At 50.3% G+C, this 57671-nt stretch carries 44 protein-coding genes (2 of these 44 only partly in view); 12 read left to right on the plus strand and 32 right to left on the minus strand.

The features are described from left to right. The 4 genes in view from mukB to cmoM are tightly spaced (each overlapping or abutting the next) and all read right to left on the minus strand, a layout consistent with a single transcriptional unit that may run on beyond the window. Positions 1–3427: the 5' portion of a chromosome partition protein MukB gene (gene mukB / locus D8682_RS07540; protein WP_064548205.1), read on the minus strand. It extends 1022 nt beyond the left edge of the window; only the first 3427 of its 4449 coding nucleotides appear in the window; the start codon lies at positions 3425–3427; the stop codon falls past the left edge of the window. Continuing rightward, entirely contained in the window at positions 3424–4140 is a 717-nt protein-coding gene (gene mukE / locus D8682_RS07545; RefSeq protein WP_121813946.1) for a chromosome partition protein MukE, read from the minus strand. The genes mukB and mukE overlap by 4 nt, the downstream gene beginning before the upstream one ends. Continuing rightward, entirely contained in the window at positions 4121–5443 is a 1323-nt protein-coding gene (gene mukF, locus D8682_RS07550) for a chromosome partition protein MukF (RefSeq protein WP_064548209.1), read from the minus strand. Before mukF ends, mukE begins: the two co-directional genes overlap by 20 nt. Next, on the minus strand, positions 5436–6224 hold the full coding sequence (gene cmoM / locus D8682_RS07555; RefSeq protein WP_064548211.1) for a tRNA uridine 5-oxyacetic acid(34) methyltransferase CmoM: 789 nt from the start codon (positions 6222–6224) through the stop codon (positions 5436–5438). Before cmoM ends, mukF begins: the two co-directional genes overlap by 8 nt. 120 nt (positions 6225–6344) lie before the next feature. On the opposite strand from cmoM, the gene elyC reads away from it, so the two are divergent. Next, positions 6345–7121 (plus strand): envelope biogenesis factor ElyC, encoded by a 777-nt coding sequence (gene elyC / locus D8682_RS07560; RefSeq protein ID WP_121813947.1) that lies wholly within the window; start codon positions 6345–6347, stop codon positions 7119–7121. On the opposite strand, the gene D8682_RS07565 is transcribed toward elyC, so the two are convergent. The 14 genes from D8682_RS07565 to D8682_RS07630 form a co-directional block, all read right to left on the minus strand. Next, positions 7101–7994, minus strand: coding sequence for a YcbJ family phosphotransferase (locus D8682_RS07565; protein WP_064548215.1), 894 nt, complete (start codon positions 7992–7994; stop codon positions 7101–7103). The two genes, elyC and D8682_RS07565, sit on opposite strands and share 21 nt — an antisense overlap. A 157-nt stretch (positions 7995–8151) precedes the next feature. After that, positions 8152–8898, minus strand: a complete 747-nt coding sequence (gene kdsB, locus D8682_RS07570) for a 3-deoxy-manno-octulosonate cytidylyltransferase (RefSeq protein ID WP_121813948.1) — start codon at positions 8896–8898, stop codon at positions 8152–8154. Then, entirely contained in the window at positions 8895–9077 is a 183-nt protein-coding gene (gene ycaR, locus D8682_RS07575; RefSeq protein ID WP_064548219.1) for a protein YcaR, read from the minus strand. Before ycaR ends, kdsB begins: the two co-directional genes overlap by 4 nt. A 46-nt stretch (positions 9078–9123) precedes the next feature. Then, positions 9124–10359 carry a winged helix-turn-helix domain-containing protein gene (locus D8682_RS07580; RefSeq protein ID WP_121813949.1) on the minus strand — a complete coding sequence of 412 codons (1236 nt, stop codon included), beginning with the start codon at positions 10357–10359 and terminating at the stop codon, positions 9124–9126. A gap of 50 nt (positions 10360–10409) precedes the next feature. Continuing rightward, positions 10410–11393 carry a tetraacyldisaccharide 4'-kinase gene (gene lpxK, locus D8682_RS07585; RefSeq protein ID WP_121813950.1) on the minus strand — a complete coding sequence of 328 codons (984 nt, stop codon included), beginning with the start codon at positions 11391–11393 and terminating at the stop codon, positions 10410–10412. After that, entirely contained in the window at positions 11390–13138 is a 1749-nt protein-coding gene (gene msbA, locus D8682_RS07590; RefSeq protein ID WP_064548225.1) for a lipid A ABC transporter ATP-binding protein/permease MsbA, read from the minus strand. Before msbA ends, lpxK begins: the two co-directional genes overlap by 4 nt. 36 nt (positions 13139–13174) lie before the next feature. Beyond that, complete coding sequence (locus D8682_RS07595; protein ID WP_121813951.1) at positions 13175–15445, minus strand: ComEC family protein; 2271 nt, start codon at positions 15443–15445, stop codon at positions 13175–13177. 202 nt (positions 15446–15647) lie between these two features. After that, a complete protein-coding gene (gene ihfB, locus D8682_RS07600; protein ID WP_034456367.1) occupies positions 15648–15935 on the minus strand; it encodes an integration host factor subunit beta in 288 nt (95 codons plus the stop codon). A 91-nt stretch (positions 15936–16026) separates the two neighbouring features. Continuing rightward, entirely contained in the window at positions 16027–17703 is a 1677-nt protein-coding gene (gene rpsA, locus D8682_RS07605; RefSeq protein ID WP_034456368.1) for a 30S ribosomal protein S1, read from the minus strand. Between the two features lie 195 nt (positions 17704–17898). Next, complete coding sequence (gene cmk / locus D8682_RS07610) at positions 17899–18585, minus strand: (d)CMP kinase (protein ID WP_064548229.1); 687 nt, start codon at positions 18583–18585, stop codon at positions 17899–17901. Positions 18586–18764: 179 nt separating this feature from the next. Next, positions 18765–19523 (minus strand): M48 family metallopeptidase, encoded by a 759-nt coding sequence (locus D8682_RS07615; RefSeq protein WP_064548231.1) that lies wholly within the window; start codon positions 19521–19523, stop codon positions 18765–18767. A 185-nt stretch (positions 19524–19708) separates the two neighbouring features. Then, the gene (gene aroA / locus D8682_RS07620; RefSeq protein ID WP_121815660.1) at positions 19709–20992 is read right to left on the minus strand and encodes a 3-phosphoshikimate 1-carboxyvinyltransferase; all 1284 of its coding nucleotides are present in this window, start codon (positions 20990–20992) and stop codon (positions 19709–19711) included. A gap of 79 nt (positions 20993–21071) precedes the next feature. Beyond that, positions 21072–22157 carry a 3-phosphoserine/phosphohydroxythreonine transaminase gene (gene serC / locus D8682_RS07625; protein WP_121813952.1) on the minus strand — a complete coding sequence of 362 codons (1086 nt, stop codon included), beginning with the start codon at positions 22155–22157 and terminating at the stop codon, positions 21072–21074. A gap of 161 nt (positions 22158–22318) precedes the next feature. Beyond that, entirely contained in the window at positions 22319–23011 is a 693-nt protein-coding gene (locus D8682_RS07630; RefSeq protein WP_064548235.1) for a DUF421 domain-containing protein, read from the minus strand. Between the two features lie 138 nt (positions 23012–23149). Between D8682_RS07630 and ycaO the strand changes: the two genes are divergently transcribed. From ycaO to pflA, 4 genes are all read left to right on the plus strand, one after another. Beyond that, positions 23150–24907 (plus strand): 30S ribosomal protein S12 methylthiotransferase accessory factor YcaO, encoded by a 1758-nt coding sequence (ycaO, locus tag D8682_RS07635; RefSeq protein ID WP_064548237.1) that lies wholly within the window; start codon positions 23150–23152, stop codon positions 24905–24907. A 406-nt stretch (positions 24908–25313) separates the two neighbouring features. Continuing rightward, positions 25314–26171: a formate transporter FocA gene (focA, locus tag D8682_RS07640; RefSeq protein WP_064548239.1), complete on the plus strand. Its 858-nt coding sequence runs from the start codon at positions 25314–25316 to the stop codon at positions 26169–26171. A gap of 53 nt (positions 26172–26224) precedes the next feature. After that, the gene (gene pflB / locus D8682_RS07645; protein ID WP_121813953.1) at positions 26225–28507 is read left to right on the plus strand and encodes a formate C-acetyltransferase; all 2283 of its coding nucleotides are present in this window, start codon (positions 26225–26227) and stop codon (positions 28505–28507) included. Positions 28508–28706: 199 nt separating this feature from the next. Beyond that, positions 28707–29447, plus strand: coding sequence for a pyruvate formate lyase 1-activating protein (pflA, locus tag D8682_RS07650; RefSeq protein ID WP_064548243.1), 741 nt, complete (start codon positions 28707–28709; stop codon positions 29445–29447). Positions 29448–29479: 32 nt separating this feature from the next. Here the strand turns inward: pflA and D8682_RS07655 are convergent, their stop codons facing one another. The 9 genes from D8682_RS07655 to lrp form a co-directional block, all read right to left on the minus strand. Beyond that, a complete protein-coding gene (locus D8682_RS07655; RefSeq protein WP_064548245.1) occupies positions 29480–30628 on the minus strand; it encodes an MFS transporter in 1149 nt (382 codons plus the stop codon). Between the two features lie 288 nt (positions 30629–30916). Next, positions 30917–31777, minus strand: a complete 861-nt coding sequence (locus D8682_RS07660) for a dimethyl sulfoxide reductase anchor subunit family protein (protein WP_121813954.1) — start codon at positions 31775–31777, stop codon at positions 30917–30919. Between the two features lies 1 nt (position 31778). Further along, positions 31779–32396, minus strand: coding sequence for a DMSO/selenate family reductase complex B subunit (locus D8682_RS07665; RefSeq protein ID WP_064548249.1), 618 nt, complete (start codon positions 32394–32396; stop codon positions 31779–31781). Positions 32397–32406: 10 nt separating this feature from the next. After that, complete coding sequence (dmsA, locus tag D8682_RS07670; RefSeq protein WP_121813955.1) at positions 32407–34851, minus strand: dimethylsulfoxide reductase subunit A; 2445 nt, start codon at positions 34849–34851, stop codon at positions 32407–32409. A 356-nt stretch (positions 34852–35207) separates the two neighbouring features. Beyond that, positions 35208–36500 carry a serine--tRNA ligase gene (gene serS, locus D8682_RS07675; RefSeq protein WP_064548253.1) on the minus strand — a complete coding sequence of 431 codons (1293 nt, stop codon included), beginning with the start codon at positions 36498–36500 and terminating at the stop codon, positions 35208–35210. Positions 36501–36591: 91 nt separating this feature from the next. Beyond that, a complete protein-coding gene (locus D8682_RS07680) occupies positions 36592–37935 on the minus strand; it encodes a replication-associated recombination protein A (protein WP_121813956.1) in 1344 nt (447 codons plus the stop codon). An 8-nt stretch (positions 37936–37943) separates the two neighbouring features. Then, entirely contained in the window at positions 37944–38555 is a 612-nt protein-coding gene (lolA, locus tag D8682_RS07685; RefSeq protein WP_121813957.1) for an outer membrane lipoprotein chaperone LolA, read from the minus strand. A 163-nt stretch (positions 38556–38718) separates the two neighbouring features. Continuing rightward, a complete protein-coding gene (locus tag D8682_RS07690; protein ID WP_121813958.1) occupies positions 38719–42492 on the minus strand; it encodes a DNA translocase FtsK 4TM domain-containing protein in 3774 nt (1257 codons plus the stop codon). Between the two features lie 121 nt (positions 42493–42613). Next, complete coding sequence (gene lrp / locus D8682_RS07695; protein WP_000228469.1) at positions 42614–43108, minus strand: leucine-responsive transcriptional regulator Lrp; 495 nt, start codon at positions 43106–43108, stop codon at positions 42614–42616. Positions 43109–43608: 500 nt separating this feature from the next. On the opposite strand from lrp, the gene trxB reads away from it, so the two are divergent. From trxB to infA, 5 genes are all read left to right on the plus strand, one after another. Further along, positions 43609–44577 (plus strand): thioredoxin-disulfide reductase, encoded by a 969-nt coding sequence (gene trxB, locus D8682_RS07700; RefSeq protein WP_064548261.1) that lies wholly within the window; start codon positions 43609–43611, stop codon positions 44575–44577. A gap of 130 nt (positions 44578–44707) precedes the next feature. Next, positions 44708–46474 carry a cysteine/glutathione ABC transporter permease/ATP-binding protein CydD gene (gene cydD / locus D8682_RS07705; RefSeq protein ID WP_121813959.1) on the plus strand — a complete coding sequence of 589 codons (1767 nt, stop codon included), beginning with the start codon at positions 44708–44710 and terminating at the stop codon, positions 46472–46474. Next, the gene (cydC, locus tag D8682_RS07710) at positions 46474–48195 is read left to right on the plus strand and encodes a cysteine/glutathione ABC transporter ATP-binding protein/permease CydC (protein WP_121813960.1); all 1722 of its coding nucleotides are present in this window, start codon (positions 46474–46476) and stop codon (positions 48193–48195) included. Before cydD ends, cydC begins: the two co-directional genes overlap by 1 nt. 53 nt (positions 48196–48248) lie before the next feature. After that, positions 48249–48941, plus strand: coding sequence for a leucyl/phenylalanyl-tRNA--protein transferase (gene aat / locus D8682_RS07715; protein WP_121813961.1), 693 nt, complete (start codon positions 48249–48251; stop codon positions 48939–48941). A 291-nt stretch (positions 48942–49232) separates the two neighbouring features. Beyond that, a complete protein-coding gene (gene infA / locus D8682_RS07720; protein ID WP_002211347.1) occupies positions 49233–49451 on the plus strand; it encodes a translation initiation factor IF-1 in 219 nt (72 codons plus the stop codon). A gap of 116 nt (positions 49452–49567) precedes the next feature. On the opposite strand, the gene clpA is transcribed toward infA, so the two are convergent. Both clpA and clpS read right to left on the minus strand, forming a co-directional pair. Further along, positions 49568–51841 carry an ATP-dependent Clp protease ATP-binding subunit ClpA gene (gene clpA, locus D8682_RS07725; RefSeq protein ID WP_064548268.1) on the minus strand — a complete coding sequence of 758 codons (2274 nt, stop codon included), beginning with the start codon at positions 51839–51841 and terminating at the stop codon, positions 49568–49570. 27 nt (positions 51842–51868) lie between these two features. Beyond that, the gene (clpS, locus tag D8682_RS07730) at positions 51869–52189 is read right to left on the minus strand and encodes an ATP-dependent Clp protease adapter ClpS (protein ID WP_034456405.1); all 321 of its coding nucleotides are present in this window, start codon (positions 52187–52189) and stop codon (positions 51869–51871) included. Positions 52190–52512: 323 nt separating this feature from the next. On the opposite strand from clpS, the gene cspD reads away from it, so the two are divergent. Continuing rightward, complete coding sequence (gene cspD, locus D8682_RS07735; protein WP_064548270.1) at positions 52513–52740, plus strand: cold shock-like protein CspD; 228 nt, start codon at positions 52513–52515, stop codon at positions 52738–52740. A 101-nt stretch (positions 52741–52841) separates the two neighbouring features. On the opposite strand, the gene macB is transcribed toward cspD, so the two are convergent. Further along, positions 52842–54788, minus strand: coding sequence for a macrolide ABC transporter ATP-binding protein/permease MacB (gene macB, locus D8682_RS07740; protein WP_064548272.1), 1947 nt, complete (start codon positions 54786–54788; stop codon positions 52842–52844). Next, positions 54785–55900: a macrolide transporter subunit MacA gene (gene macA / locus D8682_RS07745; protein ID WP_121813962.1), complete on the minus strand. Its 1116-nt coding sequence runs from the start codon at positions 55898–55900 to the stop codon at positions 54785–54787. The genes macB and macA overlap by 4 nt, the downstream gene beginning before the upstream one ends. A gap of 140 nt (positions 55901–56040) precedes the next feature. Between macA and D8682_RS07750 the strand changes: the two genes are divergently transcribed. Continuing rightward, a complete protein-coding gene (locus D8682_RS07750) occupies positions 56041–56988 on the plus strand; it encodes a VirK/YbjX family protein (protein ID WP_121813963.1) in 948 nt (315 codons plus the stop codon). A gap of 13 nt (positions 56989–57001) precedes the next feature. On the opposite strand, the gene D8682_RS07755 is transcribed toward D8682_RS07750, so the two are convergent. After that, positions 57002–57671, minus strand: partial view of an ATP-dependent endonuclease gene (locus tag D8682_RS07755; RefSeq protein WP_064548278.1) — the end only. 986 nt of this gene lie beyond the right edge of the window; 670 of the gene's 1656 nt are visible here — the last part of the coding sequence; the start codon falls outside the window, past its right edge — the gene reads right to left on this strand; it ends in the stop codon at positions 57002–57004.

The following is a 57671-nucleotide window of genomic DNA, read 5'->3' on the forward strand; positions in this document are numbered from 1 at the left end:
CGGTGACATAAGCCAATTCGCGGCGATTCAGGCGGCGCTCAACACCATTGTCTTTCACCATCCGCATCACCGCACACCAGCCCGCTTTCGCGGTGACAACCTGTTCACGCATTTCAAAATAGCTGCGTTCCAGCTGTTTCAGTTTGCGGGTTAAGTTGCTCATTTCCGCTTCGCAATAAGTCAGCGCTTTTTCAAGCTGATTACGACGGCTACGGTTGGTGCTCAGTGCGGTATGTAATTCATCACGACGTGAGCGCGCACGCTCTTCAGCGCCAATATCAGCGCGAACGCCGATGTCCTGTAGTTCTTTGTGCAGATCGGTTAACAGCTCTTTTTTAGTATCAAAGGAGCTTTTCAGCGATGCCATTAACTGGCTGAACTGACTTAATTGCTGTGCATGCTGACGCAAGGCTTCGCGCGAACGGGTACGTTCAGCCTCCGCCTGCTCCAGACGGCTACGCAATTTTTCATTTAAATCGCTATTGCCATCGAGCATCGCGGCAGAATCAGAGTAGCTAAAGTGCGCCCGACGCTGCACCACTTCAGTCAAGGCAAATGCCTGCTGACGGGCATCGCGTTGCACTTGTTGCGCGTACTGATAATCTTCTTTTAACTGCTCAAACTGCTCAGGGTCACTTTGCAGTGCCGATGCCACGGCTTCGAGTTTGGCAAGTTGGTTACCAAACTGATGCAGGAAGCGCGCGGCTTCTTGCGCTTCGTCGAGGCGTTCACGGATTTCATCGCAACGGTCAGCCAGCGTTTCATCATTGAGTAAGTTGATACGCGGCAATAAGCGGTTAAGTTGATCAACCCCTTCTTTCGCCTGATCGTATTGCTGACGCTGTTGCTGATTGTCGTTTTCATGGTTGCTGATAGCACGTTCAACTTCACCACGGCGGGTGTTGAGTTGACGAATTTCTGCTTCCGGGTCGTCATCAAATGCCACACCCAAATGCTGACCGATGAAACGACTAAATGCCTGGTGTAAACGCTGTGATTTCTGAACATCGAACGACAGTGTCGCGAAACGCTCTGCCAGGGTTTCGCGTTCAGCATGCAGGTTCTCAAGGCGATTCTCACGTGCGGCACGGCCAAATATTGGCAGCTCAGGCAAGCGAGAGTAACGCCACTGACGCTCTGCGGTTTTCACCAGAACGGCTGCGTTTAATTCTTCAACGGTAAAGACGTTGTCATCAAAGGAAGATGGGTCACCTTCAATTAAATAGAGGTCTTCAGGACAATCTTCCAGGTTGTCTAACTGCTCGCGCACCAGCGATAAATCGGGTACCACAATGGCGTGACGCGATGGGCCATACAATGCCGAGAAGTAAGGAGCATCGTCGATGCTGATATCGTCATAAATTTCAGATAACAGCACGCCGCCAAAACGTTCAGCCAGCGCATTTAAACGTGGATCTTCGGCACCGCCGGGTTGGCTCAGGCGTTCGATTTCTTCGTCAATGGCACGTTTACGCGCGCCGACTTCGTCACGTTCAACGGTGACGTCACGCTCACGCTCAAGCAGTTGCTGCATGTATTCGGTAACTTGCTGGCTGCTTTCAAACTGCTCGTTGCTCTGCTCACAAAGCTGATTGAGGCTGGTTTGTGCCGCCACCCAAATTGGGGCTCGCAGCAGCAAACGCTTGGTGCGAGCCTGAATCTGCTCTTGTTCCTGGCGCAGGTTTGCACGCTGATCGCTGGCGTCAGAAACACGCTGCTGCAAGGTTTCGATACGTTCAGAGAGTTCTTCGTGCAACACTTCCAAATCTTCAGGATCAAAGTGTTTGCCCTGACGTTTGCAGAACTCAGCGAGCATGCGCTCAGCTTCTTGCTGTTCGCGCAGACGTTGTTCCAGTTCGTTAAGGCGCGCTCTGAGCGGCTGAACTTGTTCCATCAAATGGCGCTGGTTATTGCTGTCACGTAATAATTCACGCGCCACGTTCCAGGCGTCGCTACGACTCACTGGGCCATTGATCGCGGTAACAAGCTGATAAGCGTGCTCAAACTGGCTATGCGCCGTTTGTGCCACACTCATTTTCTGTTCCAGCGTCAGCAGTTTTTCAGTGGTTTCCTGCTCTTTTGCCTGGAATGTTTCTAACCATTCTTCCGCGCTATCGGTAGTCAGGTCAGGCAAATGGCACAGCGAACGTGCACGCTCCAGTGCCTGTAATGCCTGTTGATACTGAATCGCACGCGTTTGCTGAACATCGAGCGCTTGCTGGTAATCGGCAAGCTGGCTTTTCAGCTCATCGACTTCCAGTTCAGCGGCTTCGGCGCGAGCTTCGTTTTCTTCTTGCTGCTCAGAGGCTTCGGCAACAATTTCATTTTGTTCTTCGAGGCGCATTTGCAGTTCGTCGAGGTCAGCTTCGTAACGCTCGATTTTTTCCTGCTGGCGAATTGCCGTCTGCACCAGGTTCAGGTGGTCACTCGCCGCCTGATAATCTGTTTCCAGATCCCCTTCCGCACCGCTGTGTTCAGCCAGTTCACGCGCCATTTCGACATGTTTGTATTGCTCTGCAGCCAGTTGCTTACGGCTGGTCAATAACTCACGACGGAACTCGAGCGCTTTATCCAGGTGGATGCGGCGTTCGTTGGCGTGACGCATGTAATCCGCTGCCACGTAGTTAGTGGCTTCAGAAATCAGATGCTTAAACAGGTCACGGTCCGACTGGGTGACGCGAATGGCTTCCAGCGTCATGCGGTTTTCGCGCAGTGCCGCTTCCATATCCTGGAAGGCTTTGCGCACACCGCCGTTTTCTGGCAACAAGTAGTCGCGCAGTGAACGGGTAATGGCGCTGGAAATCCCGCCGTACAGCGAGGCTTCGATAAGACGGTAGTACTTGCTACGATCCGATGCACTGCGCAGGCGACGCGCAACAATGCCCAAATCGAACATCAGCGAGTGGTAATCGGTAATTGAGTTGAACTGTTTAAACTGAACGCCTTCGATGGCTTCCACTTTATCTTTCAGTTCTTGCAGGCTCAGAACACGTGCCTGGCGCTCGTTAATGGTTTCTGTCAGTAACTGTGTTGGCTGAATAGACTCTGGTAAACCCTGAATCGCAAACGGTTTGATGTCGACTTTACGGTCACGACCGGCTACTTGTTGCAGACGCACACCAACAACAACGCGCTGGTGACGTGAGTTAACCACATCCAGCAGTGAGTAACAGACCCCTGCTTTCAACTTACCGTGCAGACCTTTGTCGCGTGAGCCAGATGTGGCCCCTGCTTCGGTGGTATTACGGAAGTGCAGCAGCGTTAAATCGGGGATTAACGCAGTGACAAATGCCGCCATCGTGGTGGATTTACCGGCACCGTTACCGCCTGAAAGCGTAGTAACCAGTTCATCTAAATCAAAAGTACGCGCGAAGAAACCGTTCCAGTTAATCAGCGTAAGTGAGCGAAACTTTCCGCGTTCAATCATTCCTGTTCATCCTCCGCGTTGTCCTGAACAATTTGCGACTCTTCTGTTTCATCATTGAGTTGCAAACGAGTTTCTACCGGCATTGCTTCTCCATCGCGGATCAGGCGTAATTGCGCTTCACGCGCATCGTCACCGGCTCGCACATCGGCGCCAAAGCGGAATACGGATTCGGTAATACGGAATTTGCTGCTGTCATGCCCCATAAACCAGATCATACCCAAACGGCGAAGACGGGTTAGCGAGGCACGCACTTTTTCTTGCAGCTTTTGCCTGTCCACATCGGAGCCAGTGGAACGGTTATTCACCAGCTTGAGCAGCTTACTTTCATCCGCCAGCGTCAATAACTCATCGTAGAGTTCAGCCTGAGTAAAGATACCTTCGTTGGCCAGGCGCTCCGGGCTGAGATAGAGGTAACAAAGAATTTTCCCGACCATCATATCCAGTTCGGACAATACAGAGCGCGGAATCAGCGTGGTGGATCGCGGACGCAAATAGAAGAAACCTTCCGGGGCGCGAATCAACTCCACGTTATAGCGGGTGTAAAACTCTTCCAGTTCATCCTGGAAATCCATCAAATAGGCATGATTATCCAGCTCATCGAGCCCAATGTGCCGTCCGGAACGTAATTGGCTGTCGAGTGCCGGAAATAACGGATTGGCCAACGCCTGTGCCAGTTTTACTGGCATCACTTTTTCAATATTTGTTGATGACATGCGCCTGTACCTTGGCTCCGTAATCGTTAATTGCCTGCCACTGTGGCGGCAAGCCAGTAAAATCTGCTTCAGCCACACCCAGACGTACTGCCTGGTCGACTACGATTCTCGCCACATCAAAATGGCGGGCGCGTGGGTATTGCGCCAGATAGTCCCGCATTACTACACCTAAATCTAGCGGCACTTGTCTGGTTTTGTAGACCTGCAGTGCGGCTTCGATGAGGGCTGCGAGTTGTTCGCGGATTTCATTGAATTCTTCGAATTCCAGATCGCTTGGCAGTTCACCGGTCACTTCTTCATCACGCAGCGCCATTTCTTCATCGCGCATATCCAGCAGACGGTCGGCGTTGGCATAGGTGAGCGCCCACGGTGCATCGAAATAGTTCTGTACCGAAACGCGCAGACGTTGGGCAAAGACACGGTTTTTATCCATGTCGATGGCGGTACGAATGAATTTATGAACGTGGCGGTCGTAGCCTATCCACAAGTCGATAGCCTGCTGGCCCCAACTGACGATTCGGTCAAGTTTGCTTTGCAGATCAAACACCAGACGATCAACAAAATGCAGATCGTCACGCCCCAGAATCGCATCCTGAATACGTAACAAGTTAGCCTGGAGTTTGTCGCCTGCGGCTTCGAGCGTATCTTGCAGCTCACGTAACGTACCGGAGGTTTCTGACAGCAACATTTCACAGCTGGAAATCGCCGCACGCCAGTCTTTGTTCAGCAGTTGCGCGATGTCATCTTTAACCTGTTGCTGGTGCTCATCCATGATCCGTTGGGTGAGATCAATGCTGTCAAAAATCTCGGCCACCGAGTATTTCAGCGGGGCGAAGACATTGCGATGCCAGTGGAACTCGTCGCCACCTTCATCTGCCGAATCAGCGGCACGCTTCAGTTCACCGGCTACAATCGACAACTGCATAGATAAACGCAGCGTTGAAAACTCACGCTGACGGATGTAGTAATCGGTAATACCAATGCCGAGTGGCGTCAGGCGATAAATTGCATTGCCTTCATTGATTTCACTGACAAAACGGTTGATCAAACGCTGGCGCACCATGTCATTGATGGCGTTATTGGCACGAACGTTAATGGTTTCACTGGTCTGCTCAAAACCGTCACTCACGTGGCGGAAAGCATCAATCAGTTCACCTTCACTCATTTCACCGTCAAGCCGCTCGCCATTCAACGTGGCGATCGCCAGCAGAAACGTCAAACGCTCTGTCGGTAGCGAAATCGAATAGTCATTTTTCCTGGCCCAGGCAACCAGTTCCGGCACTGTCTGGGAAACATCACTCATAATTTTTCCTTGGCTCAAGCGGCTTGATGGCTGTCACGTGGATATAGCGGCCGAGGCTCACAAAAGGCTCCTGACGGCAATAACGCGTTTCCAGTTCAAGCAAATTCTCAAAACCATCGCGTTGTTTATGCTTATCGCGCAAGTAATCGTGGAATACTCGCACACCGGTTTTACCGGTAATCTGCCAGCCAATTTGCTCCAGCCAGTGATAAACCTGTTCTGGCTGCAGCGGATTGTCAGGCGAAAGTGTTTTTCTCTTATTCTTTTTCATACCCTGGAGAACATATTCGAAGTTGCCGACAAACATGTTACGCATCAGCAAACCGTTAGCATTGTAGAACATCAGGGATAAAGCACCGCCTGGTGCAAGGCAATCCCATAAGGTTTTAAGCACGGCCTGCGGGTCGACGACCCATTCCAGCACAGCGTGAAACAATATCAGATCAACCGGCTTTTCCAAATGTTGACCAATATCCTGGGCCGAGGAATGTATGAAATTCATATTGTCGCTCACACCTTTTTCACTGGCCTGAGCCTGGGCGCGGGAGATCATCTCAGCAGAAACATCGCAAAGCAGGACATCATGACCACGTTCAGCAAGGCCGCACGCGGTTTGCCCTTCGCCACCACCCGCATCCAACACACGTAGTTTTTCAGGCAGCGTGGAAAGTAAGGCATCAAGATCTTGCCATAAAATGGCCTGGCGGAGCTGTCCTTTGGTTGTACCGTAAATGTTGCGTGAGAACTTCTCAGCAATGTCGTCAAAATTGCGATCACGCACGGGTACGGCTCCATAGGGGGGAAAGAGCGTATTTTGGCACAGCCGAGCCAAGAATGAACCCGTCTGGTGTAATATCACCCCTGTTTACCTGCTGTATGGCTAAAAAAGGACCCATAATTCATGCTTTTTATCCTGAAAAAATATATCGGCGGGCTGCTGCTCCCCTTACCTTTTTTGTTATTGATGATGGGTTTTGCGCTTTGCTTACTGTGGTTCAGCCGCTGGCAAAAAAGCGCAAAAGCCTTATTAAGCGTGAGTTGGTTAGTTTTACTACTGATTAGCCTGCAACCGGTGGCTGACAAAATGCTCAAACCCATCGAAGATACCTACCCAACCTGGCGCGGTAGTGAAAAAGTGGATTACATTGTGGTGCTCGGTGGCGGCTATACATGGAACCCGGAATGGGCACCAAGTTCCAATCTCATCAGCAATAGTTTGCCACGAGTGACTGAAGCGGTGCGTTTGTGGCAGGCAAACCCAGGTGCGAAGATGATCTTTACCGGTGCGCGAGCGCTGACAAATCCGGTTAGCACCGCAGAGGCTGGTGCTCGGGTGGCAGAAAGTCTGGGGATTCCGCGCTCACAAATCATCACGCTGGAAGAACCGAAAGATACTGAGGAAGAAGCGGCAGCCGTCGCGAAAACTCTTGGCCACCAGCCATTTTTACTGGTGAGTTCCGCGTCACATCTGCCACGTGCGATGATTTTTTTCCGTCATGCTGGATTGAATCCACGCCCGGCACCAGCCAATCAACTGGCCATTGCGTCGCCACTTAATCCATGGGAGCGAATTATCCCGGCTCCGGTTTGGTTAATGCACAGCGATCGTGCCATTTATGAAACGGTAGGACGCGTCTGGCAATGGCTCAAGGGGGCGTCAGGAGATCCAGGGCAGTAAATTTTTCGACGCGACATCAAAGGCGGGTCGGTTTAGTCGGCCTGACTGCAACAGTTGCGCTATGCAATCCCATAAGACGTATAACCAGCGCCGCCACACAAACGACTCAGCAACGGGTGCGCGTTGCAAGTAATGCCACAGCAGGCTTTCCGACTGCCCTTGTTCATACAGGCGGAATATTTCATATTCGCGCGGTGCCCAAAGCGTCATTCCAGGATTTACCATCGCCAGTAACTGGTCGCTACGCCCGTCTTTCAACATGCTACTGAGCGAAAAGTTGCCGTGCACCAGCACGCAGTTATCGTTGAAATCTTCGAATAAGCGCGGTAAACATTCGCGGGTACGGAACAGGATGCGACGGTCCTGCATGGTCAGGCCATTGTTGGGATATTGATTGAGGGTTGCCCACAGTGTTTCGACGTGTTGCCGATACCATGATGGCCAGATATTTTCTTGTGTGCTGTCGACGTTCCCGACGCAGCCGCGGCTATCAACGCGGTGCCAGGCTAGCAGCCCTTCCACAATTTGGTCTTTCAGATGTTCCCAACGGTCTGGAGTGCGGGTTGGCGCTTCCACTGGTACGCCACGCAAGCGTTCCATTAAAAGCACGTCTGGCCCTGGCGTATCATCATGCGTTACCACCCCGTAAACCACGGGTAAACGCACCGTGCCGGAGCGAGCGAGCATGGACATTTTCCAGGCTAGCTGAGCAGCCACGCCTCGGGAACTAAAGCTTTTTGCCAGCAAAGACATCGCATTACCCTCGCTGTCATACAGCGACCATAGCGCGGTGTTTGGCTGTTCGTTGATACATTCTATCCGGCTTAGTTTTTCACCCAGCAGATGACTCAATTCCTTGCGTAGCAACTCCATGACTCATTACCCCTTGCAACACTGGTGTTTTTATAATGAGCTTGCCAGCGCAGGATGTCATCACCTGAGATCAATATGCCTTTAGATAATAAAAAAACCGGCGTTCTATGCCGGTTTTTTTATACATGGGGTAAGTTCCACACTGCGACTCAAAACGTTAGCGCATCGCCTGGCGCACACGTTCCAAATCTTCAGGCGTATCAACCCCAATACTCGGAATCTCTTTCGCGACGGCGACATGGATCTTTTCGCCATTCCACAGCACACGCAATTGTTCGAGCATTTCGATTTGTTCGAGCTGGCTTGGTTCCCAGGTCACGTAACGACGAATAAAACCTGCACGATAACCATAGATACCAATATGGCGCAGCAGAGTATCGCCAATGGTTTCGCGAGACTGTGCAAAACGGTCTCTGTCCCATGGAATCGTCGCACGGGAGAAATAAAGCGCGTAGCCCTGCGCATCCATGACCACTTTTACTGCGTTCGGGTTGAATGCTTCTTCCGCTGAGTCGATTGGCACCGCAAGCGTGGCCATGCCCGCCTGGCTATTTGCCAGATTGCTGGCAACCTGGCTAATGATCGCCGGAGGGATCATTGGCTCATCTCCCTGCACATTCACAATCACGGTATCATCACTGAAACCATATTTTTCAATGACTTCGGCAAGGCGTTCGGTGCCAGATTGGTGATCGGCGCGGGTCATACAAACTTCACCACCCGCCGCTTCAACGGCACGAGCAACGTCTTCATGATCGGTTGCAACGATGATACGCTCGGCACCCGATTCGCGGGCGCGCTCCATCACATGAACGACCATCGGTTTGCCGTTGATGTCTTTAAGCGGTTTGCCCGGCAAGCGTGTAGAGGCGAAGCGAGCAGGAATTATGGCCACAAAACTCATGGGTTTTTCTCGTCAGAATTCAGAACTCGAGCTTCAGTCTCCAGCAGCACCGGAATACCATCGCGCAGAGGAAACGCCAGGTGGTCAGGTTTGCAGATAAGCTCCTGCTTTTCCTGATTAAAGTAGAGCTTGCCGTTACAAACCGGGCAAGCGATGATTTCAAGTAATCGATGATCCATGGTTACTCCAGAATGACCGCCATCAAAGGCGAAAGGATAACATAACTCACGCGTTCTCCGGGTTAATTTCCCAACCTTCGCCCCATGATGAAGCGAATAACGCAGGGATATTACCCAGGCGAATCTGTGTCGCGCCCTGCCAATGAGCAAAGTCTGTGAATGCCGTATGCAGACCTTTAATTAAGGACTGGTTCGGCTTAACGCCATCCTCAAGATATAAGCTGATAATTTCCAGCACTGCGGATTTGCGGTGCATTTTTGCATCGACTCGCCCCACAATCTCCCCCTGATGCAGCAGCGGCAGAACAAAATATCCATACCTGCGTTTTTCGGCTGGGGTATAGCATTCAAGGCGATAGGAGAAGTTAAACAGTACTTCGGCACGCTTGCGATCCCAGACCACAGGATCAAACGGTGATAACACCGCGGTGTGGGTGGCGCGCAAAGTGTTTTGTTCAGCTTTAGTCAGTAAAGGGAACAGGTCACTGTGCAACCACATTTCGCCAATACCCTCAACGCTAACCGGAATGGCGCTACCCTTGTCCTGCCATTGGGTTAACAACGGTTTGAGAGAGATCTTCTTCAATCGGTAATAATCTGCCAGCCATTCAGGGCGGAAAATACCAAGGCTGCGCGCGCTGTTTTCCAGCATCTGCAGTTCAGCATCCTGCTGTTGTATAAGATGCAAATCGTCATTCCAGTGCGGCATCACGCGAGAGGTCAAGTCATAAACACGCTGAAAATTGCGTCGCTCAATCACCATGACCTTCCCAGCGGTGAATAACCCCTCAAGATGTTTCTTGTGAGGTTTCCATTCCCACCACCCGCTCGAGCCTTTACGGGGATGTTCAAAGTCAGCAGATCGTACCGGGCCGTTGTTTTCAATGTGAACCAGGAGTTTTTCAATCTCTTCGGCGTGCTCGACCATCCATTCAGGGCGGTACTTCCAGCCCATTTTTTCGGGGTTCAGCATCCGATGACGTATTAGCGAAAAGTCTTTTCTCGGTAAAAAGCAGGCTTCATGCGCCCAATACTCCATTAAATCGCCGTTAAGAAGAGCATCATCAAGCCACGTTTGCGGGAAATGACCTAAGCGACTGAATAACACCAGATACGGGCTTCGAGCCACGATATTAATAGTATCAATCTGGAGCAACGACATACGGTCGATGGCTGCAATAACATCGGCAGGTTTTGGACGGCGGCGAGGCTTAACCAGTAAGCCTTGCGCGGCAAGATGAAGATTGCGGGCTGCACGTAAAGTCAGTTGCGGTACAGACATGAATGAACCTTGTCGTCAGCAAACTCGAATTCCGATGCGGTAACTTACAATTATCGCACCAGCGCCAATAGTGACTGCAATAACTCGTCGGACTGCGGTTGTGCTAAATGTGCGTCGACCGGCAAATACCACCAGTTAGTGTGGCCGGATACAAATAAGCGGCATTTGACAGCGTCTTTTTCAGTCATTATCAGGGTTTCCCCTGGCTGAACTAATTTTATGACGTCACTTTCGTTTAACGCCTGATGGTCGGAAAGACTGACAGTCCGAATCGGAGTGACACCACATTGCTGTAAGGTGGCAAAAAAGCGTGGCGGATGGCCAATTCCAGCCATAGCGACAACGCTTTCAAGCGTTTGTACCGGGCGACGTTCACCAGTCAGCAGATTAACGGCGTCACTGGGTTGCAACGTCATCGCTATTTCACCTGGTTTAGGTTCACCCCCGTTGGTAATGACGGCATCGACCGAAGCCAGGCGCCCGATTCGTTCGCGCATTGGCCCGGCTGGAAGCCACCATCCGTTACCGAAACGCCTAACACCATCAACCACCACGATCTCTTTATCGCGCCCCAACGCATAATGCTGCAAACCATCATCGGTAATGATTAACTGTGGTTGGATTTTTTCCACCAGCATTTTCACCGCTTCACTACGGCGCGGCGCGACTGCCACGGCAGCACCCGTGCGCTGATAGATAAGCACTGGCTCATCACCTGCTTGTGACGTTGTGGTGTGTTGATCAAGCAACAACGGGTAGTGTTCGGATTTACCACCATAACCGCGAGAGACAACTCCAACACGGATACCACGCTGCTGGAGTTGTTCAACCAGCCAAATCACAACGGGTGTTTTACCATTGCCACCGGCTGTCAGATTACCAACAACGACCACCGGTACCGAAGCACGCCAGGTTTTTTTGATCCCTAAGCGGTAGCAAAGACGTATAGCACCGCTCACCAGGCCATAAAGCCAGGAGAGCGGTAATAGCAAAAGGTAGAGGGGAGATTTTCCCGACCAGATGCGTTCTATCATGAACCGAATTGCATTCTATGCAGCTGGGCGTAAACCCCACGATGCTCAATCAACTCTGCATGAGGACCGCGCTCAACGATACGACCGTCTTCCACCACCACAATTTCATCAGCCTGTTCAATGGTTGATAAGCGGTGAGCAATGACTAATGAGGTACGGTTTTTCTGCAGTTCATCTAACGCTGCCTGAATGGCACGCTCAGACTCGGTATCCAGAGCAGAAGTCGCTTCATCGAGAATTAATATTGGGCTATCGCGCAATAGTGCACGCGCAATGGCGATACGCTGACGCTGACCACCTGAAAGCAAGACACCATTTTCACCAATGACGGTATCCAGGCCATTATCCATCTTGCTGATAAAGTCCATGGCATATGCCATACGCGCCGCTTTTTCAATGTCGTCGCGGCTGTACTGTTCAGTACGCGCATAGGCAATATTGTTAGCAACAGTGTCGTTGAATAAGTGAACATTTTGCGAGACTAGAGCGACCTGATTACGCAACGAAGATAAGGTGTATTCACGAATATCCACCCCATCAATCGTGATGCTGCCTTCCTGGATATCGTAAAAACGCGTCATTAAGCTTGCGATAGTAGACTTACCTGAGCCAGAACGCCCCACCAACGCCACGGTCTTACCCGCTGGGATCGACAGGTCAATCTTGCGCAGAGCTGGCACTTCACGCCCCGGATAGGTAAAGGTCACATCACGGAATTCAACATCACCTTTAGCGCGCTCAATAACACGTTTCCCTTCGTCTTTCTCTTGCTCAGAATCGAGAATAGAGAACAACGTTTGGCAAGCAGCCATACCGCGCTGGAACTGAGCGTTGACGTTTGTCAGGGATTTCAATGGGCGCATCAGAGCGATCATTGAAGAGAAGACCACGGTGATGGTACCGGCTGTCAGCGTTTCCATCACACTCGGGAAGCTTGCTGCGTAAATCACAAAAGCCAGAGCTAAAGAGGCAATCAACTGAATGATAGGGTCAGAAATAGATGAGGCCGAAACCAGTTTCATACCCTGCCGGCGCATACGGTTACTGACTTTATTAAAACGTTCTGTTTCCACTTCCTGGCCGCCGAAGATCAGCACTTCTTTATGGCCTTTCAGCATTTGCTCCGCACTGGTGGTGACCTGCCCCATCGTGTTCTGCATGTTTTTGCTGATATTACGGAAACGTTTGGAAACCATACGAATCGCGAAGGAAACGATAGGAGCCAGTACAATCAGAATCAAAGAAAGCTGCCAGCTATACCAAAACATCAGCACAAACAGGCCAATGATAGATGCGCCTTCACGCACGACCGTTATCAATGCGCTAGATGAAGAGGAAGCAACTTGTTCGGAATCGTAAGTAATGCGCGAGAGCAGCGTACCAGTGGACTGCTGGTCAAAAAACGAAACCGGCATGCCCATCATGTGGCTGAACAAGCGACGACGCATGTTCATAACTACCTGCCCAGAGACCCACGAGATGCAATAGCTGGAGACGTAACTCGTCGCACCACGCAGCACCATCAGCCCGATAACAACCAGCGGCATCCATAGCAGCACTGATTTATCAGTTTTTCCAAAACCATCATCCAGTAACGGTTTAAGCAAAGACAGCATATAGGTATCACTGGCAGCGTTTAGGATTAACGCAATACCAGCCACAATCAGACCCGGCTTGAAAGGAGCAATCATCGGCCAAAGGCGGCGGAAGGTCTGCCATGTGGAAAGATCTTTATCGTTATGCATTCAGTAAACCAGCATTAGATGAAATAGCCGCATATTCTACCCATTATCCCGGGATACACCAAACCACTGATGATACCAACGGGGTGAAATTTGTTCTCTGAAGCCATTGATTTGCCATTTATCACTATTTATATCGATAGTCAGCTGGCCTGATTGCGCCGTGTCATACCATTTATATCCTTGCGCCTGGTAGCGTTTAACCACTTTCCCGGAAGGTAAATGCCAGGCGTTATAACGCGATGTAGAGGCAAGTGCAGCACCTCCAGAAACTGCACGCAGCAGCGGTGCAACCGAAGATGTGCGACTACCATGATGAGGAACCTGAATAATATCAGCATGTAAGATATCCCATCGTCTCTTGAGCATAGCTAATTCAGCTTCAACTTCCACATCACCGGTTAACAAGATACGAAAGTTCCCGTCGCTGACCATCACCACACAAGAGCCATTATTACCCGTCTTTACTGGCTGATCTGGAGGCCACAACGCAGTAAACTTCAAACCCCGCCATTGCCATTCCTCCCCTTGAAAACAAGGGTGATGCCCTGCCCAACGCAGTGGACTGTGAATTTTTAACGCTGGCCATTCGCGCTGCAAACTGATTAAACCACCGCGATGATCAAGGTGCTCGTGGCTAATGACGACTTGCTCTGGGGTTAGATTATGCCAACGCAGCCATGGAATAATAACTTGCTGAGCCGCATCACCACCGGGCCAGGCGTTCCCGGTATCGTATAGAAAGACCTTTCCTTGCCGGATAATCGCAATCGCCAGACCGTGCCCGACATCTAACATGGTGATTTGCCACGAGCCGTCTTTTTTCTCAGGCCGCATTGTGGAAACAACCAGGGACAGGATCAGCGCTATCACCGAAAACGACGAGCTGCGCCATAACGCCAACCTATGGATAATAATCGCCAGCCAGCCACACAAACTCAAAAGCTGAAAACGGTCATCTACTTCCAGCCAGCCGTCAGGTAATAGCGACAACGATGTAAAAAGTAGCGCCAGCAGACGATCTACACCCCACCACAAATGTTCTCCTATCCACGGGATACTGGTAAGCACTAATCCCGCTAATAACAATGGCACGACGATAAAAGTAATCAGCGGTACTGCGAGTAAGTTCGCTATTAACGCGCTAAGGCTAATACCGTGGAAAATGAAAATTTGTAGTGGCATCAGCAAAACCATGATGCCAACCTGCAGGTGCATTAAAGCGAGTGGATAACGATAAAACCATTTCGTCGTTAGTACACTTTGTGGCAGTGGCATCCATTGATACCAGAAAATGAGTGAGGCAACAGCCAGTGCCGATAGCCAAAAACTGTCTGACAAAACAGTAAGAGGGTCATAAATCAGAATACCCGTGATGCAGCAAAGCCAGACCTCCCACCCGGACCAGCATCGCCCCTGTAGCCGTAGAAAAAGCCAGATAATGACCCCAATCAGCGCTCTGACAGCCGGAGGGTTTCCCCCTGCCAGCCAGGTATAAGCAGCGGCGGCTATGACACTGGCTAAGAGTGGCATTCTGAAATGAACTCGATGTGCAGGAAAACTCAGTTGTATTAAACGAGCGATTAACCAACCCACCATCGCAGCCAGTGAGATGTGCATCCCTGAGATGGCCATAAGGTGAGCCGTGCCGCTCTGGCGAAGCAGGTTTTTCTGCTCATCATTCACTGCCGAGCGGTCACCAAATGCTAATGCCAAAATCACGCCCTGATTGGGGAGTGATTGAGTCGAAAATTGAACAGCGGATAACCATTGAGCCCGTAAACTGCAGCGCTGCGTAATGGGATCAGCCGAAATAATACGTGCACTCAATGGTTGATGTTGTGCAAGAGCATATCTTTGGCTATCAAAACCGCCTTCGTTCAGTTGCCCATGTACTGGCCGCAGTTGCAGTTTCATGCGCCAGCGTTGCCCTGCGCAAACGCTAGCCGGTAAGTAGCCACCACGACTTCTGATACCAACAGGTGGAAAAATTACCTTTCCTTCTACCGATACCATTTCCCAATCGTGATTTTGCTTTCCATCAGTTCGGGCCATCACCGCTTCAACCGTAATAGGTTTGCCGGACCATTGTTCGACAGGCATAAGACTAGCTCTGGCGTTCAGTAACGCCCAGCAAAAGCACAACAAACCAAAAGCGATATAGCGCGCAGACAGATGCGGGATGAGTCCAGTGCATACTGCCGCAAAGAGGATGACTGCGATAATTGGCATATCAGGAATATTGGCCAGCCACGCCAGAGGCAGAATGCCAATAATTGCACTGCAACATAATCCGATTGAATTCCTCACGACTACCTCCTTGTTAAAGGCAGTGTGAAGTATTAAAAAATGACGTCAGCTATGGATAATCAGTTCTTCGAGAAGGGTTCCAGGCTTTCGGAGCTGCATGAAAATACAGCCGAATAATTTGCGAGCGGAATCGAAAACTGTGATTTTTGGCATAAAAAAACGGCACCCGAAGGTGCCGTTCTTGAGAATTAAATCCTAAGACTTAATTACCGTAAATGTTGGCGCGGTCACGTAATTCTTTACCTGGTTTAAAGTGCGGAACGTACTTACCTTCCAGATCCACTTTATCGCCAGTTTTTGGGTTACGTCCGGTGCGAGGTGCGCGATAGTGTAAGGAAAAACTGCCGAAACCCCGGATTTCAATACGCTCACCTTGGGCGAGTGTAGAGGCCATATGCTCCAGCATCTCTTTCACTGCATCTTCTACAGCTTTCGCCGGGATGTGAGATTGCTGAGTTGCAAGTCTTTCTATCAATTCTGACTTGGTCATGATTCCTCCGGTTTCCTTTCAGGAAAATTAACTTACACCTATCAATCGAACAAGGGCGGCCGTAGCCGCCCTGATTTAAGTGCTCAGACGATTACTCGCCTTTAGCTGCTTTGAATGCTTCAGCCATAGCGTTAGAGAAGTTTGGTGCATCTTCCTGTTTGTTGTTAACAGTAGCGATTGCATCTTTCTCGTCAGCTTCGTCCTTAGCACGAACAGACAGGCTTACAACACGGTTTTTACGGTCAACGCCAGTGAATTTAGCTTCAACGTCGTCGCCTACGCTCAGAACCAGAGTTGCATCTTCAACGCGGTCACGGGAAGCTTCAGAAGCACGCAGGTAGCCTTCTACGCCATCTGCTAATTCAACTGTAGCACCTTTCGCGTCAACTGCTGTTACTTTACCAGTAACGATAGTACCTTTCTTGTTCAGTGCAACGTAGTTGTTGAACGGATCTTCTGCGAGTTGTTTAACACCCAGGGAGATACGCTCACGTTCTGCGTCAACTTGCAGAACCACAGCCGCGATTTCGTCGCCTTTCTTGTATTCACGAACTGCTTCTTCGCCTGCAACGTTCCAGGAGATATCAGACAGGTGAACCAGGCCGTCGATGCCACCGTCCAGGCCGATGAAGATACCGAAGTCAGTGATAGACTTGATTTTACCTTCAACGCGGTCGCCCTTGTTGTGGGTTTCAGCGAACAGCTGCCATGGGTTAGATTTGCACTGCTTCAGACCCAGGGAGATACGACGACGTTCTTCGTCGATATCCAGAACCATAACTTCCACTACATCACCAACGTTAACAACTTTGGATGGGTGGATGTTTTTGTTGGTCCAATCCATTTCGGAAACGTGAACCAGACCTTCAACGCCTTCTTCGATTTCCACGAAGCAGCCGTAATCAGTCAGGTTAGTCACGCGACCAGTCAGTTTGGTACCTTCTGGATAACGCTTAGCGATTGCGACCCATGGATCTTCGCCCAGTTGCTTCAGACCCAGAGACACACGAGTACGCTCACGGTCGAACTTCAGTACTTTAACGGTAATTTCATCGCCAACATTCACGATTTCGCTTGGATGCTTAACGCGTTTCCATGCCATATCAGTGATGTGCAGCAGGCCGTCAACGCCGCCCAGATCAACGAATGCACCGTAGTCAGTAAGGTTCTTAACGATACCTTTAACTTCCATGCCTTCTTGCAGGTTTTCCAGCAGTTGATCACGTTCTGCGCTGTTTTCTGATTCGATAACTGCACGACGAGAAACAACAACGTTGTTACGCTTCTGGTCCAGCTTGATGACTTTGAACTCAAGCTCTTTGCCTTCCAGGTGCAGAGTGTCACGTACCGGACGAACATCTACCAGTGAACCTGGCAGGAACGCACGAATACCGTTCAGCTCTACAGTGAAGCCACCCTTAACTTTGCCGTTGATGATACCGACCACAGTTTCAGCTTCTTCGTAAGCTTTTTCCAGCGTGATCCAAGCTTCGTGACGCTTAGCTTTTTCACGGGACAGCAGAGTTTCGCCAAAGCCATCTTCAACAGCGTCCAGAGCAACATCAACTTCGTCACCAACCTGGATTTCCAGTTCGCCAGCAGCATTTTTGAACTGCTCTACAGGAATTGCAGACTCAGATTTCAGACCAGCGTCAACCAGTACGATATCTTTGTCGATAGCAACTACTACGCCACGAACGATGGAACCCGGACGGGTTTCGATTGTTTTCAGGGATTCTTCAAAGAGTTGAGCGAAAGATTCAGTCATGTTGTTAATCTTCAAGGTTCTTTAGTTTAACGTCCATTTAGCGTCCCGCCGAATGGGGTTGTTTCACATACCCCGCCATTGGCTCCATGCCGACAGGGTTTAGGTTACAGGGGTAAAAAACTACCCGATATGTCAGGATACCACTATGGCAATATCATGACAAATATGACAAAACTTACACCAGCGCAATATTCACTATTGAGCTGGTGTTAAAATTTTCTGCGCATAAGTAAGCGCTTGTTTGATGACGTCGTCAATGGACATGCTGGTTGAATCCAGCACCAGCGCATCTGCGGCGGGCACTAACGGTGCTATTGCACGATTACGGTCACGGTCATCACGTTCTTTTATTTCTGCCAAAAGGCGCTCAAAGTTAACACTAAAGCCCTTCTCCTGCAACTGTAGCATACGTCTACGCGCACGCTCTTCAGAAGAGGCGTCAAGGAAGATTTTTACTGGTGCGTCAGGGAAAACCACGGTGCCCATATCACGGCCATCAGCAATCAGTCCCGGCGCTTCTCTGAATGCGCGCTGACGGCGCAGCAATGCTTCACGAACACGTGGGAAAGCAGCTATCTGAGAGGCTGCATTCGCAACTTCCTGAGTACGAATTTCTGCGCTGACGTCTTCTCCTTCAAGGATGACTTCCAGGTTGCCTTCATTGGCAACAAAACGCACATCAAGGTGGGCAGCAAGTGGGACTAGCGTATCTTCGGAGGTTACATCAACCTGGTGATGTAAGGCCGCCAATGCCAGAACTCGATAAATTGCTCCAGAATCAAGCAGATGCCACTGTAACGCTTCCGCCATGGCTTTACACAGCGTGCCTTTACCTGCGCCGCTTGGACCATCAATTGTTATTACTGGGGCGGGTGCCGTCATCGTACTCTCCTCTTGCTGGAATTACGGACCTAAAATAGAAACGCCGCATATTATACGCTGCCAGAATCCTGACCGTTATCTTTCCTGCCAATTATCGTCTTTAATGAGGTTGAGTGTAGAAGAATTGCGCAACTTGAGGTGGGGCTGGAAAAAACCAGCCCCAAATTCAGAGAGGTAGTTTATTTTTTATCTGCTGCTATGCGGTCACGGACATGTTGTGCACGTTCAACTGATGGCGGATGTGAATCAAACATAGACTTCGATGCACCACCATCAAGCGTTGCAAGCTTATCAAAACTGCTTGCCAGTCCTTGAGTATTTATTTTGCGTTTTTTGAGGAGATCATATGAGAAATCATCCGCTTCTGACTCTTCACTGCGCGAGAACGTCGCATTAATCGCCGCTTCTGCTAAATCACCAAGTTGTGACTGAGATAACTGTGATGCCACTCCGCTGGTTGCAGAAACTGCATCCCTGGCCGCCATAGTGGCATAGGCTGTTTGCAGTTTTTCCTTTGAATGACCCAAGGCTACGTGACCCATTTCATGACCAAGAACACCTTCAACTTCGTTATCGGTCATCATGTCCATTAAGCCGCTGTAGACACGTACACAGCCGTTGGCCATCGCCCAGGCATTGATATCGCTGGTCAAATAAACTTTGTAATTCACTGGTGTTCCGTCGATCTGATTCCCAAGAGCCTTGGCAATTTTGTTCAAGCGTTTGGCATATTTGCTGGATTTACCCGCGAGTTGGTTTTCACTATCTGCCTGCTTACAGGACTGGTTTGCCACTGCCTTAACATCCGCATCGCTGAGTGTTGCGGCTTTGAAGGCCGACATTCCGGACGATGCCAGTTTATCGCCATTCATGTTCTTACACGCTACCAGAGACCCCGCCATTAACACTGCCAATACTACCTTTTTGAAAGTCTTCATAGTTATCTTCCGTTGATGAGCTATACATGAAATAAATCATCGATTTGTTGATCAAATCGGACGTGAGATTAACAGTGGTACAAGCGGGTGCAATGAAAGCGGAGGTACGAAAACGGAGTTGATCTTATGCAGGATATTGAGAATTTACTCCGGCACTCAACGTTACCGGAGCAAGTGGTGGTGCATTACTTGAGGGTGCTAATACGTGCTAACTGTTCGAAATAGTCCGGGAAAGTTTTTGCCGTACATTTCGGATCAAGGATGGTCACTGGAGTATCTGACAACGCCACCAGCGAGAAGCACATAGCCATACGGTGATCGTTATAAGTTCCAATTTCAGCAACTTGCAGCTGAGCTGGTGGAGTCACGGTAATGTAATCCTCCCCCTCTTCCACTATTGCGCCCACTTTACGCAGTTCAGTTGCCATAGCGCTCAAACGGTCAGTTTCTTTTACACGCCAGTTATAAATATTACGTAGAGTGGTCGTACCTTTGGCAAATAAAGCCGTAGTAGCGATAGTCATTGCTGCGTCTGGGATATGGTTCATATCCATATCAATGGCGTTTAATTCGCCGCGCTCGCAGGAGATGAAATCATCACCCCAGGTGACTTTCGCACCCATTTTTTCCAGCACATCGGCAAAACGGATATCGCCTTGAACGCTATTACGACCGATGCCCGTCACTTTTACCGTACCGCCTTTGATTGCACCAGCCGCAAGGAAGTAAGAAGCTGAAGAGGCATCGCCTTCCACCAAATAAGCCCCTGGAGAGGAGTACTGCTGGCTACTACGAATCACAAAACAGCGGTAGTCGCGGTTTTCTACATCCACACCAAAGGTTTTCATCAGATGTAAGGTGATGTCGATATACGGTTTCGATACCAGGTCACCTTTGATAGTGATTTCAGTGTCGTTTTCCGCCAACGGTGCCGTCATTAAAAGCGCGGTCAAAAACTGGCTGGAAACGCTGCCATCGACGGCAACCTGGCCACCGCTAAAACCACCACGCAAACGCAATGGCGGATAATTTTCTTGTTCCAGATAATCAATCTGAGCGCCGCCCTGACGTAAAGCATCAACCAAATGGCCAATCGGACGTTCTTTCATGCGTGGTTCACCGGTCAGCACGATGTTATTGCTACCCAGACACAGTGCCGCCGCCAGTGGGCGCATCGCCGTACCCGCATTCCCTAAGAACAGTTCCAGCTCGCCCGCGGCTTGCAATGGCCCACCCATGCCGGTCACTTCACAACGTGTACGATCGGCTGAAAGTGTATAACTTACTCCCAATGCTTTCAGTGCGTTGAGCATATGACGAACGTCATCGCTATCCAGCAAATTAGTCAGTTCAGTCGTGCCATGCGCCAGTGCTGCAAGCAGCAGAGCGCGATTAGAGACACTTTTTGAACCAGGAAGATTAATCGTGCCGTCGACCAATGCGATGGGTTGTAACGTCAGGGATTCCAGCATGGGGTAAATACTCTCAACTCAAACAGAATAAAAACCCCGCGAACCATGCCGCGGGGAGAATAACAACGAGCAGCAATTAACCGTGGCGACGCTCAAAGTCGATCATGAAGTTAGTTAACGCTTTAACACCTTCGAGTGGCATCGCATTGTAGATAGAAGCACGCATTCCGCCTACAACACGGTGGCCTTTCAATGCGTGTAGACCTGCAGTAAACGACTCTTCGAGGAAGAGCTTATCAAGCGCGCTATCAGCCAACTGGAATGGGACATTCATGCGCGAACGGTTGGCCGGAGCAACATCGTTACGGTAAAAATCGCTTTTATCAATCACACCGTATAACAGGCTCGCTTTCTCACGGTTAATTTTGTCCATGACTTCCACACCACCTTGTTCCTTCAGCCATTTAAAGACCAGACCAGAAAGATACCAGGCGAATGTTGGTGGGGTATTAAACATGGAGTCGTTTTCATTAAGCACGGTGTAGTCAAGAATTGACGGGCACGCTTTATGCGCCTTGCCGAGCAAATCTTCACGCACGATAACCAACGTCAAACCGGCTGGACCGATGTTTTTCTGAGCACCAGCGTAAATTACGCCGAAACGGCTAATGTCGAGCGAGTGCGACAAAATCGAGGATGAGAAATCGGCAACCACAACCTTATCGCCAAAGTCTGGCATTTCGTGAGTTGCGATGCCGTCGATGGTTTCATTCGGGCAATAGTGCAAGTAGGCACTATCTTCAGAAACCTGCCACTCGCTCATCGGTTTGAGCGCGCGCAGGCCATCAACTGTCACTTTCGCATCAATAACATTTGGCGTGCAGTATTTGTGCGCTTCTTTTACTGCACTACTCGCCCAATAGCCGCCATCAACATAGTCAGCGCTAGTTTTGTCACCCAGCAGGTTTAAAGGTACACCAGCGAATTGGCCGCGACCGCCACCGTGACAGAACAAAACTTTGTAGTTCGAGGGGATTTGCAGCAGAAAGCGAAAATCTTTTTCAGCTTCTTCAGCTACCTGAATAAACTCTTTACCACGGTGGCTAATCTCCATTACGGAGGTGCCTAAGCCTTGCCAGTCGCAGAGTTCACTTTGCGCACGACGAAGCACTTCAGCCGGTAGCATCGCCGGGCCGGAACTAAAATTGTATACCTGAGTCATTTCCCCTCACCACGCTAAGAGCAATAAGATTTTTTCACGGTATCGGTTTTATCATTCACTCGCGGAGGCTGCAATGGTTAATCAGGTGCGCTGCGGGAATGTGCGCAAAATCACACAACAGATTCATCTAATCGATGAATTAAACACCCGATAAATGCCCGTCAGGTCACTCGCGTGGCGGTACTGGCCTTAACCCAAACTTTATGAGCACAGCGCGGGCAAGCAATTTCATCATTTGCATTCAACGCCACGACTTCACTGCAATGGATACAGGCATAATCCGCATCTTCCGGCATTTTAATAAACCGTTCGCAGCAGTGCTCAGGCAAAATCGGTAAACCCGGCCTGACGAGTTTATCAGGAAAGAAATAGACGCTTATCTGGCCGTTGGTTTCAAGTATCGCCAGACGAACTTGCCCGAGATGCTCTACGCCCAGCAAGCGTAGCTCCATAAAAAACTCAAATTCAGTCATGTTTTGCGACTTCATTTTTTCCCAGGAAAACTCCCCCTCTTCGATAATGACGGAAGGTTTTCCTTCAAACAGGTTTTCAAGTTTTTCACTGTGGCTCATCAGCCACATCACCAGACGATAAAGCAGCCCCAATGTGACGAAAACAATCAACACAGGTAGCATCGGTACGTCATGATAAAACGCCACATCGCCTGCCGCCGAGCCAAGCGTTAAGATTATCAACACTTCAAACAACGACATCTGCCGAACGCCACGCCGCCCCGTTATCTTTAAAAACAGGAACACTAATATAAAGGTATAGAGGCTACGAAAAGCGACCTCCCAGAGAAAATCGAGTGGGACGTCGTTTAATGCCATACGTTGAAGATCAAAGCTCTTCATTTTTACCGCCATTACAGTGGGTTACTGACAGTAAGCATAGCCTGTTATGCTATCGCCGCCTGCTGGCTGCTGACAATGGTGTCAGTCGGCTAAAACCCGTATCATTGCGCGCTTTGCGTACGACAAAAGTGAAACCTCATGACTCAAACCTTTATTCCTGGCAAAGATGCCGCACTGGAAGATTCCATCGCTCGCTTCCAGACCAAGCTCGCCGATCTTGGCTTTAATATAGAAGAAGCTTCCTGGTTAAACCCTGTGCCAAACGTCTGGTCAGTGCATATCCGTGATAAAGACAGCGCGCTGTGCTTTACCAATGGTAAAGGCGCGACTAAAAAAGCCGCTTTGGCTTCAGCGCTGGGCGAATATTTCGAGCGTTTGTCGACTAACTATTTCTTTGCTGATTTCTGGTTAGGTAAAACCATCGCCAATGGCCCGTTTGTGCATTATCCAAACGAGAAGTGGTTCCCAATTCCTGAAGATGAGCAACTGCCGGAAGGCATTCTCGACGATCGTCTGCGCGCGTTTTACGATCCTGAGAACGAAGTCACCGCAGGTATGCTGATTGATCTGCAATCCGGCAATGAAGAGCGCGGCATCTGCGCACTGCCGTTTACCCGTCAATCCGATCAAGAAACCGTTTATATTCCGATGAACATCATCGGGAACTTGTATGTTTCTAATGGGATGTCTGCAGGGAACACCGCAAACGAAGCCCGTGTTCAGGGACTTTCAGAAGTTTTTGAGCGTTACATTAAAAATCGCATTATCGCGGAAAGCATTAGCCTGCCGGAAATCCCGCAGGAAGTGCTGGCTCGCTATCCTGGCGTGGTCGAATCAATCGCCACTCTGGAAGCTGAAGGATTCCCAATCTTCGCGTATGACGGTTCATTAGGTGGCAAATATCCGGTTATTTGCGTGGTGTTATTCAACCCAGCAAACGGCACGTGTTTTGCGTCGTTCGGTGCCCACCCTGATTTTGGTGTTGCGCTGGAACGTACCGTGACTGAACTGCTGCAGGGGCGTGGCCTTAAAGATCTGGATGTCTTCACTCCTCCGACCTTTGATGACGAAGAAGTTGCCGAGCATGCCAATCTCGAAACTCACTTTATCGACTCCAGCGGTCTGATCTCCTGGGATATGTTCAAGCAAGATGCCGACTATCCATTTGTTGACTGGAGCTTCTCTGGAACCACAGAAGAAGAATTTGCCACATTGATGGCAATCTTTAATGCAGAAGACCAGGAAGTTTATATCGCTGACTACCAGCATCTTGATGTTTACGCTTGCCGCATCATCGTTCCTGGTATGTCCGATATTTATCCTGCCGAAGATCTGCTGCTGGCTAACAACAGTATGGGCTATCACTTGCGTGACACCATTCTGTCATTACCAGGCAGTGAGTGGGAGAAGCAAGATTATCTCGATCTGATTTCTCAGTTAGATGAAGAAGGCCACGATGATTTCACCCGTGTCCGCGAGCTGCTTGGTCTGGCGACAGGTAAAGACAATGGCTGGTATACGCTGCGTATTGGTGAATTGAAAGCCATGCTGGCACTGGCTGGCGGTGACACCGAACAAGCGCTTATCTGGACGGAATGGACGATGGAATTCAACGCGTCTATTTTCAGCCCTGAGCGTGCGAACTACTATCGCTGCCTGCAAACCCTGCTGCTACTGGCGATGGAAGAAGACCGCCAACCGCTGCAATATCTGAATGCCTTCGTGCGTATGTACGGCGCAGAAACAGTAGAAGCGGCAAGTGCTGCTCTGAGTGGTGAAGCGCCATTCTATGGCCTGCAAGCTGTAGATAGCGATTTGAAAGCGTTCCCTGCCCATCAGGCGTTGTTAGCGGCGTATGAAAAACTGCAACGCGCAAAAGCGGCTTTCTGGAAATAAAGTAACAAAACTAAACTCAAAGGTGCGTAAACCATGATGTTTACGCTATATTACGGGGCGATTTTTATTGCCCCGTGTTTTTATTGGCAGCGTAATAATTTCATTTGTGACTCAATAGTTAAATATTGGTGAAATATTATTATATTAAACTACAAATAATGTTGCCAAATTATAGAAATACTCCATTCTAATTACCCCGACACAGGAGCGTTGAGGCTAAATATCAAATTACATTATAAATTTTAAACTTTATTTTTATCAAAAGTATCAATAACTTAAACTGAAAATCAGGTAAACACCTGCTTTTATCAGGCCTATAAGCTTGGCGAGATATGATCCATATCAAATTTTACTCTATAATGCTTTGTTAGTATCTCGTCGCCGAATTAAATAAGAGAGAGTTAGTGTGAAAGCTGACAACCCTTTTGATCTATTGCTCCCAGCCGCTATGGCGAAAGTCGCCGAAGACGCTGGCGTCTATAAAGCAACAAAGCACCCGCTGACCACGTTTTATTTAGCGATCACGGCGGGGATGTTCATCTCGATTGCCTTTGTCTTTTACATCACTGCGACCACCGGTACTTCGACCATTCCGTTTGGGATTGCGAAGCTGATTGGCGGTACTTGCTTCTCCTTAGGGCTTATCCTGTGCGTTGTCTGCGGTGCCGACCTCTTCACTTCTACCGTGTTGATTGTTGTTGCTAAAGCCAGTGGCCGTATCACCTGGGGTCAACTCGCGAAGAACTGGGTCAACGTTTACATCGGTAACCTGTTCGGTGCTTTGATGTTCGTGGTGTTGATTTGGTTGTCAGGTATGTACATGACAGCAAACGGTGCGTGGGGTCTGAATGTGCTTCAAACCGCAGACCATAAAATGCACCACACCTTTATTGAAGCTGTGTGCCTGGGTATTTTGGCTAACCTGATGGTCTGTCTGGCTGTCTGGATGAGCTACTCGGGTCGCAGTTTGATGGACAAGATGTTTGCTATGATTCTCCCGGTCGCCATGTTTGTTGCTAGTGGTTTTGAGCACAGTATCGCAAACATGTTCTTGATCCCTTTGGGTATCGTAGTACGCAACTTTGCAAGCCCGGAATTCTGGACCGCAGTTGGGTCGTCTCCGGACAATTTCACTCACTTGACCGTATTGAACTTCATCACAGATAACCTGATCCCAGTGACTATTGGGAACATTATCGGTGGCGGCGTACTGGTTGGGTTGACGTACTGGGTAATTTATCTACGCGGTGGTGATAAGCACTAAGTGCTAGCCGTCGTGTAGGGAATAAGAAATCCACATTAGAAGGTAGGTGTTAAATGTCCGAGCTTAATGAGAAGTTAGCCACAGCCTGGGAAGGTTTTGCCAAAGGTGACTGGCAGAATGAAGTCAACGTGCGTGACTTTATTCAGAAAAACTACACCCCTTACGAGGGTGACGAGTCCTTCCTGGCAGGTGCTACTGAAGCAACTACCACATTGTGGGACAACGTCATGGAAGGCGTTAAACAGGAAAACCGCACTCACGCGCCTGTTGACTTCGATACTGACCTCGCTTCCACCATCACCTCTCATGATGCTGGTTACATCAACAAGTCCCTCGAAACTATCGTTGGCCTGCAGACTGATGCTCCACTGAAACGTGCAATTATTCCGTTTGGTGGCATCAAAATGGTTGAAGGTTCTTGCAAAGTATACGGTCGTGAACTTGACCCAATGCTTAAGAAGATCTTCACCGAATACCGCAAAACCCACAACCAGGGTGTGTTTGACGTTTATACCAAAGACATCCTGAACTGCCGTAAATCAGGCGTAATCACCGGTCTGCCGGATGCTTATGGCCGTGGTCGTATCATCGGTGATTACCGTCGCGTAGCACTGTACGGCATCGACTTCCTGATGAAAGACAAATTCGCTCAGTTCAACTCTCTGCAGAGCAAACTGGAAAACGGCGAAGACCTGGAAGCAACAATTCGTCTGCGTGAAGAAATCTCCGAGCAACACCGTGCTCTGGGCCAGATCAAAGAAATGGCTGCTAAATATGGCTGCGATATCTCTGGTCCTGCTAAAAATGCTCAAGAAGCTATTCAGTGGACTTACTTCGGCTACCTGGCTGCAGTTAAATCTCAGAACGGCGCTGCAATGTCCTTCGGTCGTGTATCCACCTTCCTGGATGCATTCATCGAACGTGACCTGAAAGCTGGTAAAATCACCGAGCTTGAAGCACAGGAAATGATTGACCACCTGGTCATGAAACTGCGTATGGTTCGCTTCCTGCGTACCCCTGAGTATGATGAGCTGTTCTCTGGTGACCCAATCTGGGCGACCGAATCTATCGCCGGTATGGGTGTAGATGGTCGTACTCTGGTTACTAAATCTAGCTTCCGTTTCCTGAACACCCTGTACACCATGGGGCCGTCTCCGGAGCCGAACATCACTATTCTGTGGTCTGAAAAACTGCCACTGAACTTCAAGAAATTCGCCGCTAAAGTTTCCATCGATACTTCTTCTCTGCAATACGAGAACGATGATCTGATGCGCCCTGACTTTAACAACGATGACTACGCAATCGCATGCTGCGTGAGCCCAATGATCGTTGGTAAGCAAATGCAGTTCTTCGGTGCTCGTGCTAACCTCGCGAAAACCATGCTGTATGCAATCAACGGTGGCGTTGATGAAAAACTGAAAATTCAGATCGGTCCTAAAGAAGCGCCAATCATGGCTGACGTTCTGGACTACGATAACGTTCTGGATCGTCTTGACCACTTCATGGACTGGTTGGCTAAACAGTACGTCACTGCGCTGAACATCATTCACTACATGCATGATAAGTACAGCTACGAAGCGTCTCTGATGGCTCTGCATGACCGTGACGTTGTTCGCACTATGGCTTGTGGTATCGCGGGTCTGTCTGTTGCAGCTGACTCCCTGTCTGCAATCAAATATGCGAAAGTTAAACCTGTTCGTGACGAAGACGGCCTGGCTGTAGACTTCGAAATCGAAGGCGAATACCCAATGTTCGGTAACAACGATTCTCGCGTAGATGACATCGCTGTTGACCTGGTAGAACGTTTCATGAAGAAAATTCAGAAACTGACTACTTACCGTAACGCTATCCCGACTCAGTCTGTTCTGACCATCACCTCTAACGTGGTTTATGGTAAGAAAACCGGTAACACCCCAGACGGTCGTCGTGCAGGCGCTCCATTCGGTCCAGGTGCTAACCCAATGCACGGTCGTGATCAGAAAGGTGCTGTTGCCTCTCTGACTTCCGTTGCTAAACTGCCGTTTGCTTACGCTAAAGATGGTATTTCTTATACCTTCTCTATCGTTCCTAACGCACTGGGTAAAGACGACGAAGTTCGTAAAACTAACCTCGCGGGTCTGATGGATGGTTACTTCCACCACGAATCGTCCATCGAAGGTGGTCAACACCTGAACGTGAACGTAATGAACCGTGAAATGCTGCTGGATGCGATGGAACACCCTGAGAAATATCCTCAGCTGACCATTCGTGTATCTGGTTACGCTGTACGTTTTAACTCCCTGACTAAAGAACAACAGCAGGACGTTATTACCCGTACCTTCACTCAAAACATGTAATTCACGGTTTGTCTGAAAAGGCGTAGAATAAAGGCTCCACCTCGGTGGGGCCTTTTCTTATGTCAGAACCTATTTTGCAAGATAACTGCTACGTTTAGGATATCTTGCAAAATTGATTCGACGCGGCAATCTGTTTAAAGACCGCGCTCAACCTGGTTGATGCCATTGAGCATCAGCCAATACTGGAGAGAACACCGCAATGTCAGTAATTGGCCGAATTCATTCCTTTGAATCCTGCGGTACCGTGGATGGTCCCGGTATTCGTTTTATCACCTTTTTCCAGGGCTGCCTTATGCGCTGCCTGTATTGCCATAACCGTGACACATGGGATACACACGGCGGCAAAGAGGTTACCGTTGAAGAACTGATGAAAGAAGTGGTGACCTATCGACACTTCATGAATGCCTCTGGCGGCGGGGTCACAGCATCGGGTGGTGAAGCTATTTTGCAAGCCGAGTTTGTTCGTGACTGGTTCCGTGCCTGCCGTAAAGAAGGTATTCATACCTGTCTGGATACCAACGGTTTTGTACGCCGCTACGATCCAGTCATTGATGAATTGCTTGAAGTGACTGACCTGGTGATGCTCGATTTGAAACAAATGAACGACGAGATTCACCAGAATCTGGTTGGTGTTTCAAACCATCGTACTCTCGAGTTTGCGCGCTATTTGTCTGATAAAAATATTAACGTCTGGATTCGCTACGTTGTTGTTCCTGGCTGGTCAGACGATGACGATTCTGCGCATCGTCTTGGTGAGTTCACGCGAGATATGGGCAATGTAGAGAAAATTGAATTGTTGCCGTACCACGAGCTGGGCAAGCACAAATGGGTGGCAATGGGCGAAGAGTATAAACTCGACGGCGTGCATCCACCGAAGAAAGAGACCATGGAACGCGTTAAAGGCATTCTGGAACAGTACGGTCACAAAGTGATGTACTAGAAAATAGACCCTCGCATGAGGGTCTATTTTTATCAGGCATGAGCGACAGGCGTAGTGTGGTGCCCCGCTTTGCGCAGCAGCATCAATAAGTAAACAAATGCCACACCAGCAATCATCACAAACAATAAACTGTCCGAATAGCTTTGCATCAGCATCGATGTAAACGTTGGGCCAAGCAAGCTGCCTACGGTGTAACTCAACAGTAAGGCCTGATTCATTGCGACCAACTGATGGTGTTCAACTTTCTCGCAAGCCCAGGCCATTGCCACCGGGTAGAGTGTGAATCCAGCCGCCCCAAGAACAAATAACGTTGGCCCCATTGCGGCGTGACTCAGCATTGCCATGCAACCCAGAATCACAATAAACACCTGGACACGAAGCACTAATAAACGACCAAATCGATCGGCCAGACGACCAACCGGCCATTGTCCAACAATCCCCGCGCTGACCATTACCGCCATCCAGAAACCAATCCCGGCATCACTGACACCCTGATGGTTTAAATACAGCGGCATTAACCCATACAGAGAACCGAGAACAATCCCTGAAATAATACAGCCGTTCACCCCAAGGCGCGCATGACGCAAACGCAGCATTGGCCATACGGGAGTCGCCTCTTGATTTTCGCTGCGATCGTTTACAATGCGGGCGAAGAGCAGCGGAAGAATCGCGGCCAGTGTTAATGCAGTTATCCACGGCAAAACGCTGGCTATATCTGTCGGCATTTTGCTTATCATCAATTGGCCAAGTACCGTGCCGACGTAATAAACCATCATGTAAGCCGCCAGCAGGCGTCCACGGTTACGCGACGTCCCGCTGCACATCAGCGCACTCTCGACAACCACCCAAATCATCGCGCAGCCAATTCCTGCGATGAAACGCCACATCATCCAGCTCCAGAACCCGGTCATTAACCCAAGTCCTGCACAACCCGCCGCGAAAATCAGCGATGCAAGATAGTAGCTACGGTTGAATCCCTGGCGCTTTATCAGCCAGCCAGTCATCAGCGTACCCACCAGATTCCCGGTAAAATACGACGACCCGACCATCCCGACTTGCCATGTAGGAAGATTTTCGTGAGCTAACCAGAGTGGAACCAGCGTATTTAAAACCGCGATTGCCAGGGTCAAAAGCATCAGACCGCAGAGCAAAAGCATGACTGGCCGGGTATAGATGGACATGTAAAAACCGCGAGGAAGAGAATAAATTTGTGCGCATCATGCCACCAGCAAAATGATTGTCAATCCAGTGCTGACGGGGCCTGACCCGATTCACAGTCTGTCGATTTGAAAAACTTATTCAACTTGTGAACTAAGCGTTGAGTGAAAAAGCTATCTCTCTGTTTTTGATGAGATCAGGGATTGTGAATCGAAGCGGATTGGATGAAAAATTTCATGGTGAGTTGGATGATATTTTCTTATGCGAAAATAAAAAATGCGCCCGCAGGCGCATTTCATTGTGATAGCTGGTTAGCTGGCTATCGCCATGCCAACAGTCATATGCAGACCGTAGAAAACACCGCGGCCAATCAGTTCGCCCGCGATGACCAACACAAAAGCGAATGCCAACACTGCGGGGCTCGCCTGCCCACCTTTGAGCTGTGGAACAATCCAGCAAACCAAAGCCGCAGCTAACACCAGCAGTCTCCAGGACATCAACGCGCCGTATTCCGGTACCAATGCTGAAGCCTGCGCAATCGAGCTTTGAATCGTTGCCAGTTCCATGCCCTGCAGCATCACCACCGCGGTACTGATCACAACAGCCAGCAGGGAAACTGCGGGAAGAATGCGCATCCCCCAGCCGGTTACACCCGCGACACGCAGCAATAAGTAACCCAATAGTGGCCCGCCGATAAACATCGTCAGGAAGAAACTGAGCGGTGTATACGCGCTATACCACGTTGGAACGGTATCAATCAGGTAAACCTTGCACATCATCCAGACAAAAACCACGCCAAGAATCATGGCCAGGATCATCCACATTTTCCCGATCGCCTGTGGCATTTTGCCCAGTACGGTCACCAACCACCAAAACCCGCCGACCGCGAAGAAGACTGAACCGCTGGCAATTTCATTGCTCAACGCTGAATCACCTATGCGATTGAGTGAGTTGAAGGCGCGCAGCGGTGAACCGAGGTGAAGCACAGAGGCCATAAAGCCAATGCCCATGAGCACCCACAATACGATCATTGTCCATTGCACACGCTTTTGCTGTGCGCGATCGGAACCCCCTGTCAGCAACGCCAGCGCCATGACGATAAAACCACCCGCCACGCACTGCCCCAAAACTGTAAAGACCATTAACGGCCATTCATGCCATCCGTTACCCATCTCACACCTCCTTCGGGTTTGCCAGATAGCCGGTTTTATCCCCACAAGGACGGCTGTTGGCGTTGGGTTTAATGACAATATTTGGCTTCGTGAAATGTGCTGATGGCAGTGGAGCAATGGCAGCTTGCTCACCATATTTTTCACGCAGCTCTGCAATCGGCGCCATATCCAGCGCACGCAACGGGCAAGACTCCACACAAATTGGTTTCTTCCCTTCTGCAATGCGTGAATAACAGCCATCGCATTTGGTCATGTGCCCTTTTTCTGCGTTGTATTGCGGTGCACCGTACGGGCAAGCCATATGGCAGTAGCGGCAGCCAATACAAATGTCTTCGTTTACCACCACAAAACCGTCTTCTCGTTTATGCATCGCACCGCTTGGGCAAACTTTAGTGCAGGCGGGGTCTTCACAATGGTTGCAGGCAATCGACAGATAATAGGCAAACACGTTTTGCTGCCAGACACCGTTGTCTTCTTGCCAGTCACCGCCCGCATATTCATAAATTCGGCGGAAGCTGACGTCCGGGCCTAAGTTTTTGTAGTCTTTACAGGCCAGCTCGCAAGTCTTGCAACCAGTGCAACGGCTGGAATCGATATAAAATCCGTATTGGGTTGTCATCAGCTATTCCTTACGCCTTTTCGACCTGGACGAGGTTACTGTGGGATGGGTTACCTTTCGCCAGTGGCGATGGTCGCTGAGTGGTTAGCACGTTGATACAGCCAGCGTGGTCCACTTTATTAGCATCTGGGTTATACCAGGCTCCTTCCCCCATCGCGACGACACCTGGAATAATGCGCGGTGTCACTTTGGCGTTGATATTCACTTCGCCGCGACCGTTAAAAATGCGCACCATATCGCCGTTCTTAATCCCACGTTTCTGGGCATCAATCGGGTTAATCCACATTTCCTGGCGACAGGCAGCTTTCAATACTTCGACGTTGCCGTAAGTGGAGTGAGTGCGCGCTTTGTAGTGGAACCCGGTCATCTGCAATGGCCATTTTTCTGCCAGTGGATCGCCAAAGTTTTCGAAGCCTGCACTGTAAACCGGCAGCGGATCGATAACGTCCCCTTCGTTGAGTTGCCACGTCGCAGCAATCTCGGCCAATTGCTCAGAGTAGATTTCAATTTTCCCTGACGGCGTGGTCAGTGGATTTGCCGCTGGATCTTCACGGAAGGCTTTATAGGCGACGTGATGCCCTTCAGGATCACGTTGCTTGAAGATGCCTTGTTGGCGGAATTCATCAAAACTCGGCAGATCAGGGATAGCTTCCTGAGACTGTTTGTACAAATGACGCATCCAACCTTCTTGTGTGCGTCCTTCAGTGAACTGCGACTCCACGCCCATGCGTTTTGCCAGCTCGGTGGTCATCTCATAAATGGTTTTGCACTCAAAGCGAGGTTTAATGACCTGATCAGCAAAAATCACATACGACATGTTGCCGCATGACGCATCGAGACAAAAATCCATTTGCTCAGAAGCGGTACAGTCCGGCAACAGAATATCGGCATATTTGGCTGATGAAGTCATGTGGTTATCAATCACCACAATCATCTCGCATTTTTTGTCATCCTGGAGGATGTCATGGGTACGGTTGATTTCTGAATGCTGGTTAATCAGACAGTTACTGGCGTAGTTCCAGACCATTTTGATTGGAACATCCAGTTTTTCTTTCCCACGCACGCCATCTCGGGTCGCCGTCATTTCTGGACCACGCTCGATAGCATCAGTCCACAGGAACATCGAGATGCTGGTTTGTACTGGGTTTTCCAGCGTCGGCATACGAACAAACGGCAAGTCGTAAGATCCTTCGCGCGCCCCGCTGTTGCCACCGTTTATGCCAACGTTACCTGTCAGAATTGACAGCATGGCGATGGCACGAGAAACCAGTTCACCGTTTGAGTGGCGCTGTGGTCCCCAGCCCTGGCTAATAAATGCCGGTTTGGCCGTCGCAATTTCACGTGCCAGTTGTGTGATGCGCTCGGCAGGAATACCGGTGATTTTGGAAGCCCATTGTGGAGTTTTCGCCACGCCGTCTGCCCCCGCACCGAGAATATAGGCCTTGTAATGGCCGTTCGCTGGAGCAGTTTTGGGGAGCGTTTTTTCGTCGTAACCAACGCAGTATTTATCGAGGAAAGGCTGATCAACCAAATTTTCAGTAATCATGACCCATGCCAGTGCGGAGATCAGTGCAGTATCAGTACCTGGACGAATAGGGATCCATTCATCTTCACGCCCTGCACCGGTATCGGTATAACGCGGATCGATGATAATCATGCGCGCATTGGATTTCTCACGCGCTTGTTCGAGGTAATAAGTCACCCCGCCGCCACTCATCCGCGTTTCGCCGGGGTTATTACCAAACAGAACCACTAACTTACTGTTTTCAATGTCTGAAGGACTATTACCATCAGCCCAGCCACCGTAGGTGTAGTTCAGGCCAGCGGCAATTTGCGCGGTTGAATAGTCGCCATAATGGTTCAGATAACCGCCGCAGCAGTTCATCAAACGGGCGATTAAGGTTGATCCTGGTGGCCAGGAGCGAGTCAGTGTGCCGCCCAGCGTACCGGTACCGTAATTCAAATAAATAGCTTCATTGCCGTACTCTTTGATGATGCCTTTCATGCTGTTGGCGATGGTGTCAAAAGCTTCGTTCCAGCTAATTTGCTCGAATTTCCCTTCACCACGCGCACCGACACGTTTCATCGGGTACTTCAGTCGGTCAGCATTGTAAACGCGGCGACGCATTGAACGACCACGCAAACAAGCACGAACCTGATGTAGGCCGTCATAATTATCATCGCCGGTATTATCAGTCTCAACGTATTTGATTTCGCCATCCACCACATGCATACGTAGTGGGCAACGACTACCGCAGTTAACCGTACAAGCGCTCCAAATGATTTTTTCTGCCGCCGTTACGGTGTTATCGGGGGTTTGCGCGAAAGCCATTCGGGCAAAGGGTAAGGAAAAGGCACTACTTGCAGCAGCTAAGCCACCGATTGCGGTAGTTTTGACCAGCTTACGACGGCTGACCTCTGCCGCGAGGATCGCGTTAGGGGTTTTCTCAGTCATAATGACCTACTTATTTTGCTCACAGTTAAAAAAAACTGGCAGCGGTAAAGCAGACATTGAACGGCCTGCTGCTCCATTGCACAGCCAAAAAGAGAAAGGAGTGTCGAGAAAATTAGAGTTATGCAGATTGGTTTTGCCGCGTCACATCATGTAAACCATGGCAACCAAATGATAAATGACTTTAATGAATATTTATAAATATCATCACTCGCTTTCTTCGGGCAATAATACTTATTAATAGGTATTTGTTATTGTTTGGAGTCAATAAAGGCGGATTATCCGCATATTTTCGGATTTTTTAAGACATAAAAAAAGCGCCCTAAGGCGCTTATTAAGAATGTTTTGACATCAATACATTAGCCGATGTACTCAAGCCCTTTCATGTACGGACGCAACACTTCAGGCACTTCAATACGGCCATCTGCCTGTTGGTAGTTTTCCAGTACAGCAACCAGAGTACGACCCACAGCCAAACCAGAACCGTTCAGTGTATGCACCAGACGGGTTTTCTTATCTGCTTTGCTGCGGCAACGAGCCTGCATGCGACGCGCCTGGAAATCCCCACAGTTGGAGCAAGAAGAGATTTCACGATAGGTGTCCTGCGCGGGCAGCCACACTTCCAGGTCGTAGGTTTTCATCGCGCCAAAGCCTATATCACCAGAGCAAAGCAGCACTTTACGGTACGGCAGATTCAACAGTTGCAGCACTTTCTCTGCATGACCAGTCAACTCTTCCAACGCATCCATGGAATCTTCTGGGCGCACGATCTGAACCATTTCGACTTTGTCGAACTGGTGCATACGAATCAAACCACGCGTATCACGGCCATAAGAACCGGCTTCAGAACGGAAGCATGGGGTATGAGCAGTCATTTTCAGTGGCAAAGATTCGTCATCGAGAATTTCGTCACGCACCAGGTTAGTCAACGGCACTTCCGCCGTTGGAATCAACGCGTAGTTGCTGGCACCTGCTTCTTCTTCCAGTGGACGAGTATGGAACAGATCGCCTGCAAATTTAGGCAGTTGGCCAGTACCGTACAGCGTGTCATGGTTCACCAGATACGGAACATAGTTTTCAATGTAACCATGTTGTTCGGTGTGTAAATCGAGCATGAACTGGCTCAGCGCACGATGCATACGAGCAATCTGCCCTTGCATCACAACGAAGCGAGAACCGGTCAGTTTAACCGCAGAGGCAAAATCCAGGCCTTTAGCCATTTCACCCAGCGTAACGTGGTCACGCACTTCAAAATCAAATTTACGTGGCTCACCCCAGCGGCTGATTTCAACGTTTTCGCTGTCGTCTTTACCCATCGGCACACAATCGTCCGGGATGTTAGGCAGCGTCAACGCGATATCGCGGATTTCTGCCAGTAAGACATCAAGCTCATTTTTCGCTGCATCCAGCTCTTCACCCAACTGGTTGACTTGCAAACGCAACGGCTCAATATCTTCCCCGCGCGCTTTCGCCTGGCCAATGGATTTCGATCGCGAGTTACGTTCAGCCTGCAGATTTTCAGTGTTGACCTGCAATACTTTACGACGCTCTTCTAAAGAGCGCAGCGTTTCTACATCCAGCTTAAAGCCTCGGCGTGCCAGTTTTTCAGCGACTGCGTCTGGCTCTGTACGCAGCAGATTGGGATCGAGCATGCTTATCCTGTGCTTATCGAATTAATGGAGGGGTGCGGTTACAGCCTGCAACCGCATTGATATTCTTGCTAACCTTACCGCAACGCCTGCATTAGCGGTAGCGTTTTGTCGGGCTATTTTGATCCTGTTCAGCAAGCCAGGCGAGCTTTTCACCAATCTTGCCCTCAAGACCTCTGTTTGTCGGCTGATAATAGCGTGTTTGTGCCATTTCCTGCGGGAAGTAGACCTCACCAGATGCGTAGGCATTGGGTTCGTCATGAGCATATCGATACTCCTGACCATATCCCATTTCTTTCATCAGTTTAGTTGGCGCATTACGAAGATGAACCGGAACGTCGTAATCCGGGCGTTCACGTGCATCGGCCATTGCCGCTTTGAATGCCGTGTAGACCGCATTACTTTTGGGGGCACATGCGAGATAAACGATAGCCTGTGCAATCGCGCGCTCGCCTTCTGCTGGGCCTACGCGGGTAAAACAATCCCACGCAGAAATAGCGACCTGCATGCCACGCGGATCGGCATTACCGACATCTTCGGAGGCAATAGCCAGCAAACGGCGTGCAACATACAGCGGATCGCCGCCCGCGGTAATAATGCGTGCATACCAATACAGTGCAGCGTCAGGTGATGAACCGCGCACTGACTTATGCAATGCAGAAATTAAATCGTAGAAACGGTCACCTTTGTTATCAAAGCGCGCGCTGCGTTCCCCTGCAATTTCTGTCAAAAGCGCAATTTGTAGAACACGGTTGCCACTCGTATCGGTTTCAGCCATATCCGCCATCATTTCGAGCGTATTCAACGCGCGACGGGCATCACCGTTTACCAGTTCTGCAATTGCAAGACGAGTCTCATCCGGCAGAACAATATTTTGCCCGCCATACCCGCGTGCAGCATCGTTCATCGCCTGGTCGAGTACTTTTTCAATATCTTCCGTGGTGAGCGATTTGAGCAAATAAACGCGCGCACGTGACAATAGTGCTGAATTCAGCTCGAACGAGGGGTTTTCAGTGGTGGCACCAATAAACGTGATGGTGCCATCTTCAATGTGCGGCAAAAAAGCGTCTTGTTGGCTTTTGTTGAAGCGATGGACTTCATCGACAAACAGGATAGTGCGGCGCCCCGCGTTGCGGTTCTGTCGCGCGCGCTCTATGGCTTCGCGGATTTCTTTCACCCCGGAAGTCACAGCTGAAATACGTTCAACATCTGCGTCAGCATAGTGAGCAATCACTTCTGCAAGCGTGGTTTTACCCGTACCCGGCGGTCCCCATAAAATCATCGAATGGAGATGTCCCGCTTCGATAGCTTTTGGAAGCGGTTTGCCAGCGGCGAGCAGATGTTGTTGACCGATGTATTGTGCGAGGTTCTCCGGCCGCATACGCGCGGCCAGAGGCTGGAAGGTATTCTCAGAAAAATCGAGCGACAGGTTGCTCACTCATACCTCTACTTACGTTGATCGTCCACCGTCACGCCTTTAGGCGGGGTAAACGTAAACTTGCTCATATCCACTGCGCCATTTTGCTGAGTTTTCAGCGCATAGCTGCTGCGTTGATCATCTTGCTCAATGGCACTGAACTGGTGGATAGTCCCGTCGCGCCCAACATTTATGGTGAACTGCTTGAGATTGCCGGCGCTGGTTTTTGGCGTCAGCATGAAATCATCACCATTTTGCTTGATGTTGTACTGCTGCCAGTCGCTGCTTTGGTTACGTGCAATCAACATAAACGGCGTATTACCGGTCGCATCTTTCAACCAGGTCGCACTGACTTGCTCAACAAACGGGTTATAGAACCACAGTGTTTTACCATCTGAAACCAGAATGCTTTCATCGGGCTGAGTCATATGCCAGTTGAACAGATTAGGACGCTTAACCCACAAATCACCCTGACCTTCCTGGACTGCTGCACCACTGCCGTCGGTCACTTTTTGGGTGAAGCTGGCGTGGAAACTGCTGACTTTGTCCAAACGCATTTTCAGGTCACCTGCGGCATCAGCCCAGACAGATGTAGCTGTTAGAGCAGTCAACAAAGCACAAGTAATAGCGATTTTTTTCATTATGATCCCTTAAAATTCATGCACCACAAAGCGACTGCACTGTGGCATTTCTGCTGCCCACTCTAGTTGAGAGATATTCAGGTGCAACAGAAGAAAAAACTGATTTTCCGGTAATTTACCCTTCTTTGCACAAGCGCCGCAACAACGACACTTGTGCTCAGGGTTACTCAAATGGCGGTGGAGCAAGTACTTCGCGGTTACCGTTATGACCTTGCGGGCTCACGATTCCCTGAGCTTCCATCTGCTCAACGATTCGAGCGGCACGGTTATAACCGATACGGAACTGACGCTGAACACCAGAAATAGACGCTTTACGTTTTTCGACCACAAAAGCAACAGCCTGGTCAAACAACGGATCGAGCTCTTCATCACCGTCAAGACCGCCACCCGCACCACCTTCACTTTCGTTATCTGAAGTAATACCGGTGATATATTGTGGGCGACCACGTGCTTTCCAGTCCTGAACGACTGCATGCACTTCCTGATCTCGGACAAACGCGCCATGCACACGCACTGGCAATGTAGAGTTTGGCCCGGAATAAAGCATATCCCCCATTCCCAGCAGTGACTCAGCACCGGCCTGGTCAAGAATGGTACGGGAGTCAATTTTGCTCGACACCGTAAACGCCACACGCGTCGGGATGTTGGCTTTAATCAGGCCGGTAATCACATCAACCGACGGGCGCTGGGTCGCCAGCACAAGGTGAATACCCGCCGCACGAGCTTTCTGAGCCAGACGAGCAATCAACTCTTCGACTTTCTTGCCTACCGTCATCATCAGGTCAGCAAATTCATCCACCAGAACGACGATATACGGCAGTTTTTCAAGCATTGGATGGGCAACTTCCATGCTGTCGCCCGGCTTCCAGAATGGGTCTGGAATTGGACGGCCCATGCGCTCGGCTTCCAGCACGCGTTCGTTGTAACCTGCCAGATTTCGCACGCCCAACGCTGACATCAGTTTGTAGCGGCGTTCCATTTCATTAACGCTCCAACGCAATGCATTAGCGGCGTCTTTCATATCTGTAACGACTTCAGTCAACAGATGTGGAATACCTTCATAAACTGAGAGCTCAAGCATTTTCGGGTCGATCATGATAAAGCGGACTTCTTCAGGCGTCGCTTTATACAACATGCTGAGGATCATGGCGTTTACGCCAACAGATTTACCGGAACCCGTGGTACCGGCAACCAGCAAGTGTGGCATCTTCGCCAGATCGGCAATCACTGGCTCACCACCGATATCTTTACCCAGCACCACGGTTAACGGTGAAGCACTTTCACGGAACTTGGCGCAATCCAGCACTTCGCGCAGGTAAACGGTCTGGCGTTTCTTGTTCGGTAACTCCAGACCAACATAAGGTTTACCCGGAATAACCTCAACTACACGCACCGCGACGGTTGACAGTGAACGCGCCAGATCTCGAGACAAATTGGAAATACGGGCGGCTTTTACACCAGGTGCTAAATCAAGCTCAAAGCGTGTGATGACGGGACCTGGTGAGTAATCCACAACATCGGCTTTAATCCGGTAATCCGCAAGACGAGCTTCCACCAGACGCGCCATTTGCTCGAGTGCAAAGGTATCCACTGGTTCAACTTCTGCTGGCGGAGATGTCAACAAGTCCAGGGATGGTAAAGGTGTGGTAGGACGCTGCAACGGACGATCATCACCATTTCTCATTAAGAAAGGATGGATCAAGCTTTCATGTACCGATGGTGCGGCAACCGGTGCGGGTTGTTGCTGTTGTTGCTGTGGCGCACTTTGCGGTTGCACAACCTGCCAGCTTTGCTGAGGCTGAGCACGAACAGGTTCTTCAACCGGGCTCGGCGTAAACAATGGCTCGCTTGGCCCATCGTTGACTAACGTTTTCATTGGTGAGAAATCAAAATCATCCAGTGAGAACGGCACATTATTCGGCTCTTGCTGCTGGGATTGCTGCTGTGTAGCTGAATAGCGTTGCTGCTGTTGCGCCGCAAACTGACGTGCTAACTCAGCCTGCTCGGCTTCATCCTCATCTTGCTGCAAAGAGTCGTCTTCATGCTCTTCACCGTAACGCTGGTGTTGTTGAGCGGCGAACTGGCGAGCAAGTTCATGCTGCTGAAGTTCTTCGGCTTCGTCAGCATAGTCATCTTCGATGTCCATGCCATTCTGACGACGAGCTTCCTCTTCAGCCATTCGCTGTGAAGGCAACTTAATTCCGTATGAAGCAAGCTCACGGCGAGTAGGAACACGCACACGATTTGGCCGAGGTAATTGCGGGCCAATACCTTCTTTGGTTTGTGGACGAGGCGCGTCACTGGCGATGCTAAATACCGGGCTGAAGGCCGCAGCGACGCCGACCACTTTTGCCACATCCTTTACATCCTGTGGAACAGAGGCACCAGGGGTTGGCACCGCGGGTGACATATCGAAGCCACCTTGCGGAATTGTCGGAGTACTGCTTTGAGGCATTTGAACAGGCGTTGTCTGCGCAAACGCAGGGTTTTGATCATAACCATATGGGTCAGGCTTAGGTTCATTAACTGGCTGATACCAGGCAGCCAGTTGTTCACGCTCACGCGCGCGTCGCTCTTCGATTTCTTCAAAATGGTAAAGCGGCGGGCGGGCTGCCGGTTTTATTTCTTCAACAGGCTCTGGCTGGGCGACAGGCTCTACCGGAGATGGTTCAAAATAAGCAGGTTCCGCATGCGGAGGTTCAACAGCAGGTGGCTCACTAACAGGTTCTGCCCAATGACTGGCTTCCTGTTGCGGAACGTACTGGTCCGCAGCGTACGGCGAAGTGTAATTCTCTGGTGCAGGCGCAATCACCGGTTCTGGTGTCACTGTGGTTGGAGCAGGCTCCCAGGCTATTGCAGGCGAAAACTCAACTTCTGGAGCTGGGGCCGTAACCGGTGGCACGGTTGCCGTTGGCATAACTGGAGCCGCATATGCCGTATTAGCCATCGCCGCGGCGGCTGTAGCAGCCACAGGCGCAACAATTGACTGGCCGTGTAGAAGCGGATCGTACTCTTCGCTTTCCGGCAGTGTGGCTTTGTTACCAGAAAACAGGACGTCATCTTCCGGAAGCGTCGCTTTGTTATTTGAGAACAAAACGTCATCGTCAGCGTCGTCCATGCGCTTACCAGAAAACAGCGCAGAATCTGTTTTACGTGCGTTTGGATTGGCAAATTTTTCAGAGATACGCTGTTTACGGGCTAATGCGCCACGCAAAATACGCGCACGACGAGACTCACGCTTTTCAACATCTGGCGCATGCTCTTCGTCGTGTTTTTCATCTTCATAGTCGTAGTCATCATCCTGCCAGGTGTTATCCCGACGAGTACGATTACTGGCAAAAGTGAGCACGCTCAGGGTCGCGCTACCAATTTTTTCAGCAATGCTGACCCAGGACCAACCGGTAAACAGCGTTAACCCTGCCGCCCATACGCACAACAACGCAATAGTGCCGCCGCTGCTGTTGAGAAGGGGCATCATTGCAGTGCTGAGCAAACTACCGATAACCCCGCCCGAGGCGAAATACCAGATGTCATCGGCGTTAATTGCCGCAAGGCCGCAAGCGGTGAGCACCATCGCCAGTACACCAATCAGGCGCATAGAAACGGCGAAATAATCGATGAACTCTTCGCTATCTCTGTTGCGGAAAGTGAACCAACACGCACCGATAATGATGACCGGAATGGTGTAGGCCATTACGCCAAAGATGAACAGCAAAGTGTCAGCCATCCACGCCCCCGGCATTCCACCTAAATTATGAATAGGTTCGTGCCATGCGGTTTGTGACCAACTAGGATCGGAAGGATTGAAACTAAGCAACGCCGCCATCAAATAGACGGCAAAAATGGCAACAAGGAGCAGTAACGCCTCTAATGCCCGACGCCCGCTGCTGAGTTTCCTCAATGTAACTTCTTTTTCTTCGGTGTATTCCTGGCTCAAGTAAGACTCTCCAGGTCCTTAATAAATATGGAGAGCAACAGTGCCGGGCATTCCCGGCACTGTTGCTGTATGAATTACCAGGAGTGTAACCAAAATACGCAGATTTTGCACCTGGCCCGTGTTAACGGGTCTTAATAACCAGACGATTACTCTGTTTGACCTCTTCCATGACTACATAGGTACGGGTATCGTTCACACCTGGCAGTCGTAACAAGGTTTCGCCTAGTAATTTGCGGTACGCAGACATATCCGGTACACGGGTTTTCAACAGATAGTCAAAATCACCGGATACCAAATGACACTCTTGAATTTCTTCAAGTTTTTGAACTGCGGCATTAAATTGCTCAAACACATCCGGGGCGCCACGATTCAGAGTAATCTCAACAAAAACCAGAAGTGATGCATCCAGATAATGCGGGTTCAGCAGAGCGGTATAGCCCTGGATGAAACCCTGTCGTTCCAGACGACGCACGCGCTCAAGGCACGGAGTCGGTGAAAGCCCTACTCGTTTAGAAAGCTCGACGTTAGAAATACGCCCATCCTTCTGTAGTTCATTAAGGATGTTACGATCGATGCGGTCGAGATCTTTGCCAGGGCGCTTCTTGCTATCTACCATTATTATAGTCTCTCTGTGTTCCTTCCTTCACCTGCCATAACCCTGGTAACGTCACTGTTCCGGGAGTACGTGAGAAGACCGGTGCCCAACGGCTGCTAGCGACATCACTCATGGCGTCTGTCCACGCCATGAGTAGATTTCAATAACCCGGTAAATTTGCATCAGGTATGCGTGAATATTTCAAAACGCCACACCAAATGTTTTTCTTCCTCGAATGTTTTCGCAAATGCTTAGCGGATTGTCAAAGCAAAACATCTAAAATTAGTGGAACGTGCCATATATCTGGGCTACTTGACGATTATTCATCACTTTAGCAACCTGAGTATTTAGCCTGTTTAGGTGGATTTTTATGCGCTTTCGCGATATTCACCGCGGCTGATTGAACACAGCTATTGCACATATAGTTAACATAATCGCCAACACCAACCGTTCACCCTTTTTTTAACCCGCCAAATTCCCTACAATCCCTCGATTGTCTGCCAACGAACAATGAGGATCTCATGGGCACCGCTAAACACAGTAAATTGCTAATTCTTGGCTCCGGCCCTGCGGGCTACACCGCAGCAGTCTACGCGGCTCGCGCCAACCTCAAGCCCGTTTTGATTACCGGGATGGAAAAAGGTGGTCAGTTGACCACGACCACCGAAGTTGAGAACTGGCCGGGTGATCCTAACGACCTGACAGGCCCTGCGTTAATGGAGCGCATGCACGAACACGCAACCAAGTTCGAAACAGAGATCCTGTTCGACCACATCTCTAAAGTGGATCTGCAAAACCGTCCATTCCGTCTGACGGGTGACAGCGGCGAATATACTTGCGATGCGTTGATCATCGCGACCGGAGCTTCTGCCCGATACCTGGGTCTGCCTTCTGAGGAAGCGTTTAAAGGTCGTGGCGTTTCAGCCTGCGCAACGTGTGATGGCTTCTTCTATCGCAATCAAAAAGTTGCGGTAATTGGTGGCGGTAACACCGCTGTTGAAGAAGCGCTTTATCTGGCAAATATTGCCTCAGAAGTGCATCTGATTCACCGCCGTGACAGCTTCCGAGCCGAAAAAATCCTCATCAACCGTCTGATGGAAAAGGTGAAGAACGGCAACATCGTGCTGCACACCAACCGGACTTTAGATGAAGTTACTGGCGATCAAATGGGTGTCAGTGGTCTGCGTCTGCGTGACGTTCACAACACCGATACCACTGAAGAGTTAGAAGTTGCAGGTTTGTTCGTGGCGATCGGACATAGTCCGAATACGTCAATCTTTGCCGATCAGCTCGAACTGGAAAATGGCTACATCAAAGTGCAGTCTGGTATTCACGGTAATGCCACACAAACCAGCATTCCTGGTGTGTTCGCGGCAGGCGACGTAATGGACCATATCTACCGTCAGGCGATTACCTCTGCGGGCACCGGCTGTATGGCTGCACTGGATGCCGAACGCTACCTGGACGGACTTGCCGAACAGAATAAGTAACTCTCCCCGCCTTAACCGGCAGTTTGAAGATACGTAAAGGCGACTGAATAGGTCGCCTTTCTTTCGCCTGCGTTGTAACATTGCCCGCAAATTTTGCCTGATAATTAATTAGCTACCTGCACTGGCATCCATGAATAAAACCCGTCAACAAGAACTTAGCCGCTGGCTAAAAAAACAAAGCATTATCTCTCGCCGCTGGTTGGGGCTTTCCCGTTTTTTAGGGCTGGTCAGTGGGTTATTGATTGTTGCTCAAGCCTGGCTGCTTGCCCGGATGCTGCAACACATGATCATGGAAAACATTCCCCGGGAAGCTCTGCTGTTGCTTTTCGTTATCCTGATACTGATTTTTGTATTGCGCGCCTGGGTCGTGTGGCTACGTGAAAAAGTCGGTTTTTACGCTGGGTTGCACATTCGTCAGGAGATTCGCCGGCAAGTACTCGATCGCGTCCATCAAGCAGGGCCAGCCTGGATCCACGGGAAACCGGTCGGCAGTTGGGCAACCCTGGTGCTTGAACAAATCGAAGATATGCACGATTACTACGCACGTTATCTGCCGCAAATGTCGCTTGCGGTCATGGTACCCGTGTTGATTTTAATCGCCATTTTCCCATCTAACTGGGTTGCAGCCCTGATTCTGCTTTGTACCGCGCCGCTGATCCCGTTGTTCATGGCGATGGTAGGTATGGGTGCCGCAGATGCTAACCGCCGTAACTTCCAGGCGCTTGCGAGGCTGAGCGGGCATTTTCTTGACCGCCTGCGTGGTATGGAAACCTTGCGTTTGTTTAACCGTGGCAATGCCGAAACGGAAAATATCCGCGCGGCATCTCAGGACTTCCGTCAGCGCACGATGGAAGTATTACGCCTGGCATTTCTGTCTTCTGGCGTGCTGGAATTTTTCGCTTCTCTGTCCATTGCACTGGTCGCGGTTTACTTCGGCTTTTCGTATCTCGGCGAACTGAACTTTGGTCATTACAGTACTGGCGTAACGTTATTTGCCGGTTTCCTGGCGTTGATTTTAGCCCCGGAGTTTTTCCAACCGCTACGCGATCTGGGCACTTTTTATCATGCTAAAGCACAAGCGGTGGGAGCGGCCGACAGCCTGATGACCTTCCTTGATGCGCCATTGCAGCAACGCAAACAAGGCACAGCAAAATTCAATAATAACGAGCCAATCAGCATTGAAGCTCGTGATTTGGTCATTCTATCAACTGAAGATAAAACTCTCGCAGGTCCACTGAATTTCACACTTTCAGCCGGACAACGGGTGGTGCTGGTCGGGCAAAGCGGTGCAGGTAAAAGTTCACTGCTCAACGTGTTGTCTGGCTTTTTGCCCTATCAAGGCCAATTGCTGATTAATGGTGTAGATCTTTCGGCCCTTGACCAGAAATGGTGGCGTGAACAACTCAGTTGGGTTGGACAAAACCCGCAGCTTCCGGCTCCTACTATCCGCGAAAATGTGCTGTTAGCGGCACCCAGCGCCAGTGCTGAGCAGCTAGCTACTGCCCTGGACAAAGCCTCTGTCAGTGAGTTCCTCCCGTTGCTACCACAAGGGGTTGATACACCGCTGGGTGAAGCAGCTGCGCGTTTGTCTGTTGGGCAAGCCCAGCGGGTCGCCGTCGCGCGCGCATTGCTGATGCCATGTGGATTGCTGTTGCTGGATGAACCGGCTGCAAGTCTGGACGCCCACAGTGAGCAGCGTGTGATGGACGCGTTAAGTAGCGCTTCCCGTCAGCAAACCACATTGATGGTGACTCACCAGTTGGATTACATCAACGACTGGGACGAGGTTTGGGTGATGCGCGAAGGTCGTATCGTACAACAAGGGGAATTCGCCACGCTTGCCGCGCAGGAAGGCCCGTTTGCGACGTTACTGGCTCATCGCCAGGAGGAAATCTAATGCGAGCTTTACTCCCCTATTTAGCGCTGTACGGCCGTCATAAATGGCTACTGATGCTTGGCGTGGTGTTAGCGATCGTCACCCTACTGGCCAGCATTGGGCTGCTGACTTTGTCAGGCTGGTTCCTCTCGGCCTCGGCGGTTGTCGGTGTCGCGGGGATTTATAGTTTTAACTATATGCTACCTGCAGCAGGCGTTCGGGGCGGTGCAATTACCCGTACTGCGGGGCGTTATTTTGAGCGTCTTGTCAGCCATGATGCGACATTCCGCGTACTTCAACATTTGCGTGTTTCCACATTTAGCAAACTGCTCCCACTCTCCCCTGCTGGGCTGGCGCGTTTTCGCCAGGGTGAATTACTCAATCGCTTAGTTGCAGACGTCGATACCCTGGATCACCTTTACCTGCGTGTGATTTCACCAATGGTCGGTGCGTTTGTGGTGATCGTAGTGGTGACCTTTGGTTTGAGCTGGCTGGACGTACAATTAGCCCTCACCTTAGGCGCGATTTTACTGGCAACCTTAGTTTTACTTCCGCCAATATTTTATTACGCAGGGAAAGCCACCGGCGAGGCGATTACCGCGCAACGCGGGCAATATCGCCAGCAACTCACCGCCTGGTTACAAGGCCATGCTGAACTAACCATTTTTGGTGCCTCCCAACGTTATCGTGAGCAACTGGATAAAACGGAGGATCACTGGCAAGAGGGGCAACGCCGCCAGGCCGAGCTTACAGCACTGTCACAAGCCATCATGCTGCTAATCAGCGGTATCGCCGTCATCTTGATGCTGTGGATGGCAGCCGAGGGCGTGGGTGGAAATACCACACCAGGCGCACTTATCGCGCTGTTTGTGTTCTGCGCGCTGGCTGCATTCGAAGCGCTGGCACCGGTCACCGGAGCTTTTCAGCATCTTGGCCAGGTTATCGCCTCCGCACTGCGCGTGACTGAAATTACCAGTCAAAAACCCGAAGTGATTTTTACCGAACAACCTCATGCAATTCCTGAGCGCGTGGCTCTGGAGATTAACAATCTGAGTTTTGCCTGGCCCGAACAGTCTCAAATGGCACTTCGGGGTATCTCGCTCAAGGTTGAGGCAGGCCAACACATAGCTATTTTGGGGCGTACCGGTTGCGGTAAATCGACACTGCTGCAATTGCTGACGCGCGCCTGGGAATGTCAGCAAGGCGAGATCCGCCTGAATGGTGAAGCGCTGAGCCAGTTTGATGAAACGGCATTACGCGCGTCCACCAGTGTCGTATCGCAACGCGTTCATTTGTTTAGTGCCACACTGCGCGACAACTTGCTGCTTGCTGCACCACAGGCCAGCGATGAAGATTTAAGTCGAGTCCTGACTTGCGTTGGCCTTGAGAAGTTACTGGACGATGCAGGCCTCAATAGCTGGCTGGGTGAAGGCGGTCGCCAGCTTTCGGGTGGCGAATTGCGCCGCTTAGCCATTGCGCGTGCTTTACTGCACGATGCCCCGCTGTTCTTACTTGACGAACCAACCGAGGGTTTAGATGCGGAAACTGAGCGCCAGGTTCTTGATTTTCTGGCTGAAGTCACCAAAGATAAAACAGTATTGATGGTCACCCATCGCCTGCGTGGATTGGCAGATTTCGACAGTGTAATTGTGATGGACAACGGGCAAATTATTGAGCAAGGTACTCACGCCGAATTAATGGCGAGCGGTGGACGTTATTATCATTTCCACCAGCGTTTGTAGACCCGGTAGTTAGTCTATTATCAATAATTATTGCTCCCTGGAGTTTGGACGTCATGCGCCTTATTCAGCTTTCCCGTGACTCAATCGCCTTCCCTTCACCGGAAGGCGCGTTGCGTGAACCTAATGGGTTACTGGCGCTCGGGGGCGATTTAAGCCCGGCTCGTTTGTTGATGGCTTATCAGCGCGGCATCTTTCCGTGGTTCTCGCCTGGCGACCCTATTTTATGGTGGTCGCCCGATCCACGTGCGGTGCTTTTTCCTGAGCAATTTCATCTCAGCCGCAGCATGAAGCGATTCCACAGAAACTCCCCATACCGCGTCACGCTTAACCATGCTTTCGAACGCGTGATTAGCGAATGTGCCGACGACCGCGATGAAGGCACCTGGATAACTCCTGATATCATTGACGCCTATAAACGGCTGCATGAGTTGGGGCATGCGCATTCGGTTGAAGTTTGGGAGGATAATGAGCTAGTCGGTGGCATGTACGGCGTGGCACAAGGTGCGCTGTTCTGTGGCGAATCCATGTTTAGCCGTCGGGAAAATGCCTCAAAAACGGCTCTGCTGGTATTCTGCCAGCACTTTATGAGTTATGGCGGCAAACTTATTGATTGCCAGGTGCTTAATGCTCATACCGCATCGCTTGGGGCGATAGAAATTCCTCGCCGCGAATATCTGGAGCAGCTGTCCATATTTCGCCCACATCAGCTTGCATCTTATTGCTGGGTACCACAAATCCTGTCGTAACGATAATGTTTACGGCACATTACTGTTAAGAGTGTTATAATTAGCCCCGCAGAGTGAGCTCTGCTCATTACCCCGCCGCCGTATGGGATTAGCTTTAACAGGGACAGCCCATCGTTTATCTCTTCGCAGCCCTCATCGTAAGCGCCTATAGTGCAGCTTTTGAGTGGGTTTTGGGTAATGCGCAAATTGCACTTTCGCTGGTGATTTCACCAACAATTCTTTACATGATACGTGAACTTGGGCATTATCTTGCCGGTTCAAAACTATGGTAGTGATACCCTCGAGGATTAGATGGCCAAAGAAGACAATATTGAAATGCAGGGTACCGTTCTTGATACGTTACCTAACACCATGTTCCGCGTTGAGCTGGAAAACGGGCACGTGGTAACCGCTCATATCTCCGGTAAAATGCGTAAAAACTATATCCGCATCCTGACGGGTGACAAAGTCACTGTAGAGCTGACCCCGTACGACCTGAGCAAAGGCCGCATTGTCTTCCGTAGTCGCTGATAGTTTTATTTAGCGCTGCGGAAACAACGGGCGGCGTAAAAAATTAGTTTTAGAAATTCAATAATAGAAAGGCCAGGTGATTAACCTGGCCTTTTTTTATATCTGCGTACTTTGGATTAATGAGCCGTTTCCGGTTTATGTTTCTGCGCACCATGGAAATTATAAATCAGTTTCTGATTCTCTTTATCCAGAGCTACCGTCACTTGCCCACCATCCACCAGGGAACCAAACAACAGTTCGTTCGCCAGCGGTTTCTTCAGATTGTCCTGAATAACACGCGTCATTGGACGTGCGCCCATTGCGCGGTCATAGCCTTTTTCTGCCAGCCAATCACGGGCTTCCTGGCTCACTTCCAGCGACACACCTTTCTGATCCAACTGCACCTGAAGCTCAACAATAAACTTGTCGACTACCTGGTGAATCACATCTGTAGACAGATGGTTGAACCAAATAATGTTGTCCAGACGGTTACGGAATTCTGGGGTAAAGATCTTCTTGATCTCTTCCATCGCGTCAGTGCTGTTGTCCTGACGAATCAAGCCAATAGACTTACGCTCAGTTTCACGTACACCGGCGTTAGTGGTCATCACCAGAATCACGTTACGGAAATCCGCTTTACGCCCGTTGTTATCGGTCAGCGTACCGTTATCCATCACCTGCAATAACAGGTTAAAGACATCCGGGTGCGCTTTTTCGATTTCATCGAGCAGCAACACAGAGTGAGGATGTTTAATAACCGCATCCGTCAACAAGCCGCCCTGGTCGAAACCAACGTAACCAGGAGGTGCGCCAATCAAACGGCTCACCGTATGGCGTTCCATGTATTCCGACATATCAAAGCGCAGCAATTCGATGCCCAGTGATTTCGCCAGCTGCACGGTGACTTCCGTTTTACCGACACCTGTTGGCCCGGCAAACAGGAATGAACCGACAGGCTTGTGATCGTGCCCCAATCCGGCACGGCTCATTTTGATGGCTTCGGTTAACGCCTCAATAGCTTTATCCTGGCCAAACACCAGCATTTTCAGGCGGTCATCAAGGCTACGCAGCGTATCGCGGTCGCTCGCTGATACGCTTTTCTCAGGGATACGGGCAATACGTGCGACCACGGTTTCAATGTCTGAGACATTGACCGTTTTCTTACGTTTACTCACCGGCATCAGGCGGCTGCGAGCCCCGGCTTCGTCGATAACGTCAATCGCTTTATCGGGAAGATGGCGATCGTTAATATATTTCACCGCCAGTTCCACCGCCGCACGAATCGCTTTCGCGGTATAACGCACGTCGTGGTGCGCTTCGTATTTCGGTTTCAGGCCGTTAATAATCTGCACGGTTTCTTCAACGCTTGGCTCAGTAATATCAATTTTCTGGAAGCGACGCGCCAGAGCACGGTCTTTTTCGAAGATATTGCTGAATTCCTGGTAAGTGGTTGAACCGATAACCCGGATCTTGCCACTCGACAGCAGCGGCTTAATCAAGTTTGCGGCATCAACTTGCCCACCGGACGCGGCACCCGCACCGATAATGGTATGAATTTCATCGATAAACAGGATGCTATTTTGATCCTGTTCGAGCTGTTTTAGCAGCGCTTTGAAACGTTTTTCAAAGTCACCACGATATTTGGTACCCGCCAGCAGCGAACCGATATCCAGCGAATAAATGGTGCAATCGGCAATCACTTCCGGAACATCGCCCTGCACAATACGCCAGGCAAGACCTTCAGCAATCGCCGTTTTACCTACGCCTGATTCACCCACTAACAGCGGGTTGTTTTTACGGCGACGGCACAGAACCTGAATGGCGCGCTCTAACTCTTTCTCGCGGCCAATCAGCGGATCGATCCCTCCCACACGTGCAAGCTGGTTGAGATTGGTGGTGAAGTTTTCCATACGTTCCTCCCCGCCTGCTTGCTCTTCATTGACCGGATTATCTGCACCCGGTGCCTGATTAGGTTCGTCTTTACGTGTACCGTGAGAGATAAAGTTCACCACATCAAGGCGGCTGACTTCATGTTTACGCAGCAGATACGCTGCCTGGGATTCCTGTTCGCTGAAAATAGCCACCAGCACGTTTGCGCCAGTGACTTCACTGCGACCAGAAGACTGGACGTGGAACACCGCACGTTGCAGCACACGCTGGAAGCTAAGCGTAGGTTGAGTATCACGCTCTTCTTCACTGGCTGGCAGAACCGGTGTGGTTTGTTCGATGAAGGCCTCGAGTTCCTGTCGTAGCGCCACCAGATCTACGCTACACGCTTCCAGCGCTTCGCGAGCTGACGGGTTGCTGAGCAAAGCCAGCAACAGGTGCTCGACAGTCATAAACTCATGTCGGTGCTCGCGCGCTCTGGCGAAAGCCATATTTAAACTGAGTTCCAGTTCTTGATTGAGCATAGGCACCTCCCCCAAATTTTGCCTTCTTCAGGCTTTTTCTAGCGTACACAGCAGCGGATGCTCATGCTCCCTTGCGTACTGGTTCACTAACGCGACTTTGGTTTCCGCTACTTCTGCAGTAAAAATGCCACAGATAGCTTTACCCTGATAGTGCACAGTGAGCATCAATTGCGTTGCACGTTCTACATCATAAGAAAAGAACTTTTGCAGCACGTCAATAACAAATTCCATCGGCGTGTAGTCATCGTTCATTAACATCACTTTATACATCGACGGTGGCTTTAGCGCTTCGCGCAGTTTGTCACCCACCAGCTGGTCGAAATCCAACCAATCGTTCGTCTTACCCATTGCAAATCGTCATCATGTTAAATCGCCCATTGTCATTAAGGCGAAGCCCATAGGTTGAGTGTAATACGCTTTCAGTGAACGCGAGTCATCGTGTTAAAAAGGCACAGTCACTAACAATAGAGAGTTCTGTCACATTAATCACAATAGCGTTAACTGCTTCAAATTTTTGACTCATTTTCATTCTTACCCCCCGTGCAACGCTTGACGACATGGTTAAATTATCTACATTGTACAAGCGTGAGGTGGCGAGGTTTTGAACAGCCCGCCCTCACCCCACCGGTTCATTCCATCTCACTTATAAGATTTACGAAGGATGTAGAAGCATGGAGACGGGTACTGTTAAATGGTTCAATAACGCTAAAGGGTTCGGTTTTATCTGCCCAGAAGGCGGCGGCGAAGATATCTTCGCGCATTACTCCACCATTCAGATGGATGGTTACAGAACGCTTAAAGCCGGACAAACTGTCAGGTTTGATGTACATCAGGGGCCAAAAGGCAATCACGCTAGTTTGATTGTGCCTCTGGAACTCGAGGCAGCAGCGGTCGCCTGACCCTTTTGTTTCATTGTGTACATCCCCAGTTCAAAATGCCAGCCCACGAGCTGGCATTTTTATTTCGGGTCTATAACCAATCGTCATATCTCAGATGAAAATTATTCACGCGCCAGCGCATCAATTGGGTTCAATCTCGCCGCATTTCTCGCCGGTAACCAACCAAAAATAATTCCTGTTGCGGTCGAACAAGCAAATGCGGTGAACAACGCCATCGGTGAGAAACCAATTTCCCAGCCCGGCAAAACCAGTTGCAACGTGAAGGCAATCAGCAGAGATAACGAAATCCCCAACGCACCACCCACCAGACACACCAGCACAGCTTCAATCAAAAACTGCTGCAACACATCACTGGCGCGAGCGCCCACTGCCATGCGGATACCAATCTCTTTGGTACGCTCCGTTACCGACACCAGCATGATATTCATCACGCCAATCCCGCCCACCAGCAATGAGATGACCGCCACCAATGTCAGGAACATCTGTAGAGTACGTGTGGTCTTTTCCGCCGTTTTCAACAGGCCATCCATATTGTAGGTGAAGAAATCTTTCTTACCGTGACGTAGCTGCAACAAACGATTGAGCTGCAGCTCGGCTTCGTGGCTGTTATAGCCCTCATTCACCCGCACCGTGATCGAGTTCAGCCAACTTTGCCCCATCACACGACCCGCCATGGTGTTATACGGCAACCAGACACGCAGAATCTTGCTGCTGCCAAACATTGACTGCTTCTCTTGCGCCACGCCGATAACCGTCGCAGGCATATTCCCCACCAGCACGATTTCGCCAACCACTTTGGCTTTATCAGGGAACAACTGCCGTTTGGTATTGCTGTCGAGCACCACCACTTGCGCACGGCCTGTGAGTTGTTCATCGTTGAAGGTATTGCCTTCGCTAAACGTCATGCCGTAGACATTAAAATATTGGCTGCTGACACCATTGACGCTGGCGGCGGCATCAACGTTGCCATAGCGCACGCGTAAATTGCTCGACAACGAAGGCGTGGCTGAACTAACCCACGGTTGCTGGCTGATGGCCGCCAGGTCGTCGTATTTCAGCGCTTGCTGGTATTGCGGGTCGTCATCACCAAAATCTTTGCCGGGATAGACATCAATGGTGTTAGTGCCGATGGAGCGAATATCCTGCAACACCAGCTGTTTAGCCGCATCACCGACAATCACAATCGACACCACTGACGCGATACCAATAATAATCCCCAGCATCGTCAGCAGCGTGCGCATTTTATTCGCCGCCAGCGCCAGCCAGGCCATGGTCAGAGCTTCACGGAAGCTGCTGATGGTCTGCTGAAATGGCGAGTTAACCGGTTGGGTTTTCAGCTCTTTCTGGGCCGCGGGTGGTTGAGAGACCGACGGCGGGTTACTGATAATTTCCCCGTCACGTATTTCAATGACGCGCTGCGCCTGCGCGGCAATCGTCGGGTCGTGCGTCACAATAATAACCGTATGGCCCAGCTCGCGCAGTTGCTTGAGTGTGGCCATCACTTCTTCACCAGAATGGCTATCCAGCGCGCCTGTCGGTTCATCGGCAAGAATCACCTGCCCGCCATTCATCAGCGCGCGAGCGATACTGACACGTTGCTGCTGGCCACCAGAAAGCTGTGACGGCAGATAATCGACGCGATCCGCAAGCCCCAGACGCATCAGCAAAGCGCGCGCCCGTTGTTGACGATAAACTCGCGCCGTTCCGGCATACACAGCCGGGACTTCGACGTTTTGCGTAGCATTCAAATGCGAGAGCAAGTGATAGCGCTGGAAGATAAAACCGAAATGTTCACGCCGCAGCGTGGCGAGCGCATCACTATCAAGCAACGCGACATCTTGCCCGGCCACTTTGTAACTGCCGCTGCTGGGTTTATCGAGGCAGCCGAGGATATTCATCAGCGTTGATTTGCCAGAACCCGACGCCCCGACAATCGCCACCATTTCACCCGCTTCAATGGTGATATTAACGCCTTTTAGCACCTCAACTTGTTCGTCACCCGACGGATAGCTACGGCGAATATCACGCAGCTCAAGCAGTGCTGTCATGGGGCGCTCCCGGCGGTGCTTTTGCCAATCACCACTTCTTCGCCTTCAGTCAAACCCGTAGCAACCTGTACCTGGGTGTCATTGCGCATACCGATGGTAATTTCACGATCGCGAGTTTCACCATTACGTAGCACTGACACTTTGTAACGGTTATCCCCTACCGGCTCGCCCAGTGCTGCAAGCGGAATGGTTAGCACCTCTTTCACGCCACCGAGTTGAATATGCACTTGCGCGGTCATTTCCAGGCGCAATACCCCTTGCGGATTCGGGACTTCAAAACGTGCGTTATAGAAAATCGCATCGTTCACTTTCACCGGCGTTGGCAGAATATCGATTAACAAACCTTCATAGCGTGTTAGAGGGTCGCCCAGCACGGTGAACCAGGCTTTTTGGCCTGGTTTAAGATGAATCACGTCAGCTTCAGAAACCTGTGCTTTCACCAGCATGGTACCCAGATCGGCAAGCGTCAGAATGTTTGGCGCTTGCTGTGCGGCAATCACTGTCTGGCCTTGTTTGGTGGTGATTTCGGTCACTTCACCCGCCATAGGTGCAACAATCTGCGTGTAATCGAGGTTGGTTTTCGCGGTGTCTAAAGAGGCCTGATTGCGTTTGATTTGCGCGTCAATGGTGCCAATTTGTGCTTGCCTCACTTCAAGATCGGTCACTGCGGTATCGAGATCTTGTTGTGATATAGCCTGAGTTTTGGCCAGTGCTCTCTGGCGATTCAGCGTCACTTGTGCAAGTTTTGCCTGCGCCACAGCCTGCCGCCGCTGCGCGCGCAACTCCATTAACGTTGCCTCAACTTCCTTGATCTGATTTTGTGCCTGTTCGGGATCGATAACCCCCAACAGCTGATCCTTTTTCACTTTATCGCCGATGTTCACCGACAGCGTTTTCAACTGCCCACTGACCTGCGCACCGACATCAACTTTGCGCAATGCATCCAGCTTCCCCGTTGCCAGCACGCTTTGCTGCAACTCGCCTTTGCGCACAATCATCGTCTGATAAACCGGCGTCGGCGCGTTCAGAAACTTCCACAGCCAGACGCCCAACAACAGAACTAACAGGCCCAGAAGCCAATAGCGTTTTTTTATTTTTCCCTTGAATCTCATAGGTATCCTGCAAAAAGACTGACTAATTAAATGAAGTATCAACAAAAGTTGTAAACCCGTATCGGCCTTACGGTGATTGAACCTACGTTGAATTCACAAATGGTGAAATAACCCCAATGTTTCTCAACCAGGTTTCAATCATGTCGTCAATTGCCGAAAACGAATTCCGATCAACAGCTCAACTCAATGGCTGGCGGTTGTTTCTTTCTTTAGCAAAGGGACAATGGACGCCGGGGATTGCGTGGCAGAACCCAGCCTATCGTCGAAAATTCGTCCTGCGTTCACTGACCAGCCCACTTTCTACCGCTCGCTTGTTGAACGATTTATTGCATCAACCTTTGCTGGAAAAATTGCTGGCGGTGCAACCAGGGTTACCTTGTCGTCTTCATCGCCCTTATTTATCGGTGAATTTTAACCGTAAGGCGGCGGCAAGCGCATTGTCTTTCCACTACCGCGTACTGAACGCAGCACTGCCGAAACGCTTGTTACTACAACACTACTCAGTTGACGGAGCACGTTTGGCAACAATAACGGGTAAAGATGAGAACTTCTACCATCTTGATTTCCGCGCCGACCCCTTTGTCGATAAAGAAGGTGAAGCCACACTAACACTGACCCGCCACGATGGCGTTGTTTTAGCAGGCTTGACCTTCACCCTATGCTGTCACCAGCAGAAATCGACGCTGTTTATTGGTGGCTTGCAGGGTGCCAAAAGTGATATCCCACATGAATATATCCAGGTCGCGACCAAAGCATGTCACGGATTATTCCCGAAACGCCTGGTGCTGGAAGCGGCTTGCTTGTTAGCTCGTCATTTAGGGGTGAACCAGATTCTGGCCGTGAGTAACCGCGCACATATCTATCGCTCGTGGCGTTATGCAAAAAAGAAGCAGGGCAAAATCCATGCCGATTACGATAGTTTCTGGGAATCGATGAGCGGCGAATTAACCCCAGAAGGCTACTTTGAGTTGCCACTGGGAGTGGCCCGCAAACCTGTTGAAGATATTGCCAGCAAAAAGCGCGCGGAGTACCGCCGCCGCTACAGTTTACTAGATGAGATGATGGAGCAAATCGAGCAGCGGCTATGAATTAACCGCCGGGCTAATCAGCCCGGCCACGCGCCAGCCATAACACTCGCGAGAACATTTTTCGCAACAGTGACGGCACGGCATCGACTCCACGCCTCCCCGCTTCCATCGCCACTTCTATCGCTAAGTCGGGCTTGGAAGAGCGATGAATAGCTTTCACAATAACGCGGCGCATATTCATCGGTACGTTTTCGGGGATTTGCGCCACGCGATGGAACACATCGGAAAATCCCTGACGATACATGAAGTGTTCCATGTCCATCGCCGGGAGCGCGGTAAGATGCTCACGTTCCTGGTCACGATCATTTTCCAAAATACCACGCACCACTGACGCATATTTTTTCCCCGCTTCATCGCCATCCACCAGCACATGCCATTCAATGCCCATGCGCCGTGCAAACTTGATCAATGGGCGCAGACCCGACTGCGCAAATTCGATAACTTTCACCCCTTCGGCATCGAAATGGTGCCCGCACTGACGTGCCAGTTCGTTCATCACCCACACCTCCGTTTCCCCTTCAACCAACAGCCAGCAGCGGGCAAACAATGAAGAAGCGCGATTAAAGCGGATATGAAAGGCAATACGACGGCTGTCTTCTGCATTCATGCCGCCAGGGCCGAGCCTCCAGGCCGCAACCCTTGACGATTCACGCACCAGGCGGCAAACGTTCTCGACAGGCGTG

The sequence above is a fragment of the Buttiauxella sp. 3AFRM03 genome (assembly GCF_003675305.1).
Lineage (GTDB): Bacteria > Pseudomonadota > Gammaproteobacteria > Enterobacterales > Enterobacteriaceae > Buttiauxella > Buttiauxella ferragutiae.

What these genes read in the sequence shown, in the direction of transcription:
- lpxK (WP_121813950.1), bottom strand. Translation starts at nt 11,393, where the DNA reads ATGATAGAACGCATCTGGTCGGGAAAATCTCCCCTCTACCTTTTGCTA.
- D8682_RS07580 (WP_121813949.1), bottom strand. Translation starts at nt 10,359, where the DNA reads ATGTCTGTACCGCAACTGACTTTACGTGCAGCCCGCAATCTTCATCTT.
- mukF (WP_064548209.1), bottom strand. Translation starts at nt 5,443, where the DNA reads ATGAGTGATGTTTCCCAGACAGTGCCGGAACTGGTTGCCTGGGCCAGG.
- mukE (WP_121813946.1), bottom strand. Translation starts at nt 4,140, where the DNA reads ATGTCATCAACAAATATTGAAAAAGTGATGCCAGTAAAACTGGCACAG.
- ycaR (WP_064548219.1), bottom strand. Translation starts at nt 9,077, where the DNA reads ATGGATCATCGATTACTTGAAATCATCGCTTGCCCGGTTTGTAACGGC.
- elyC (WP_121813947.1), top strand. Translation starts at nt 6,345, where the DNA reads ATGCTTTTTATCCTGAAAAAATATATCGGCGGGCTGCTGCTCCCCTTA.
- trxB (WP_064548261.1), top strand. Translation starts at nt 43,609, where the DNA reads ATGGGCACCGCTAAACACAGTAAATTGCTAATTCTTGGCTCCGGCCCT.
- aat (WP_121813961.1), top strand. Translation starts at nt 48,249, where the DNA reads ATGCGCCTTATTCAGCTTTCCCGTGACTCAATCGCCTTCCCTTCACCG.
- clpS (WP_034456405.1), bottom strand. Translation starts at nt 52,189, where the DNA reads ATGGGTAAGACGAACGATTGGTTGGATTTCGACCAGCTGGTGGGTGAC.
- clpA (WP_064548268.1), bottom strand. Translation starts at nt 51,841, where the DNA reads ATGCTCAATCAAGAACTGGAACTCAGTTTAAATATGGCTTTCGCCAGA.
- dmsA (WP_121813955.1), bottom strand. Translation starts at nt 34,851, where the DNA reads ATGACTGAGAAAACCCCTAACGCGATCCTCGCGGCAGAGGTCAGCCGT.
- D8682_RS07660 (WP_121813954.1), bottom strand. Translation starts at nt 31,777, where the DNA reads ATGGGTAACGGATGGCATGAATGGCCGTTAATGGTCTTTACAGTTTTG.
- D8682_RS07565 (WP_064548215.1), bottom strand. Translation starts at nt 7,994, where the DNA reads ATGGAGTTGCTACGCAAGGAATTGAGTCATCTGCTGGGTGAAAAACTA.
- ihfB (WP_034456367.1), bottom strand. Translation starts at nt 15,935, where the DNA reads ATGACCAAGTCAGAATTGATAGAAAGACTTGCAACTCAGCAATCTCAC.
- rpsA (WP_034456368.1), bottom strand. Translation starts at nt 17,703, where the DNA reads ATGACTGAATCTTTCGCTCAACTCTTTGAAGAATCCCTGAAAACAATC.
- ycaO (WP_064548237.1), top strand. Translation starts at nt 23,150, where the DNA reads ATGACTCAAACCTTTATTCCTGGCAAAGATGCCGCACTGGAAGATTCC.
- D8682_RS07615 (WP_064548231.1), bottom strand. Translation starts at nt 19,523, where the DNA reads ATGAAGACTTTCAAAAAGGTAGTATTGGCAGTGTTAATGGCGGGGTCT.
- D8682_RS07655 (WP_064548245.1), bottom strand. Translation starts at nt 30,628, where the DNA reads ATGTCCATCTATACCCGGCCAGTCATGCTTTTGCTCTGCGGTCTGATG.
- cspD (WP_064548270.1), top strand. Translation starts at nt 52,513, where the DNA reads ATGGAGACGGGTACTGTTAAATGGTTCAATAACGCTAAAGGGTTCGGT.
- pflB (WP_121813953.1), top strand. Translation starts at nt 26,225, where the DNA reads ATGTCCGAGCTTAATGAGAAGTTAGCCACAGCCTGGGAAGGTTTTGCC.
- serS (WP_064548253.1), bottom strand. Translation starts at nt 36,500, where the DNA reads ATGCTCGATCCCAATCTGCTGCGTACAGAGCCAGACGCAGTCGCTGAA.
- msbA (WP_064548225.1), bottom strand. Translation starts at nt 13,138, where the DNA reads ATGCATAACGATAAAGATCTTTCCACATGGCAGACCTTCCGCCGCCTT.
- serC (WP_121813952.1), bottom strand. Translation starts at nt 22,157, where the DNA reads ATGACTCAGGTATACAATTTTAGTTCCGGCCCGGCGATGCTACCGGCT.
- cydC (WP_121813960.1), top strand. Translation starts at nt 46,474, where the DNA reads ATGCGAGCTTTACTCCCCTATTTAGCGCTGTACGGCCGTCATAAATGG.
- cmk (WP_064548229.1), bottom strand. Translation starts at nt 18,585, where the DNA reads ATGACGGCACCCGCCCCAGTAATAACAATTGATGGTCCAAGCGGCGCA.
- cydD (WP_121813959.1), top strand. Translation starts at nt 44,708, where the DNA reads ATGAATAAAACCCGTCAACAAGAACTTAGCCGCTGGCTAAAAAAACAA.
- kdsB (WP_121813948.1), bottom strand. Translation starts at nt 8,898, where the DNA reads ATGAGTTTTGTGGCCATAATTCCTGCTCGCTTCGCCTCTACACGCTTG.
- macA (WP_121813962.1), bottom strand. Translation starts at nt 55,900, where the DNA reads ATGAGATTCAAGGGAAAAATAAAAAAACGCTATTGGCTTCTGGGCCTG.
- lolA (WP_121813957.1), bottom strand. Translation starts at nt 38,555, where the DNA reads ATGAAAAAAATCGCTATTACTTGTGCTTTGTTGACTGCTCTAACAGCT.
- D8682_RS07665 (WP_064548249.1), bottom strand. Translation starts at nt 32,396, where the DNA reads ATGACAACCCAATACGGATTTTATATCGATTCCAGCCGTTGCACTGGT.
- infA (WP_002211347.1), top strand. Translation starts at nt 49,233, where the DNA reads ATGGCCAAAGAAGACAATATTGAAATGCAGGGTACCGTTCTTGATACG.
- macB (WP_064548272.1), bottom strand. Translation starts at nt 54,788, where the DNA reads ATGACAGCACTGCTTGAGCTGCGTGATATTCGCCGTAGCTATCCGTCG.
- D8682_RS07750 (WP_121813963.1), top strand. Translation starts at nt 56,041, where the DNA reads ATGTCGTCAATTGCCGAAAACGAATTCCGATCAACAGCTCAACTCAAT.
- lrp (WP_000228469.1), bottom strand. Translation starts at nt 43,108, where the DNA reads ATGGTAGATAGCAAGAAGCGCCCTGGCAAAGATCTCGACCGCATCGAT.
- pflA (WP_064548243.1), top strand. Translation starts at nt 28,707, where the DNA reads ATGTCAGTAATTGGCCGAATTCATTCCTTTGAATCCTGCGGTACCGTG.
- D8682_RS07630 (WP_064548235.1), bottom strand. Translation starts at nt 23,011, where the DNA reads ATGAAGAGCTTTGATCTTCAACGTATGGCATTAAACGACGTCCCACTC.